Here is a 57,671-nt window from a genome sequence, read left to right on the forward strand (position 1 = left end):
CGGATACTGTAGAGAAGTTTGCTGCATTACCGGATTTATTAAAAGCAAAAGTGAAATCGTTTTCATTTTTAGTTACGACTACTACAGCTGATGCAAAACCGGTAGAGGTTTCTGAGGACGATACTGCTGTAATTTTATATACTTCTGGTACAACTGGTCATCCAAAAGGAGCAATGCTTACATATAGAAATATTTATTCAAATGCAAGGGATGTAGCGGAATATTTAAGTATTAATACAGAAGACCGTGTCATTACAACTCTTCCTGTATTTCATGTATTTGCACTTACAGTTGTCGTAAATGCTCCATTATTAGTTGGAGCAACATTATTACTCGTTCCTAAATTTAGTCCACAAGATGTATTTAATATTGCCAAAGAGCATAAAGCAACGATCTTTGCTGGAGTTCCTACGATGTTCAATTTCTTGTATCAATATCCTGAAGGAGAAGCAGAAGATTTTTCAACAATTCGTTTAGCAATTTCGGGAGGATCTTCATTACCAGTTGCATTACTACACAACTTCGAAGATAAATTTAACGTTCGAGTATCAGAAGGCTACGGATTATCAGAGGCATCTCCAGTAACTTGTTTCAATCCGATTGACCGCGAGCGAAAACCGGGATCTATTGGAACAAACATTGTTAATGTAGAGAATAAAGTAGTAAACGAGCTTGGAGAAGAAGTTCCAATAGGCGAGGTAGGAGAACTTATAGTTAAAGGTCCAAACGTGATGAAGGGCTATTATAAAATGCCTGAGGAAACGGAAAACGCTATTCGAAATGGATGGTTATATACAGGGGACCTCGCAAGACAAGATGAAGAAGGTTACTTCTATATTGTCGACCGTAAGAAAGATATGATTATAGTAGGAGGATACAATGTTTACCCACGTGAAGTGGAGGAAGTTCTATTTGGACATCCTGGTATTGTAGAAGCTGCCGTTGTAGGAGTTCCAGATCCAAACTTTGGGGAAGAGGTGTTGGCATTTGTCGTGAAAAAAGATACTTCCTTAACAGAGGAGCAGCTGCATGACTATTGCGCCGAGAAGCTAGCAAAATATAAAGTACCTAAAAAGTTTGAATTTTTAGAGGAACTACCAAAGAATACGACAGGGAAAATCTTACGTCGTTCATTAAGAGGACAAACTGTTTAATAGAAGATTAAACTAGCTAATTTTCCTCGTTCGTTATTTTGATTTTTTGTCATCATTTCCTATATACTCAAGACTATTCTTCTGATTATATAGAAATTAATAAGGCATTATTGGTTTGGAGAAGCGTCCGCTCGGCGCTCGCCCGCGGAAAGCGAGTGGTAAGCTTCGGAAAACCTACTCTATCCTTTTTAAGAAATAAATTCGAGGTTGTCTACAGTCTGAAACTGCTCTTTTTAATAAGGGGCAGTTTTTTTGTATGATTAAGAAGGGAAATGATTTCGAGTGTCGAAATAAGTGAAAGTAAGAAATTGAAAGTGGGGATTAGAAATGACTAAAAGAAAATTAGAGGCTAAGGATTTATTCAAACTGCATTCTATAACAAGCCCTGTACTTGCACCTAATGGGAATGAAGCTGTTTTTATTCGTACACAAATGGATGAAAAGGACAATAAATACTATGCTCATATATTTCACTTAAACATGGATACAGAGGAAATTACTCAGTGGACGCATAAAAAAGAACGAGTATCTTCTCCTAAGTGGTCTAAGGATGGAAAATATATTGCTTTCTTGTCCAACCGTGAAGAAAAGAATCAAATTTATATACTGCCCTCTGCTGGGGGTGAAGCGAAGCAACTTACAGCTTTAGAAAAGGGAGTTTCTAGCTTTCTATGGTCACCGTGCGGAAAGAAAATATGGTTTACAGCTCCATTAAAAGAAGGAAAGTCATGGACAGACGAACCAGAAAAAGATGAAAAGAAGCTACCAGAAGCGTATGTTGTAGATAAAATGAAATACCATGCAGATGGGATGGGGCTATTGCCAGTAGAAGTATACAAACATATTGGCTCGATTGACATAGATACAGCAGAAATTACTCCATTTACGGTAGGAAACTACCAATATAGTTTACAGGCTGTTTCTCATGATGGGAAGAAGCTTGTAATAAGTGTGAATCGTGAGGAAAATCAAGATTTTTCATTTAGCCAACCAATGTATCTTGTTGATATTGATACGAAGTTAGAAACAGAAATTATAAATGAGGATGGTTATTTTGGAGGTGCTGCATTTTCTAAGGATGATCAGTATCTAGCATTTGTAGGTATACCTCGTACATACCAAAATGCAACTCATTCAGAAGTTTATGTATATGAAGTCAATTCTGGAATACGACAAATAATAACTGAAGGCTTTGATGCACCAGTTGGCGATTATGCGGCTGCAGACTTTCAACAAGGGGCAAGTGCACCAGATGTAGTTTGGACAGATGACAATCATTTGTACTTCCAAGTGTCGACAATGGGAGATATACGTCTATATTTCGCTTCATTAGAAGGAGAATTGTATCCAGCAACAGGAGAAGATGAACATGTGTATGGGTATGATGTAGATGCAACTGGAACATTTGCGCTAGTAACAGTTAGTAACCCAATATTTCCCGGGGAATTATTTAAGCATATTTTGTCGACTGGTGAAAGAAAAGTTCTTACTAAATTTAATAAGGATTATCTAAATGATGTGGAACTTGTCGAACCAGAAGCTATTGTATTTAAGGGAGCAAAAGATTGGGATGTGCATGGATGGTTAATGAAGCCAGTAGGATATGAAGAAGGCAATAAGTATCCACTTATAGTAGAAATACATGGTGGACCTCATGCAATGTATGGCAACACGTTTTTTCACGAGCTTCAATTATTAGCTGCAGAAGGTTACGGAGTGTTATATGTGAACCCACGTGGAAGTCATGGTTATGATCAAAACTTCGTAGACGCAGTTCGTGGTGACTATGGTGGAGGAGACTATGAGGATATCATGGCTGGACTCGATTATGTATTAAGAGAAAATAACTGGATTGATGAAACAAAACTTGGCGTAACTGGTGGAAGTTATGGTGGATTTATGACGAATTGGATAGTAGGGCATACGAATCGCTTTAAAGCTGCGGTTACCCAGCGTTCAATTTCGAACTGGATAAGTTTTTATGGTGTATCCGATATAGGTTATTACTTCACTCCTTGGCAAATTGGAGCTGATATGACAGATATTAATAAGCTTTGGGACACATCCCCATTGAAATATGCAGCAAATGTTGAAACTCCATTACTTATACTGCATAGCGAAAACGACTATCGCTGTCCAATTGAACAAGGGCAACAGTTGTACATTACATTAAAAGCAATGGGAAAGGAAACAAGCTTTGTTCGCTTCCCGCAAGCAGATCATAATTTATCTAGAGTCGGCTTGCCTAATTTGAGATTGACACGATTAGAACAAATTACAGAATGGTTCAAGAAATATATAAGATAATAGAGAAAATCCCTTCATTTCATCTATTGAAATGAAGGGATTTTTGATAATCGGATAATAACTACTCAAAATCGGATAATAACTACTCAGAATCGGATAATAACCACCCATAATCGGATAATAACCACTCAGAATCGGATAATAACCACTCAAAATCGGATAATAACCACTCAGAATCGGATAATAACCACTCAGAATCGGATAATAACCACTCAGAATCGGATAATAACCACCCATAATCGGATAATCCATTTCATCCCTTGAAATCCATTATTGATGAGAACAATATCATCCAAGTTATCTCTTATCAAATCCATTTTTAAAATACATGAACACCAATCCTATAATCCATATAGGTCCAACAATTAACGCAATTCGTGTTTCAGGGAAATACGCCATCAGTCCAAGCACTAACACTAAAAACGCAAGTACTATATAAGAACCAAAAGGATAGAATAATGCTTTATACGTTAATCTTGAAACCTCTCCTTTAGATAGAGTTTTACGGAATTTTAATTGGGACAATAAAATAATTCCCCATGTCCAAACGGCTCCGAATGTAGAAATACTCGTGACCCATATAAACACTTTTTCCGGTACAAGATAGTTCAACACAACCCCAACCAATAATAAGGTTGCGGAGAATACGATTGCCTTTGAAGGAACGCCGGTCCGACTAATCTTTTTAAATGATGCAGATGCTTGCTTTTGTTCTGCTAAATTAAATAACATACGTCCTGTACTAAAAATCCCACTATTACAACTTGAAAGTGCGGCAGTTAATACTACGAAATTTATAATGCCTGCTGCTGGTCCAATGCCGATTTGTTCAAACATTAACACAAATGGACTACCATTATTACCTATTTCATCCCATGGATAAATGGACATAATAACAAATAATGCACCAACATAAAACAATAATATTCGCCAGAAAACAGTATCAATTGCTCGAGGAATGACTGTTTTCGGATTTTTTGCTTCACCAGCAGTTACACCAATCATTTCCACACCTAAGTATGCAAACATGACCATTTGCAGAGACATTAAAATACCAGTGACCCCATTTGGTGCAAATCCACCATGTGACCATAAGTTACTAATACCAACAGCAACTCCACCATTACCAATTCCAAAAATAATTACACCTAGTCCTACAAAAATCATCGCGAGTATTGCAATAATTTTAATAAGAGCAAACCAAAACTCAAATTCACCATACGCTTTAACCGTTATCAAATTTACCATTGTCATGATAACAAGTGCTGCCAGTGCCCAAATCCAGCTTGGTGTGTCCGGATACCACATTTGCATATAGACACCAACTGCTGTGATCTCCGCCATACATGTTACTACCCATAAAAACCAGTAATTCCATCCCGTAATATAACCGGCAAGTGGTCCTAAATAATCCTTTGCATATCTGCTAAAAGATCCTGCCACTGGATTATGGACCGCCATCTCCCCAAGGGAACGCATAATAATTAAAATAGCTATTCCGCCTACTATGTATGAAATAAGAATTGCGGGTCCTGCCAGATTGATCGCAGTAGCTGAGCCTAAAAATAATCCTACTCCTATTGCTGCACCTAAAGACATTAAGGTGATATGACGTTGTTCTAATCCACGATGTAATTTCTGGTTGTCACCCAATGGTATGTCACTCCTTCTAATAGATTACTAATGTTATACATAATAAAGCATTGAGATAGAACAGTCTATATTATTTGAAATGTGGTAAAATTATGTATATGTATTTGAATGAGGTGACAAAGTTGAGAGAGGTTACTATTCGACCAATAGTTGAGGAAGAATTAATTAAATACTGGGAACTAAGTGCGAAAGAAGAATCACCAGAATGGAAAAAGTGGGATGCCCCTTATTTTCCTTATGAACCGAAAACATTTGAACAGTTTTTAGAAAAAAAGCATCATTACATAAATCAGGATGACGTTTGGGGAATCTATGTAGAAAACTTACTAGTTGGATCCTTATGCTACTATTGGGAGCATGAAGAATCTCTCTGGCTTGAAATTGGAATTGTCATCTATGACCCTAACTACTGGAATGGTGGTGTCGGCACAGAAGCAATGAGATTGTGGATTACCCATTTGTTTAATGAATTACCCCTCGTCCGAGTAGGCTATACTACTTGGTCGGGCAACGAGCGTATGATTAAAGTTGGAGAAAAGTTAGGTATGACAATGGAGGCACGTCTTCGTAAATGCCGCTTCTATAATGGAGTTTACTATGATTCTATTAGAATGGGTTTATTAAGAGAAGAATGGGAAAGAAGAATATGACCACTTTATTTGAAATTAAGAATATTACTAAAAATTATTGGGGTACAAATGAAGAAAAGTACCGCCCCTATTTATTTGGGAATATTACAGCAGTTCTTCAAAAGGCAGAGCGTATAGCTTTACTAGGTAAATCCGGGCAAGGGAAAAGTACACTATTACGGACACTTGCCTTACTTGAACCGCTAGATAATGGAGTAATTTCGTTTAATGGTGTTTCTGCAAAAGAGATGGATACACAACATTGGCGTATGAACATAGCATATGTTGCTCAGCAATCAATCATGCTTCCAGGTACAATTGAGGACAATTTGCAAACAGTTAGCAAGTTACATAATCGTTCTTTTGATGAGGGGCTAGCAAAAGAACTCATGAAGGATATTGGACTGGAGCATTTAGAATGGAGCAAAAAAGCAAAGGATTTATCTGGTGGAGAGAAACAAAGGATAGCCTTGGTAAGGACCTTATTATTAGACCCATCCATCCTTCTGTTGGATGAAATCACCTCATCCCTTGATCAAGAAAGCAAAGAACTCGTGGAACAGCTTTTGACTAAATTGCATATGGAAAAAGGTACATCTTTTATATGGGTAACACATGACCTTGAACAAGCAAAGAAAATAAGTGAACGAGTTTGGTACATGGAAGAAGGAAAATTGGCGATTGACTCTAGTACAGAAATCTTTTTTGAAAATCGTCATCCTTTTTCTGAACAGGTGATGTTATGAGTTTCTTAGCTTTAAGCTTCACATTATTATTTGTTGTTATTACAATGCTTGTATCCATTTGGCGAAAACTTGATTTAGAAAAAGACATTGCAATTGGTACTATTCGAGCAGCTATCCAGCTACTTGCAGTTGGATATGTATTACAATTTGTATTTCAATCTGAAAATCTTCTCTTTATTGTATTAATTGTTTGCATCATGATCTTAGTTGCAGCTAGTAATGCTGCTAAACGAGCAAAAGGTATGACAGGGGTCTTTTGGAGAATTATTCTATCCATTGTAACGATGGAAGTTTTAATGATGGGACTTTTACTTGGCTTACAAATTATCGATGCAACCCCACAGTACATTATTCCCATTAGTGGGATGACAATTGGAAATGCAATGGTTGCATGTGGATTATTTTTAACACAATTAAAACGAGAAACGGAAAGGTCCAAAGGTGAAATTGAAACACTGCTTTCTCTTGGTGCCACGAGTAGGCAAGCTATACAGGAAGTTCTAAAACGTTCCGTAAAGTTTAGTATGATTCCTACTATTGATTCGATGAAAACCGTAGGACTTGTACAACTGCCTGGAATGATGACGGGAATGATTATAGCAGGTGCAAACCCAGTGGAGGCAGTTCGATATCAGATACTAATTGTCTTTGTATTTACAAGTTCCTCAGCAATTACGAGTATGATGTTAAGCATGCTTTGTTATAAAAATCTATTTACAAAGGATTTGCAATTGAAGGACAGGAGAGAATAAGATGATGCCGATAGTCATTGAAAATACGCCAACTCAAGTTACAGTTAAATTTGATTCAACGTCTTTAATTCTACCAAGTAGTATACAAGTGCAACATCAATTGTTCTGGGAGAAGCTATTAGAGAAAAATCCTCACTTTCATAATGGAGATGTATTTACCATTACACATATTAATAAAACTATTGATGAACTTGAAGTAACTGTCGTAAAAACAGACTATAAACATTATCTATATACTATTCATCACCCAGAATGTGCATTTCCTTGTAAAGTCATTTTTACGTGTGTAGCGGTTCTTACTAATGATCATCACATAGCTTTTGGTCGAATGAATCAATATTCTTCGACACCTGGACGCTTGCAATTTACAGGTGGTGGACTGGATGAGAATGATTTAGATGGGTTAATATTTGATTTGGAGAGAAGTATTGGAAAAGAACTAGAAGAAGAAATGGGTTTAAAAATTGAATCATCTTATTCTAAATCATTCAAACCTAAGTTTGTTAAAAATAAAGGGACATATGATTTTTGGGCTATTATGTTTGAGTTGAAAGTGGATTATTCAATGAAGGAGCTTCAAGCTTTATTTCAACAGCACAATGAGAGTCTTCTAGAAAAAGGAGAGCAACCAGAATTTGATGAGTTTCTATTTGTCTCATTAGATAAAGAGAGTGTGGAAACCTTTATACAAAAAGATTCATCTTTAAAGGAAGATTATTTAGAGCCGATTTTGCTAAAGTACATAGAAGAATAGACTATCAAGAGGATCCCCAGTGAGATTAATTTGAGGGCACTGAAAAAGTCTATAGAATTTGACTTTACTAAATAATGTCGTCCGATAAATAAGAAAATCGTTGAAACGGCTCCCTTTCCGCGGGCGTTGCCTTAGCCTCCTCGCTGTGCTGCGGGGTCTTCGGCTAACGCTATTCCCGCAGGAGTGTCGCCTTTTTCAACGATTTTCTATAAATACTAATTGAAAAAATGTAAGTGATAAAAACTTGCTCTATTAATGGCATGATGAATTCCTAATTGAAAAGCGGATAATAGTTAATTGTAGTGGAAGGCGGCGACTCCAGCCGGAATAGCATGAGCTGAAGACCCTGGACTGAGCGTAGCGAGGGAAGCGGCTGAAGCCATGCCGGCGGAACGCGTCCGCCTGGAACGGAAATTAACGGACCCTGACAAAAAGCGAGTATGTGAACGAAGTGTCGTTAACATACCCGCTAAGAGATACCTTGAAGAGTTTTTCAGTGGGTTTTTAATAGATATTGGACCGCCTCCAACAAATTTTGTGCAATATGATCTGGTTCTGCATCTTTCCAGAAATCTCGATATTGGTGTAAGGAACTTTCGCCCCAACCAGTTAAGACTAATATTTTCATCGCACCTACAGCATGAGCTGCCAGCATATCTGTAGATCCAACATCCCCGATTACGACACAATTTTTTAGCTCTAAATTATGTTTCCTAGCAGCCTCTATTAACAAACCTGATTTAGGTTTATGGCACATACAACCAGCTTCTTCACAATGCAGACAAATAAATGCATCATTAAAACCGTATGAAAGAAACTCCTCTTGAAACTCTGTGATTGACGCTTCTTTTCTGCTGATTCTATGTTGATTCGTGAATGCAAACATACGAATGCCATGCTCTTTCAGTAATTTAAATGCATCGTTACTGAATTCATAAGGCTTAAAATCCTTAGGGTGAATAAAATGACCAGAGCCACCAATTGTGCCATTTCTATCTATAAATACTGCTTCTATGTTTTTTATTTGATCCATTGTTCGATAATGGTTACTTTTTTATTTGTTGCATCTAATTTAATATTTCTACCAATGGGCATCGTTAGCATGGGATGGGTATGGCAACAATCAAATTCAGAAAGAATTGGAATGGATGGTTGTCCAAGCGTTTCTAGCAATATATCAGATGGTTTTCTTCCTGTTCCTTGATCATCAAACAGCTCGTGTTTACCTAATATTATTCCGCCTACACGGTCAAATACACCGTTCAGTTTTAACAGGTTAAAGTTCTTTTCAACAACGGAAGCTGTTTTCATCGTGTCTTCTATTAAGAGAATATCTCCTTCTTTAATCTTAGGCATATAGGGGCTTCCCCAAAAGCCATACATAGCATTTAAATTACCACCAATTAATCTTCCTTGTGAAGAACCTCCGTTTAAGCAAACCCACTCATTGCTTCTTTTTTCTTTTTCATCTGTTTTCTCCTCCCAATTAAGTGGCTCATCTGTCCAATAAGGAGGAGTTGGAAAGGTATAAGGAATTTGCTGCTGTTCGATTAACATTTCATTGAAATAATCGAATGTATAATGCACAAAAGGCTCAAATTCTCCAAAAGAAGGAACCAAGGCTGGACCGTAAAAAGTTGGAACCCCAGTTTGTGCATAAATTCCTAACAAAATAGCAGTTGCGTCGGAATAGCCAATCATTATTTTAGGATCGCTCTTAAATGCTTCATAGTCAATATAAGGTAAAATGGCATTAGAATTTGTTCCTCCAATAGTTGACATAATACACTTGATGTCTGGGTCACGAATGAGTTCATTCAATTCATTTGCCCGTTCCTGAATACTACCCGAACGATAATAATCATGCTGGCCAGTTAGATATCCTTCAACAATCTCAAATCCTTTTGATTCTAAAAAAGACTTTGCTCTTTTATATCTCCTAGGGGATAAATAAGTGATAGGAGAAGATGGTGAATATATCCCAATTTTATCTCCTTGCTTTAGTCGATTTACTAGTGTCATAAAATATATTCTCCTCAGTTAATTAATGTAATAGTTAAGATAGGTAAGTATTTACAATTATAGCTTAAGTAAGTTAAAGTGAAAATACAATATTCTGACGATTATTGCGAGAAATATTTTAATGTGAATACTATTGGGGGCAAGAAAATGTTGATAAAAGAACAAGCCGAGTTGTTAAGCAAAGATGGATTTTACATGAGTACCGATAAAAGTTTGTTGGATGTGGAAGTCATCTATAATTTTCTTAGTAAAGAATCTTATTGGCTTGAAGGTACGTCAAAAGAATTGGTTATAGCATCTATTGAAAATTCAACTATTTGTTATGGTATTTATGATGGAGATCCTACTAAGGGGACATCGAAACAAATAGGTTTTGCCCGAGTTCTATCTGACCTTGTTAGATATTCTTGGCTGGCGGATGTGTTTGTACTGCCTGAATTTAGAGGAAAGGGTCTAAGTAAATGGTTAATGACCGTTATCACGGAGAATTCAAAATTAAAAGGAACTAATTTTCACTTAGGTACTAGAGATGCTCATTCCTTGTATGCACAATTTGGTTTTAAACCTTTAGAAAGAACTGAAAACAGTATGGCAAGACCACTTGATTGGGATGCTATAAATGCAATATATAAAGTAGATAAATAAAAAAAGAAAGAAGTAACTGCACCGCATGTTTTATTTAGAGCGGAGGGGTTACTTCTTTTTATGTGCTAATTCATATTTTATGCGCATTTTCCAATTGCTGAAGTTTGAAACTAAATAATAGATACTTAAGTAAATCAATGTAAAACTAATTATTTCTACTAAAAAACGTAGTATCGAGACCATACTAAAATTGTCCATTAAACTATAGTGGAAAAAGTCTATTTTAAAAATCGTGTTATCTGCAATTATTTTGGTAATGATGTAAGTAAAAAATACTTTCCAAAATGACATCTATCCACCTCCGTTATAGGTACAATTATCTCACATTTCCAGATATTATGCGATTCTTATATATAGGCATAGATGAAGGACTTTTTAATAGTTTCTTTTATAATGAAGGTAGATTTTCTAATGGAAATGATTACGAATGAGATGCAGCTAATTATTACTTTTACTATTTTAGCGATTAGTATCGTTTTATTTATTAGTAATCGAGTACTTGCAGATTTAGTAGCTCTTCTGGCATTATTAGCATTTGTTATAACAGGAGTATTAGAACCTTCAGAGGCACTTGCGGGATTTTTGAATTCTGTAGTAATTATGATTGCTGGTTTGTTTGTAGTGGGAGCAGGGCTTCTAAGTACAGGTCTTGCACAAACAGCAGGAAACCAACTGCTCAGATTGTCGGGAAAAAGTGAGGAAAAGTTATTTGTGTTATTGCTTATAATTACAGGTAGTGTCGGGGCATTCATGAGTAATACTGCAACTGCGGTTTTATTTGCACAGATAGCAATGAGTGCAGCTATTACGATGGATGCAAATCCATATACTTTTCTAATCGCAATCGCTGTTTCTTCCAGTATGGCTTTTGCGACACCGGTTGCATCTCCGACAAATTCATTGGTAATGACATCAGGAGGATATTTGTGAAAGCGGGAGTTCCCCTATCAAACTGTCATGTTTATTATAATGATGATTGTTATTCCACTCTTCTTCTCGCTCTAACAAAAATAGGGTTTCTTCTATATAGAAGAAACCCTATTTTTTATTTGACAATTTCTCCTAATATGTTATAACTATTATTGTTAGACCTAAAGCAAAGTAATCAGCTTGGAATAATATATTATCAAAAGGGGTTTGATGATGGGAAGAGAATTTGTCGATATCTTTGATGGATGGGCACACTCTTATGATGAGTCGGTTTCTGGCAAAGATCCAGAATATCGAGATGTATTTGAAGGCTATGAAGTTATTTTGAGAGAAGTAACAAATCGTGTTTCTGGAACGGTAATTGAATTTGGAACTGGTACTGGTAATTTAACAGCACAGCTAATCAAAGAAGGGATTTCGGTTATTGGTATCGAACCTAATACGAAGATGCGTGAGCTAACTTTAAAACGATTTCCTTCTATTAATGTACTAGATGGGGATTTACTTCAGTTTAATATAGAAAATGAAAATATAGATGCAATAGTTAGCACATATGTTTTTCATCATTTAACGGATGAGGAAAAAGGAGAAGCTTTAAAGAAATATGCACAGCTTCTTTCGAAACAGGGAAAGATTGTTTTTGCAGATACAGTTTTTATTACGGAGGAAGCAAAACAGGCTCAAATTGAAAAGGAAAGAAATCGTGGTTTTAATAATGTGGCAGACGATTTAGAGCGAGAATATTATACTACTATTCCGATACTAACAAATTTGTTTGAGGAAGCAGGGTTTCAAGTGAGTTTCCAAAAAATGAATGATTACGTTTGGCTATTGGACGCAACTAAAAAATAAGGAGCGATAATAATGAAAAAAATGAATGTAGAAAGCTTTAATTTAGATCACACAAAAGTGGCAGCACCATTTGTACGATTAGCAGGAACAAAGACTGGCGTTCAAGGTGATGAAATTTTAAAATACGATATCCGTTTTAAACAGCCAAATAAAGAGCATATGGAGATGCCGGGATTACATTCACTAGAGCATTTGATGGCGGAAAATATCCGAAATCATACAGATCAAGTAGTGGATATAAGTCCGATGGGATGTCAAACTGGGTTTTATTTATCAGTTATTAATCATGATAACTATGATGAAATCTTAGAAATTATTGAAAATACATTAAAAGATGTATTGGAAGCGACAGAGGTTCCAGCTTGTAATGAAGTTCAATGTGGTTGGGCAGCAAGTCATAGCTTAGAAGGAGCAAAAGAAATTGCTTCAGAGATGCTTTCTAAAAAAGATGAATGGCGACAAATTTATAAAGAGGAAGCGTAATGAAAGTATTTAGTAGTGTGCATGAATTGATAGGCAATACACCTGTTGTTGAAATAAAACATATTCCTATTGCGAATAATTGCCGGATTTTTGCAAAGCTTGAATATTTGAATCCAGGAGGCAGTGTGAAGGATCGTCTTGGTGTTTCGTTGATTGAGGATGCTGAACAATCGGGAAAGCTTGTCCCTGGTGGAACTATTATTGAGCCAACTGCGGGAAATACAGGAATTGGAATCGCACTTGCTGCAGTAGGAAAAGGATACAAAGTTATGTTTGTTGTCCCTGAAAAATTTAGTGTTGAGAAACAAACACTGATGCGTGCGCTTGGTGCAGAGATTGTAAATACGGATACTGCACTTGGAATAAAAGGTGCTATAGACAAAGCAAGCGAATTAGTGAAACAAATTCCGAATGCTTTTTCACCTTCTCAATTCTCAAATCCAGCAAATCCTGCTACGTATACAAAAACACTCGGCCCTGAATTATGGCGTGATTTAGAAGGTCAAATTGATATATTTGTTGCTGGTGCCGGTTCAGGTGGGACGTTTATGGGAACATCTGAATTTTTAAAATCGCAAAAAGCGGACATTAAAACCGTTATTGTAGAGCCTGTCGGATCCATCTTAAACGGCGGAGAATCAGGACCTCATTTGACAGAAGGAATCGGTATGGAGTTTTTACCGGATTTCATGGACCGGTCGTATTTTGATGCAATTCACACGGTGAGTGATCAAGATGCATTTATTAAATTGCAAGAGTTGTCTAAAGAGGAAGGACTACTCGTTGGAAGTTCTTCAGGTGCAGCTTTTTATGCTGCACTTCAGGAGGCAGAAATTGCAAAAGAAGGAAGTCATATTGTCACGATATTCCCAGATTCTAGCGAGCGCTATTTAAGTCAAAAAGTATATGAATTGTTCAAGGAGGAGAAATAATAGATGCGTGCAAAAACGAAGCTTATTCATGCAGGAATTGTTGGAGATGAGGCAACTGGAGCAGTGTCTACGCCAATTTATCAAGTGAGTACGTACAAACAAGAGGCAGTCGGAAAATTTAAAGGCTATGAATATTCACGTACGGGTAACCCTACTCGGCATGCTTTAGAGGTTTTAATCAGTGATTTAGAGGGTGGAGTTGCAGGATTTGCTTTTGCTTCCGGTATGGCCGCAACTAGCTCTGTTATGATGCTTTTCAGTAAAGGTGATCACGTTATTTTAACGGATGATGTATACGGTGGTACATACCGTGTCATTTCTAAAGTATTGAACCGTTTCGGAATCGAAGCAACTTTTGTAGATACAACTGATATATCTAAAGTGGAAGAAGCAATTAAAGAAAATACAAAAGCTATTTTCCTAGAAACACCGACTAATCCTCTATTAAAAATTACAGATATAGAAGCAATTGCAAAATTTGCAAAAGATAAAGGCTTACTTACTATTGTGGATAACACTTTTATGACCCCTTATTTCCAGCAACCGATTGCGCTTGGAGCAGACATTGTTGTGCATAGTGCAACGAAATATATTGGTGGACATAGTGATGTAGTAGCAGGGCTAGTTGTAGTGAATTCAGAGCAGCTAGCGACTGATTTGCACTTTGTACAAAACTCAGTAGGAGCAGTGCTCGGACCACAAGACTCTTGGTTACTAATGCGTGGTATTAAAACGCTTGGTCTTCGCATGGAAGAGCATCACTTGAATGCTCAACGAATTGCAGAGTTTTTAAATAATCACGAGGGTGTTAAGAAGGTATTTTATCCAGGTTTAGTGAATCATCCAGGGCACGAGCTGATGAAGAAACAAACGACTGGCTTCGGAGGGATGATCTCTTTTGATGTGGGTAGTGGAGAAAAAGCTGATGAGCTATTAGCGAAGCTTCGTTATTTTACATTAGCAGAAAGCCTAGGAGCAGTAGAAAGCTTGATTTCTGTTCCTGCAAGAATGACTCATGCTTCGATTCCAAGTGAGCGACGCCAAGAATTAGGCATTACGGACGGTCTGGTTCGAATTTCTGTAGGGATTGAAGACGTGGAAGATTTAATAGAAGATTTAACACAAGCATTAGCTTAATGAATTTGGTACACCACTTAATTGTGGTGTACCTTTTTTGTTGCTTGGAAAAGAGATAGTTGGACTATAAAGAGGTTTAGTTGGAAAATAGGCTAGTTTAGTTGGAAAAAACAACGACTTAGTTGGAATATAGTGAGGTCTAGTTGTAAAAACATATATTTTAGCATCGTATTGTAACTAATTTATTTCTGAAAACGACTTATAGATAAACGGTGACAAGGAGGATAAGATGAAAAAAATATGCATTTTGTTTATCTGCGGTCTATTTCTGGTATCTTGTAATTCTATTACACAACCGTTTTCGCATACTATTATTGACTTTGTTGATTTTGTAAAGATTAATGATAAGGAATATGAAGCGCTTTACAGTGTAATTATTGCCGATCCAAAAAATATAGGGGAAAAAATAGGAGAAGTAAAATTTAAAGTTTCCGATAATGTTTCGAATCCTAGTTATCGCACGAAAGATGGAGATGCTGCATTTTGGGATAAGGGAACTGAAATATTTAGTGTGACAAATAGAGAAGACCTTATCGCAATTAAGGATGAAAGTATAGTAAATGGTTATAGGATTTATTATTCTCGTTCAGATGATAACAATTTTAAATATCATTACAAAGATATAAACTTAGAATCAATTATAAAAATTGAATTATACGATGGTAATACAACACTCACTAATACTTTAAAAAACGATACAGAAATAAATGATTTATTATCTATTCTAAATGAGGGTACAGTAAGTTCCTCATTTTCTCCAAACACAACTCAAGGCTATCCAGTAAGCTATCAAATCGTTCTCTATAGCGAAGAAGAAATAGCATATTATTATTCATTATTCTTTGATGGCAACGTGTGGTTTTGGCACCCTTGGGATACATCTATAATTTCAAATGAGATAGAGTTTTACTTAAATTGAGTACCGATTTAGGTGCTCTCTTTTTATTGAAGAAGAAAAGGAGAGAAATAGTGGCTGATAGTTGCTATCAGACTTTCAGGAGTTTTGCTAAGGAAACTATAAATAATGAAAAAAAGGGAATTGAGGTATCTATGATGACCTATTCCCTTTATATTATTAAAGACTTTTATGGATATTCAACAATGTAAATCAACTAGAACAGATTTACCAAAAAAATGCTGAAGCCAGTACGATTCCAGTAATAGCCCCAAGTGCAATACCAAATCCAAATCCAGATCCAAATCCAAATCCATCTCCAAAAAATCCTAAACCATAGCCACCGAGATTATTATCAGGTTGTATCCAGACTATGTTTCTGCGGACTCTAGTAATTTCTCCGACATGAACACTACCATCACGGCAAGTAATTCTCACTCTTTTTCCATAATATCTACAACAAAGATCGAATGCATCAGAATTGTTCATTTTCTTCCTCCTCTCAAGAATAATTTACATACAAGTATGTTCTAATAATTTATGCCATTAATAATGTTACGTAATAGACAAGTGTCTAGAGAATGACGGAATAATATTGTATTTTTATGTTTTATAAAACAATATGGGAAATCAAAACATATGATAGAAGATAAATAAATAAAAAGGATGAGATACGATACATGCCGGTTATTCAAACACAGCAATGGCTTTATAAATTTGTTGAATTATGTGAGGAGCGGTCTGGAAGAGGTTCATCTAACATGCAACGAGAAATAATTTGTAATCCCATCATGAAATTACTTCCCAAAATAAATCCTGAAGTATGGCAATATGAACTCTTGAGGCATGGATTGTTTGAGCCCAATGAATGGATGAACATTGAAAACACAGTAAAAGAAATGGAAGCACAGAACGTATGGGAAATTGTAAAGAAAGAATATCGATTTCTAAAAAAATTATGGAATGGTCCAAAGGTTTCTATCTATATTTTTCCTATAAAAAGAGCAAGTCTTGAATCAGGAGAGCAAATACCTAAAAAAAATGGAGTAGCATATAAAGGATTATTGTTTTTATTTATGTCTACTAAGCTTACAAAAGAGGAAATAAAAGCATTATTTGCGCATGAATACAACCATGCTTGCAGACTAAACTTTTTAAATATGTCTCCTGATAAAATTCCTTTAAAAGATTCACTCATCATAGAGGGGTTAGGGGAGTATGCAGTTAAAGACTTATATGGCGAGCAGTGGTTGGCTCCTTGGACAAATCTGTATTCATCTGAGGATGTTATGGAATTATGGAAAAACCTGTTTGTACCTTCGTTAAATGTTATAGGTCTCAAAAATCACCAGTTATTTTTATACGGTAAAGCAAGAAGCCGATTTCCTAAATGGATTGGATATTATTTAGGTTTTCAAATTGTCGATACCTTTCAAAAGAGGCAAGGTCCCTTTCAAAATAACGAGTTATATACCAAATCCTCCAAAGAAATTATAACTGGTTCCAACTTTCCTATTTAACAAGTAAGCTAGTATGGAACATGAAATTATGTTAGCTGCATTTAAATGCACGAAAGCCGATAAATTGCTGGTTTTGAAGTATAAATTGATTATGTTCTTCCCATAAATCAAAGAAATCTATATTTATGTTTGCTGTTTGATTTATGTCATTTATTTCACTTTGAATAAGTCCAGAGGGTGTATCTATTATATTAATTTGAGTGAATCCAGCTTGCTGTAACTTCATGATCCACTCAGCTTCATTTAATACTGTATGGATACCATATAGGTCGCATACTTTTCTTTGTAATTCTTCTGGAGGATATCCTTCAGCTGTCATTTCAATCAAAATCAACCTTCCTTCCCTTTTTAAAACTCTGAAAAGTTCATTTAACGTCTTCGTTATGTCAGTAAAAATGATAACAGACTCGGCTATTATTAAATCAAATGAGTCATCAGCAAAATCCAAGTTTTGTGCGTCACCTTCCCTCACAATTATAAGATTTTCCTTATAATTAAATCGTTCCATAGCTTTTTCTACCATAAGGGGGTGATTATCTATAGCAGTCACTTTACAATCAAATTTTTCAGCTAAGAAAGCTGCAGTCTGTCCTGTTCCACAACCTATATCTAGCACAGATTCAGTTGGCTGAATATTTTCTTTTTCTAATATAGATTGAGTTAAAGCAAAACCTCCTGGATGCGCACCACCTATTCCAAAAAGAGCTAATAAATCTAAATAAGCATTAGACACATGATTCCCTCCTATTTTTATATAGCTATAGTATGCTCACAATCTATTTAATACCTGATTGATTTTCCCGAATTTGTTTACATTAATGTGTAGCAATTTAGCCAAATTTATTGAATGGTTAAAGGAAAAAATACTAGTTTTGGAGAATATCCTATAGAAAGACTAGTATTTCAATTTTAAATCGTCGATCCAACCGAGCTTTGGGAGGGAAGTTATATGAAACAATTAAATGTTAAAATCAATATTAGAGAATATGTAGAAGATGATTTTGAAAGTATTCATCAATTAAATATACAGGAAAAATGGAATAATCTTGTCATTAAAAAGGAAGATACCAAAAATGCTTGGAGCCAATCAAATGTTGCGTTAGTTGCTTGTGCAAATGACCATGTAATTGGCTATATAAGAGGAATTACAGATGGCTTTATTTCACTTTTTGTTTGTGAGCTATTGATTGAAAAAAATTACCGTGGGTTAAGAATTGGAACAGATTTATTAAAATATGTACATAATCTTTTTCCAAAAACACGAATCGAGTTGCTTACTTCTAGCTCTTCCCGTACCTATTATGAGGACCAAGATTTTAGGAGTTTCTACGGTTATCGAAAAACGTTCGAGGAATGGTGATATTTTTATATGAAAGTGAAGAGAAAAAAGGGTGAAGTTGGTTTATTAAAAAGTATAATGATTGAGATTAGAGATTCAATATTATTTGAAGTAATTTGGAACATAGTTGCTTTTTTTCCTAGAATGATGGTTAGATTATTGAAGAATTTTTATTATTAGTGAGGAGTGTCTATATGAGAAAACTGTTAGAAAAAAATGATTATGCACCGTATTATGCACCTTATGTGGATTTAGTTCCAGAAGGGGATTTCATTGAAATTTTATCTCAACAAATGGAAGAGATACGTAACTTTTTTTATGAAATTTCTGATCAACAAGCACTTTTCAAATATGCCCCTGAAAAATGGAGTATAAAAGAAGTGATTGGACATATGGCAGATACAGAGCGAGTAATGGCATATCGGCTTCTAGCCTTTGCGCGAGGTGATTCTAACTCTCTACCCGGTTTTGATGAAACTGAATATATGCAACATGCATTTTTTGATAAACAATCAATCGATGACCTCATCGAAAGTTTGTTAGTAGTCCGCCGATCAACAATCCAACTTGTTAAGAGTCTTTCAAATGAAGATTTGCAACGACGTGGGATAGCAAATAATCATGAAATAACTGTTCGGGCTCTTATTGTTATTATCGCAGGTCATGAACTTCATCATCGAAATATAATAAAAGAACGATATATTAGTTCCGAATCCTATCCAAGTAAATAATGACAATAAGGAAGGTTATATTTGTACAAATGGCTTTAATAGTTATTTACTAACCTATTTTCAACTAGATAAGACCCCAGAGGAAATGTCTTTATATTTGCTTTCTGTAACTCATCATCAAAAGCTCGGGGATAAATGGAGAGTTCCATTATATGAATAAAACAGAATACTTATGGGCATTCAGAAAATAAAAAGTGTCTCTTTCTACAAATTTTGTAGAAAGAAGACACTTTTTTCTGGTGTTTTAATCGTTTCTCTCACTATTGATAATATGCAAGCAAAAGTCTAAATCTGCTTGTAAGTGTGTTTCCATCAGTTTTTTAGCTTTTTCTCCATTTCTCAATTTAATAGCTTCGTAAATTTCCTCGTGCTCATCGATAAGGTGGGGTCTTTTATATAGAACTACTGTTTTTCTAAACAGATAAATAATAGATTTCATTCGATCAATCGTATCAATCATGAGCGTATTTCCACTTGCCCTTACTATAATCTCGTGAAATAGTTCATTTGCCTTCATAATCTCTTCTGTTGTACCTTCTCTTCCAATTTTAATACAGTTTGAAAGAGTTTTTAGGTCATCTTCTGGTAAATACATTGCTGCTGATTTTGCAGAGAATCCTTCAAGCAGTATTCTTACTTGAAATAAGTTGCGTAGGTCTTTCTCCGTTGGTTGTACTACTTTTTTATTGATAATGAGACCTTCATTATTAAGTTGTCGAAGAGATTCTCGAATAGGGGTGCGACTAATACCCAATTCTGCAGCTAGTTTTTCTTCTACAATTTTTGTACCACCTGGTAAATCACCATTTAAGATTCGATCCCGAATGACCTCGTATGCTTGTTGATAGGCAGAGCGAGAATTTGTACTCTGTTGGTTCATTTTTTTCACTCCTAATTGTTTCAACCTAATATTATAAACTTATCAAAAAGTGATTAATAAAGAAAGGTCGGTTATCAGTATCTCTTAATTTGTATACAAGTGTGACAAAATTGTATACAAAACTATCATTATGGTATACAATATTTTTGTGCAGTTTTATTGCAAACGGTTTCATTTAACATAAATAGATAGAATTTATAGAGAAGTTCAGGGAATATTATTCGAATTAGGAGGAATTAACATGGCACAAAAAGTTGGTTTTATTGGTTTAGGAATTATGGGTAAACCTATGGCATTGAATTTATTAGCAAAAGGTTACGAGTTGAACGTAAACGATTTAAATAAAGAAGCAGTACAAACATTAGTAAATGCTGGTGCAACATTTGGAGATTCAGCGAAAGTAATCGGAGAGAATAGTGATGTAATTATTACTATGTTGCCTGCTTCACATCATGTAAAACAAGTAGTATTAGGTGAAAATGGAGTGCTTAAGGGAGCGAAAAAAGGTTCTATCATAATGGATATGAGTTCTATTTCACCGGTAGTATCTAAAGAAATTGCTTCTGAAACAGAACAACAAGGAGTAGAAATGATAGACGCTCCTGTTAGTGGCGGGGAACCAAAAGCAAAAGAGGGTACTCTTGCAATTATGGTAGGCGGTAAAGAAGAAGTGTTTGAGCAAGTGAAGGATATTTTACACGCAATGGGTGCAGAAGTAACTTTAGTCGGAAGTAACGGTAGTGGTACAACCGCTAAATTAGCAAACCAAGTAATCGTTAACTTAAATATAGCTGCTATGTCAGAGGCTTTAGTTCTAGCTTCAAAAGCTGGTATCGATGTGGAAAAAATGTACCAAGCGATTCGTGGTGGACTTGCAGGAAGTGCAGTATTAGATGCGAAAGTTCCATTAATCTTAGATCGCAATTTTGTTGCCGGTGGAAGAATAGACATTAACATGAAAGATATAACGAATGTTATGGAAACTGCGCATAACTTAGATGTTCCAATGCCTTTATCTAGTCAGTTGCTTGAAATTTTCCATGCGTTAAAAGCAGATGGAAAAGCTGCGGATGATCATGGTGGAATCGTTCAATATTTTGAAAAACTTGCAAATATCGAAGTGGGGAGAGTTTAAGTAATGACCACAATAGATAGTGCACAAAAGCGATCGGCTCAAGAGGTCCTAGGTAATATTAAGGAAGTAGACGCAACAGTAGTCAAAGATATGCTTGTAAGTGAACTACGTGATTTAAATAAAAAAATTATTGTATTAGATGATGATCCAACCGGTGTACAAACCGTACATGGCATTTCAGTTTACACAGATTGGTCAGTTGATAGTATTGAAAAAGGGTTTCAAGAAGAAAATTCGATGTTTTTCTTATTAACGAATTCTAGAGGTTTTACTGCTGCTAAAACTGATAAAGCCCATACTGAAATTGCGAATAATATTGCGCATGTAGCTAAAAAATTAGACAAAGATTTTATTATCATCAGCCGTGGCGATTCTACTCTAAGAGGTCATTATCCACTAGAAACGGAAGTCTTAAAATCAACAATTGAAGCTTCATCAGGCATTCAGTATGATGGCGAAGTAATTCTTCCGTTTTTTAAAGAGGGTGGACGTTTGACAGTAGACAATATACATTACGTGCAATATGAAGAGGATTTAGTTCCAGCTGGTGAAACAGAGTTTGCAAAAGACAGAACCTTTGGTTACACAAAATCTCATTTAGGTGAATGGGTAGAAGAAAAAACTGAAGGTAGGTTTAATGCAGTAAACGCAACCTATATATCATTAAATAGCCTTCGTGCCCTTGATATCGAAGGAATTAAAGAACAATTACTTCAAGTAAGAGATTTCAATAAGGTTGTCGTGAATGCAGTAGATTACGTGGACGTAGAAATTTTTGTAATTGCACTTGTTAAAGCGATGAAAGCTGGTAAGCAATTCATGTACAGAAGTGCAGCTGCACTTACAAAAGTAATTGGTGGAGTAAGCGATAAAGCACTTCTAACAAGAGATGAATTGATTCGTGAAGAAACAAATCATGGTGGATTAATTTTAGTAGGTTCTCACGTTAAGAAAACAACAGAACAACTAGAAGAATTAAAAACAAGTGATTTCATTGAATTCATTGAATTTGATTGCCATCTTGTTTTACAACCGGACAAGTTTCAAACAGAAATTGACCGCGTAATTGAATCAGCAGAAACTCTTATCCGTGAAGGAAAAACAGTTACTATTTATACAAGACGTGAAAGATTAGATCTTGGTGAAGGTAAAAAAGAAGAAGAGTTAAAACTATCTGTCAAAATCTCAGATGCTGTAACAAGCTTTGTTCAACGATTAAGTGTTCGTCCAAATTACATTGTTGCAAAAGGTGGAATTACTTCTAGTGATATAGGTACAAAAGGTCTTGAAGTAAAAAGAGCAACAGTAGCAGGTCAAATTCAACCTGGAATTCCTGTATGGATCACTGGAGAGGAAAGTAAATTTCCTGGTATCGCGTACATTATCTTCCCAGGTAATGTAGGAGCAGTTACAACTTTAAAAGATACAGTTGCTATTTTAAATAAATAGTAGTGCTCATCTAGGAAAAGGGGACATCCAACCATGTTAGTTAACACGAAAAAGATTCTAAAGGACGCGCAGCGTGGAAAATACGCTGTTGCTGCCTTTAATGTATACAACTTAGAAACTGTTCAAGCTGCAATACATGTAGCAGAACAAGAAAACCAACCAGTTATTATCGCATTAGGAGAACGCTACTTCCCGACTGTAGACGTTGAAGGATTTTCTGCACTTGTGAGAGCAATAGCTGAAAAATCCACTATTCCTGTTGCGCTACATCTGGATCATGCCTATGAAAAAGAATCTATTATTCGTGCAATTCGTTGTGGATTTACTTCTGTCATGTTTGACGGTTCAACCTTTGAATTAGAAGAAAATGTACGTCGCACAAAGGAAATTGTTGAAACTGCCCATATGGCCGGTGTATCAGTTGAAGCAGAAATAGGTTCTTTAGCAAAAGGTGATTTCTCTGATGAAGAAGAAGGAGACGGAACGTTAACAGATCCTAAAGCTGCAAAGGAATTTGTGGATGCAACCGGAGTAGATTTTTTGGCTGCTGCTATTGGTACCGTGCATGGTATGTATAAAGGGGAACCGAAAATCGATCTTCCACTTTTAGAGAGAATTCAACAGGCTGTTGATGTTCCGCTTGTTTTACACGGTGGATCAGGAACTCCCGATGAAGTTATTAAGCAAGCAATCCAACTTGGCATTTGCAAAGTCAATGTAAATACAGAAGTTTCGATGGCTGCAGTATCATTTATTAAGAACTACTTCGAAACGCAAGACATTGTTCACCTTTCTACTATTATGGCAGATATGCAACAAGCAATGGAACCTGTCATGACCAAGTTCGTTCGAGTATTTGCAAATAAAGAAATGAAATAAACTTAGTTATTAAAAATTTGCTAAACGAAAAGAGGATTACAAATGCCGATAGTATCTGTATGTATAGGGGTTGCCATATTACTTCTATTGATGATTGTTTTTAAGTTAAATGCTTTTATCTCGTTAATTCTAGTAGCTCTAGTAGTAGGTATTTTAGAAGGAATGTCCCCACTTGATGCAGTAACATCTGTTCAAGGTGGTTTAGGTGGTACACTTGGTAGTCTAACAATGATTATCATTTTTGGAGCAATACTTGGTAAATTGATGACGGATTCAGGTGGAGCTCAACGAATTGCAACAACCCTTATAAAATCTTTCGGGAAAAAGAGAGTTCAATTAGCCGCTGTTCTAACAGCTTCTGTAGTAGGGATTGCCTTGTTTTTCGAAACAGGGGTAGTAGTATTAATTCCATTAGTATTTACAATTGCAACTGCAGCTGGAGTGCCGGTGTTATACATTGGTATGCCTGTAATTGCTGCGCTAATCACGATGCATGGATTTGTTCCTCCACATCCTGGACCAACAGCTGTTGCTAGTGTGTTTGATGCGAATATCGGTAAAACATTGCTGTATGGTATCGTAATTGCTATTCCGGCAATTATTATTGCTGGACCGTTGTATACAAAATTCTTTAAGAAAGAATTCTTAGAAGTAGAAATACCAAAAGGTTTATTTAATCCAAAAGAATTCACAGAAGATGAAATGCCTGGATTTGCAACAAGTCTTTTAACATCACTTATGCCGGTAATTTTAATTGCTTCTCAAGTAGTTGTTGAAATCGCAGCACCGGATTCAGCAATTATGCCGTTCTTTGATTTCATTGGTAATGCAAATATAGCTTTATTGCTTTCTGTCATTCTTGCATTCTTCACTTTCGGTTTAAATCGAGGTAAATCAATGAAAGATGTCATGAATTCTGTTGGAGAAGCAGTAAACGGAATTGCAATGATTCTATTAATTATTGCTGCTGGTGGTGCTTTCAAACAAGTACTAATTGATAGTCATATCGACCAATATATTGCTGATATAATGGCGGATTCTACTCTTTCTCCATTACTTTTAACTTGGTTAATAGCTGCTATATTACGTGTAGCAGTTGGATCTGCTACAGTGGCTGGTATGACAGCAGCAGGTATCGCTGCACCGTTAGTAGGAATGACTGGAGTAAGCCCAGAATTAATGGTGTTAGCTGCTGGAGCAGGTAGTGTTACATTCTCCCATGTGAATGATGCAGGATTCTGGATATACAAAGAATACTTTAATTTATCAATCGGTAAAACGATTAAAACATGGTCAGTGATGGTAACAATTATTTCACTTGTTGGACTAGCAGGTGTGTTAATTATTAATTCGATTATTTCATAAGGTTGGAAAGCGTCTCTTTTTACAAATGAAAATTTTGTAGAAAGAGACGCTTTTTTTGTTTAAATATACGCTATACTATCAATATTGAGAAAAAAGGTAGGCGAATTTTTATGCAAAGGTATATTGGTGAAATATTGCTAGTGATTACCGCAATTATTTGGGGAAGTGGATTTGTTGCAAGTGCTGTTTCATTAGAATATTATACACCTTATCAAATTCTAGCAGGACGGTTTATGATTGGAGCTTTATTATTAAGTATTCTATTTTATAAAAAGTGGAAGAAAATAAATAAAAGTTCACTTATTAAAGGAGCAGTATTGGGGATTTTTCTATACATTGCATTTGCCCTTCAAACTGTAGGACTTCAATATACAACTCCATCTAAAAACGCATTTTTAACCGCAGTAAATGTTGTGTTTGTTCCCTTTATTGGATTCCTCTTTTATAAGCGAAAAATAGATATGTTTGAAATGATTGGCGCTATAATGGCGTTAATTGGGGTAGCAGTATTGTCTCTTAAAATTTCAACCGAGATTAATATAGGAGACTTGCTTACTTTATGCTGTGCAGTTGGATTTGCATTCCATATATTTTATACAGCTAGATTTGTTAAAACAGAAGATCCAGTTGTGATTACAATTGTGCAAATGATTGTAGCAGCACTTATTGGTTGGATTGTTGTGATCTTTAGAGGAGAAACTTCTTTTTCGTTGGAAACAGAAGGAGTTATGAATCTTCTATATCTAGGTGTTTTTTCTACTACTATGGCATACTTAATGCAATCAGTTGCCCAGAAATACATAACAGAGACAAAGGCAGCCATCATACTTTCAACAGAGTCTTTTTGGGGAATGGCATTTTCAGTAATCATTTTAAGTGAAGTGATGACTTTAAAAATGATTCTTGGAGCTGTTCTAATACTCCTTGCAATTATTCTATCCGAAACAAAATTTAACTTTCTAAAAAAGAATAAGATGGAAGAATTGACTTAAAATAAACAAAAGCGTTTCTAATTAATATAGAGACGTTCATTGAAGACAAAAGGCAGTTAGCTAATTGATTTTGTTCATTGTTTAGATTAATTCTTCCGGAGTTCATAGAAAATAATAAGGTAACATTTTATGGCTTTAAGATCGTCCGCTCGACTCATGCGGGAAAAGCGAGACAGACGAGACTCAGCAGGAGCGTAGCGACGGCACTGTAAAATTCTATAGAATTTGACTTTCCTATATAATGTCGTCCGATAAATAAGAAAATCGTTGAAACGGCTCCCTTTCCGCGGGCGTTGCCTTAGCCTCCTCGCTGTGCTGCGGGGTCTTCGGCTAACGCTATTCCCGCAGGAGTGTCGCCTTTTTCAACGATTTTCTATAGATACAATTGAAAAAATTTACTCTTTTAAATGGCATGATGGTTTTCTAATTGAAAAGCGGATAATAGTTGATTGTAGTGAAAGGCGGCGACTCCAGCCGGAATAGCATGAGCTGAAGACCCTGGACTGAGTGAAGCGAGGGAAGCGGCTGAAGCCATGCCGGCGGAACACGTCCGCCTGGAACGGAAATTAACGGATCCAAAACAAGAATCGAATATGTGAACAACTTGCAATATAAAAAATGAGTTTATCTACAGTCTGAAGCGTTTCTAATTAATATAGAGACGCTTTTGTTCCTTCTCATTTAACTGGAACCCAAATTTCATTATATGTTTCCTTTTTGTAGATATTTGTATCCAAATAGACCTCAAATGGTTTAATGGAAGATAATTCATATGGATTGGATGGAAACCATTCCGAAAAAATACGCTCCCATGTATTGGCGATAGCAGATGGAAAAGGTCCTTGGACTTCAAAAACTACCCATTTTGAGGCAGGGAAGTCTATTCGTTGAAAGTCAGTTGGCTGATTACCACTATATTCAGCAGCAACATAGTAGTTCATTTTATTTTTTTCTTTGTTTACCTCTGCCCAGATGCCTAGTAAACCATTTATTTCTCCACTTTTTAAATCTAATAATTGATTTAATGTACCATCCTGTTGAATCTCATTCCAAAATGTTTGAAACGCTTCTATTCCACCGTTTTCTACATCAAAGGGAAATTCTCTATTCACCCCTATTACTTGAAAGGCCTCTCTCTCCACAACACGATATTGCATAAGTTTAGCTCCTCCTTCATATTTAATTTTTCCCGTTCTATCTCCTTCATACAAATTATATTTGAACATGCTACTCGTTTCAATTAATAATAGGGTAAAGTATAACAGATAAAGAATAAATTGAAATGGGCATAATGATAAGTATTCCATAATAACGCTAAGAAAGGAGGATGTAAATGATTCATATTGTAAATGGCGATGTAGTGGGAAATAAAATTCGAGATATAGATGGAGAAATTATTGTTTGGAGAGAGATGTATGATTTTGGTCCGTTAAGTTTAGAGTGGTCAAAAGAAGAACTGTTGCAAAGACGTGCTGCTTTTTTTGAAGATAGACTAGAGATTCCATCAACAATTTTTATTTCCAATTGTGTTAAACAAAATAACTTACTAAGTAATATATCGACAAAGGAAGAGGTCGTTCTTTGGTTTGAGCATGATCGTTTTGATCAAACAATGCTAATGTATTTAATATCAGAACTATCCGTTTTAGGTATTGTAAATATATCTATGATTAGTATTAATCAATACCCTGGCATTCATCCTTTCCAAGGATTGGGCCAGTTGTCTTCCGAGCAATTAATTGCTTTATTAGATAGTAAAAAAGAACTTTCAACTGATGAAATTTTAGAAGCTATTTCTGGGTGGATTGCATATAACTCAAAGGATGCAGAGGAATATAAAAGATGGATACATAACACACCTCATTTTCTTCCTTTTTTACTTCCATTTTTTCAAGAGCATAATAGCTATTTTCCTTCATTAAAAACAGGTCTTAATGAAGTGGAATATTTATCACTTAGTTTAATTCATGAAGGAAATCGCCAATTTTATGAATTATTTAAAAAGGTAACTGAAAAAAGAGTAAATGATGGGTTAAGTGATTTTCATTTAACAGCCATCTTAAATGAATTAATGAAGGGGCCGAATCCCTTAATTATGACAAATCAACCTTTACCCAACTATGCAGATTCGGTTTCAAATGCAAAGTTAGAAATAACATCCGCAGGCTGTGAAGTGCTAAATGAAAAACTAAATCGAATGGATCTTGTAGGAATCGATTGGTGGATTGGCGGAGTACATATGTATAAAAAAGTTTAATACAAAGTAAAATAAAATCAATTTCTATGGGGTGGAAATTGATTTTTTGTGATTTTTTTAAACAAATTTATATTGTTTTGTATTAAAGCAAGTTTAAAGCGAAAGATAAGAAAGAATCTTAGCTATAACGATTATTTGCCGTTGCTAAAATTCATTTTAAATATTGAGGAGGTGTGAATCTGTGAAAACAATTCATCGAATTGCTTTAGTGCTCGTAATTATTGGTGCAATTAACTGGGGATTGATCGGGTTTTTTAGATACGATTTAGTTGCTTCCATTTTTGGTGGACAAACGGCAGGCATATCTCGAGTAATTTATGCTCTTGTTGGTATAAGTGGACTAATTTGTATCCCGCTTTTATTTGAAGCACACAAAGAGGTAGAAGCAGAACGAAGTAGAACTCAGGGCTATAATAATTTAAAGTATGAGACCGAATTTAGTGATGAGGCAGACTTTACAGATATTCGAGAATACAATAAGAATAATTCGAATAACAGTAATAATAACAATAACAACAAACAAGTTTAGTTGTTACATGGAAGCTTTCACCACTAAATTGTCTGCAAAAAAAACTGACGGGCTGTATTTGGCTCGTCAGTTTTTTTCTCTGTCTACAATCTGAACTAATCTTTTATTTTTGTTTATTTATCACATAGTCAATTGTTAAAAAAGGTATTGAAAAAATTCGCATTTGATGTTTAGCGCGTAACTGAGTCTTTTTTATTTCTTCTATTAGAAATTGCTCTTGTAAAGGAAGCTTAAAAACATATTGACGAAACGCTAAGTAGATTCCTGCATCTGAATCGTTTCCTCCTTTACTCGTTAATACTAGTTTTTCTCCATTTTGGTTCAATTCTAGTATTCCGATCATCGATGACCAAGGGAGAGGAAGGGCAATATTCATATAATATTTATCACTACGTTGATGAGAAGAGTAGAGTGCGACAAAGATTACTTCTTCATCAATTTTTCGGACCCATGCTCTCGTATTTGTCCTACCATCTTCTACTGCGATAATTTCACCAGTCATTTCCATTTGTTTATTTGTAAATGGAAGATTGAGCTGTTGAATGTTTCTACTAATGAACTTATATACAGCGGCAATTGGCTTAAACCAAGTGTGCCAGTTTACTTCTGAAAATAGCCGATATTGACTTGTATTTTCGTAGAAATCGGTTATTGTTTCGGATAGGAGTCTCTTTTCTAAGTAAATTTCCATATCATCAACTAGACCTTTATAATGTGCCGTGCCCAAATTGTTAGATAATATTTGTTCCCCAATTACATATTTTCCTCGAATACTGCTGATAGGAAAATTTAACTCAATCTCTTTTGATTTAGGGATGAATATGGACCAACCAACCACCCCGAATAAAGCGAATAAAATACAATTAAAAAATCCATGAAACTTCAACATGAAGTCTATACTTACAGCTAAAAATCCAAATACACTTCCGATGGCATACAGTAACGAAAAGATAATTGTAATACCTAATGATCCGAATGATATTAACGCCAATATTTTTTGAACTTTACTATTAAAAGGTGATTTAACAGCTAAAATTATTAGTCCATATATCCCTAAAATATAGAGGAGAACTGAAATTAGTTCTATCCAAGGGGAAAAGGTAATCCCTAGTGCAACGATAATAGGAGAAATTAATATAATGCTACAAATAATTTTGTATGAATTTGTTTTTAATAAACGACCAAGAAATCCTGCAAAAATAGGTAGTAAGAAAGCAGAATAATGAAAGTGAATTGCTGTTAGCCAAGTTAAAATGGGAGAGAATCCAGTATTAATTTCTGTCACAGAAGCAAAAAACCACATTCCGCCAATGAATAAATACATCATTCCTGCATCTATTGAAAATTCTTCTAAATGTATAAAACCACGTTGAATAAATCGGTGGAACCCATATATAGCAACTACAAAAGTAAATAATAAATAGGTAGCTGCAAGGAGTATGTCCCATTCAGTAGTAGTCGTGGTTTGTAGTATGAAAATAGAAGCAAATGCTGGTATTGCAAAGTAATAATACAGTCGATGTTCTTTTGTTAAGATTAATTGCAAAGTGATTGGTACAAATATTAGTTGTGCAACGGTTAACATTAAAAAATACCAGGGAGTTGCACTAAAAATGATGACTACTAAAAATCCAATGATATGTAAAAGAGCAATTCGCTTAAAAGTCATTTGTTTGAAATTCTCCTTCATATTCAAATAAAGTGCCGATTAATGGGTTCTTTATAAGGACATGTATAGAAAAAACATCTTTTTCTTCTATATAATACTCTGTTACATGGACGATACCTTGAAAAATTCTTGGCAGTGGTACTTCTATATTCCCTATAACAATTCGTTGTTCTCGTGATTCAATTAGCATCCGTCCCTCTTCAGTAACAAAGAAAACCAGATCGGAGTAAAATATGCTTGGTTCCCCTAAATAATCTTTTACGCTATTATTGGCAGGGTCTAGGCTCATAAGCGCATTAAAATATCTTTTATTATTTTTGAAATAAAAAGTTCTTTCCCAGTGTACCTGGTTCTCTTTGTTCGGTCCGATTAAACTTGTATTTACAATAGTAAAAGGAATATTCAATCCATGTTCGGGGAATAAAAACTTCCATCTTGTCCCTAATAAGAAAAATGGGTACATCCATTTTGGTCCACCGCTGATTTTTTTCATAACACCAGTTGCTTTAAACTTTTTACCAACGGATAGCTTATATCGTTTTTGAAGCATTGGATGAAGTTTATAAAATTGATCGCCAAGTATGTGTTTATAGATAGTCATTCAAATGCTCCTCATCTAGCTCGTTTGCAATTTTTAGCTGACGGTATATCTTTGCTTATGAAAAATCCAACTAAGGAAAGTATAAATAATGACATGTTAAAAGTTAAAGGGTTGAATGGATGACTTAAAGTAGTTGGATCTGCGAGAATTGCTGAGCAGGTTAACAGAGGAAAAAAGATTAACTGTAACCCTAGTAATTTTCTTTTATTTTTGTGCAACCAAGTAAGACCGAAAACAACTTCCAATAACCCGATTGATGTGACGATAATAGAGGCAGGGATTGTTGTAAAAGAGAGCAGGCTGCTTGTCATCATAATTTCATCCGGATGCATGGTTATTAACTTGGGTACTAAACCTTGATATAGCCATATAAAGGAGAACAGGAATGTAACTATCCAATGGCTAAAAAATTGTTTGTACTGTGAGGATGGAGACTCTCCTTTTTCAAGCCATCTTTTTAATACATCGAAGCTTAGTGCAGTTGCCCATCCGATTAGTGGCCTAAAGATAAGAAAATCAAAATAGCGGCCGACGATTCCAAAATTAGTTTCATAATCGTATTGTGTTAGAAAGCGAATGGAGTTTTGTTCCGGAGCATACTTCCAGTAACCTTTCCCCTCTCGAATGATAGAAGTGGCTTGATCCGTCCCAAAGTCTAAGGAGGATGTACGTGATTCATCCCTTGCATGAAAAGTGCCAATACTTTTTCCCCATCCAGCAATGTGCAAACCAAATCCAATATTTGTTTTATATACGAAATGTTGAGGCTCATTTTCTTCTTTTGGTAAATAGGTGATAGAGGTAAAGCGCAGATCCCATTGCTCGTGTAGCTCAGGTTTCTGTGTAGCATTCCATAACTTTTCCATATCTGAATTAATAGGTATTTCAACATAAATTGGTTTACTCTTCATTTCATTCACCTCCCATCAAGCTTATCATAAGATAAAGGACTTTTCGCTAGTGTTGAAGAATACAAGAAAAAGAAAGTTGAGGGGATAATTTTGATACGTGTAAATGTAGCTTCAGCCTTAATTCATGATGATAACGGCTATATATTATTAGTAAAGAATAGGAAAAAAGGGGACTCGTTTTATTGGGGGCTTCCAGGAGGAGCGGTAGAAGAAAATGAAACGTTGGAGCAAGCTGTTATCCGTGAAGTTACAGAGGAAACTGGTTATAAAATAAAAATCACGGGTTTGAATTCCATTCGAGAAGCTTTGTTTTCGGAAAGAGATCATCATGCTTTAATCATTACTTTTAATGCGAAAATTATCGATGGTCAAATAAATATCAATGACCCGGATAATGACATTGTTGAAGCAAGATGGGTAGATTATGGTACTGCAAAAGAACTAATGCCTTTTTTATTTGAAAGCTTAAGAATTGATTCAAATGGTAATAAATCACTGGCATTTTACGAATTTGAAGGAGTTCGATAATTGGGGGTAAAAAATGAGTCAAAGTGTTAACTATAAGTTTTGGACTGTTTGTATGATACAAATTATTTCTCGGGGGTGACGGGTTGGAGCAAAAAATAATTAGTAGCAAAAATCAGGTGGGATGGAATCAATCCGCTTATCAAGCTTGGACGAATCGCCACGGTTCACCAAAAGAATTTGCAAAGAAGTTAAGGGAAAATCCCGCTAATGCTGTTTCACATTATTTAAATTTCATGGGGAATGTAAAAGGTAAAAGGATTGCCAATTTTTTAGGATCAAAAGGAAATAAAGCAGTTTCTTTAGCGTTGTTAGGAGCAGAGGTTTTAGTAGTGGATATTTCCGAAGATAATAAGAAATATGCCATGGAATTAGCTGAAGAAGCACAAGTAGAAATTAAGTACATAGTATCGGATATTCTAGAAGTTTCAGAGGATGAGGAATTAAATAATTTTGATTTTGTTCTTTTGGAATTAGGGGTGCTTCATTATTTTGTGGATTTATCCCCATTATTTAAAGTAGTTTTCGATTCACTTAAGCCAGGTGGACAATTTATTTTAAGAGATTATCATCCTTTCGTTTCAAAGCTAGTACATATAAAAGAAGGAGAAATGATTGCGAATGGTAATTATTTTAGTAAGGAAGTAGTAGAAGAAGATGTAGCTTACAGCATTTTACTTACTGAAGAAGAACGTACTTCTTTAAAGAAAGTTAATATTCGAAGATGGACGTTAGGGGAAATTGTCACTTCTATGTCGAAAGCAGGTCTTAACATCAGCTATCTAGAGGAAGAACCTGGAGTTAGGTGGGCATTTCCATCTGGTTCGCCAGAAGGAATAGAAAACAAAATGCCAGGATTATATACTTTAATAGCTACGAAAGGATGAAAGTATTTTTTCATCCTTCTTTTATTTTCAGATTCTCTGTTTTCATTATATAAAACCCGCTCCACGCAAATACTAAAGATGCGAGGTAAAAAATACTTCCAATAGTAAGAAAGTCAACTAAATATCCTGTAACAATAACCGCAACAGCTGCACCAACCGACGTCCAAATGTGGTAGAGACCAATTTCCTTACCAGCAGTCTCCTTATTAACTGTACGGGCTAATACTGTTTTTTCACTATTTTTCTGTATAGCACCTAGTAAACCCATTACAATTTGAAGTATATATACATGCCAAATTTCAAAAGCAAGCGGAAAAATGAGTAACAGAAGTGCCATTCCCCATGAATAAATGACTAATAGAGATTGGTCTCCTGCCCTGTCTGCAAATTTACCAATAAATGAATAGCTCAATGCTGCCGTAAGAGCAAATAACCCGTATGACCAACCAAACTGTGAATAACTATTTCCAACATTTTTTAATAGCAGCACGTAAAATGGAAAGATCATACTGGCAGACATACCTATTACACCCTGATAGATAATAAATCTTCTGTATTTCATTTATAATACTCCTCATAGAAAAGATTCAGAAACCGTTTTTCAGGATCATATTTTTCTTTCAGTTCAAAGAATTCTTCCGCTCTCGGGTAGGCGATTTCTAATTGTGCTTGTGTAGGAAAGCTATAGTATGGAAGATAATAGCTTCCATCGTGTTCTAGTGTAATATCAATCATGTTCTGTATGACCTGATCCATTTCTTCGATACTTTCTTTGTTCGTCTCTTGATTGATAAGTAGCACAAGTGCAAACATATCTTCTTTTGCATAAGACATGATTGCCTCATCATTTTGCTTCACATATCGGATAGTGATATTGAGTAAGTTGAAATTCTTTTCCTTTTGAAGCATTTCTCTTAAGTCATCAATATAGGAAGTGAACTCATCTACCGGGACAAAATATTCCTGTAGTAATTCCGTTTTGCTAGCACTGTCATATTCCATAAAAGTCGATTCCGAACGCATGACATTATTTCTTGAAATATAAGAACCATGAATTTGATTATTATACTCTTTTTGAGTCTTCCAAAACATATTTTTTCCAAGCGTATTTATCCGAGAGAGACCAAGAAATAATTTTGGAATCGCAATGATTCTCTCCCGTTTTAACGTAGTATGGTCGCTTAAAAGTGATTGGTCTTCGGCTAAGTAATAATTAGTTACATACATTTCTGATAAAAAGCTATCAGGTGCAACCGAAATTCTCGCCAAATGCATTTTTACTGAACCATCTTTAACATTGGTTGTGAAATAAGTACTGTATTCATCATAGGTTAGTGATTTTGATTCAACTTTATAGAGTTTATCATCCGTCAATTGCAAAGTTACATCTAGAATTACACCGAATAATCCATATCCTCCATTCACTAATTGGAACAGTTCCGTATTTTCTTCTCGACTTACTTGAATGATTTTTCCTTGTGAAGTGAGTAATCTAAATGATTCTACTGTTTCAATTAAAGAAGTATATTGAATGTCACGACCGTGGACATTTACACTTAATGAACCGCCGACAGTGAAAATATTTTGAGATTGGCTTACCTTTAATGCAAGCCCATAAGGGTTGATATAGGATTGAATATCCGCCCATGTAACCCCGCTTTGTACAGTGATGAGTTTATTCTTTGTATCTAATTCAAGAATTTTATTATAGCTTTTCATGTCGAGTAGGATGCCATCAGGATAAAGTGTTTGCCCACCTTGACTATGTTGCATTCCTGCTATGGAGATTGGAATATCTTTTTCATTTGCTTCTTCTATAATATTAACTATATTCTCTTCACTATCACTTGATTTTATTGCCTTCATTTTAACAGGTAAAAGACGTCCGTGATCCTTCACGACAGGTTCGGCAAGCTTTGATTGAAAGAGTATGAGGGAACAAACAAGTAACAAAATATAAATAATTACGAAATAATGTCTCTTATAAATTTTTCTCTCCTCCTATATCAAGCGAAACTGGGCCATATTTTTATAATGGTTTGGAAATTATGAAGTTATCACATAAAAAGGAGAGAAAAACCAAGATGATTGGCATTTCTCTCAACTGTATTACTTCCCTTTAAAAACAGGTTTTCTTTTTTCACTAAATGCGTTTAATGCTTCTATTCTATCTTCTGTTGGAATGGTAATTTCATAAGCTTTACGTTCGATATTTAATCCAGTATGCAAATCGACATTCATGCCATGTTTGATAGCAAATTTTGCTTGTTGCAGTGCAATTGGTCCGTTAGCGAGCATAAGTGCAGCGAAGCTTTCTGTTTCTGCAATTATTGTTTCGCGAGAAGTAATTTTTGTTACTAAGCCGTAAGCTAATGCTTCATCTGCTTTTAATCTTTTTGCGGTTAAGATAAGCTCTAATGCTTTCGCTTCTCCGATAAGGCGAGGCAGACGTTGCGTTCCGCCAGCTCCCGGAATAATGGCTAAGCTAGTTTCCGTTAATCCAAGTTGAATGTCATCTGCCGCTATCCGGAAATCACATGCAAGGGCAAGCTCTGTTCCGCCACCAAAAGCATAGCCGTTTAGCATTGCAATAGTTGGCTGTGGAAGATTTTCAATTGCTGAAAAAACTTCACCAATCTTTAATATATTCCGCTTTACTTGTTGGTCAGTCAATGATTTTCGTTCTTTTAGGTCAGCTCCAACACTAAAGGATTTTTCTCCAGCACCTGTGAAAATTACGACGCGTATATCCGGATTTATACGAATAGTTTCCGTGATATCTCCAAGCTCTTGAAGCATGTCATAATTAAATGCATTCAGAGCATCCGGTCTATTGAGTGTCACATATGCAATATTTCCATGTTCTTCATATTGAATAGATTTCATTTTCTCTCCCCTTTTAAAAAAATATCTCCCATACAAAACATATCATTTTACAATTAGTCTGTCATCATTAGGAGATAATTTCAAATATAGGTCGATTTTCCTTTTTTGATTTGATACAATTATGTTATTGACATTCTAAGGATTAGAGGAATTTACGTGGACATTTTTGTTGCGAGACAACCTATTTTTAATAAAAGTGAACATATTTTTGCATATGAATTGCTATATAGGAATGGTTATGATAATTCTTTTCCAATAATAGATGGTGAAACAGCTACTTTAGAAGTGCTAATTCATTCTTTCCTAACGATTGGTATTAATGAACTAGCTGGGGAAAAACTATGTTTTATTAATTTTACTGAAAACTTACTTGAAAAAGAAATGTTCACAAAAATTCCAGAGAATAGAATTGTAGTAGAAATCTTAGAGGATATTCCTATAACCTCTGTTTTGCTTCAAAAAATAAAGGAAATTAAATCTTTGGGCTTTTTAATTGCTTTGGATGATTTTGTCCTCCAAAAAAATATAGCATTATATGGAGAGTTATTTTCGCTCGTTAATTTCATTAAAGTCGATTTTCTTTCAAGCACAGCCACGGAAAGACAAGCAATCGAACGAATAGTAAAAAAAAATTATCCACATATTGTGCTACTAGCGGAAAAAGTTGAGACTCGGGAAAAGTTTTATGAAGCGAAAGCTGCTGGATATGGACTTTTTCAAGGTTATTTCTTTGCTAAGCCTGAAATTATTAAAGGTACAGAGATACCAGCCAACTTGGTACAGTACTTTCGGATTATTAGTCTTCTACGAGACGAATCTTCTTCTATTGAACAGGTAGCAGATGAAATCGAACGTGATGTCTCCCTATCATTTAAAGTATTGAAATTAATTAATTCCCCTGCAGCACGATTGAAATCAAAGGTTCGCTCGATAAAGCAAGCTGTACTAATGCTTGGGTTAGAGGAATTAAATCATTGGTTGTATGTTCTTTTACTTCATGAATCTAAAGCGAATCATTCGGGTGACGGAATGGCGCTAATTGAGGCTTCCTTATTTCGAGCGAAGTTTTGTGAGTTACTTGCGAAAGCTAAAATTGAACCAAATGCGTCAGAATATTTTTTAGTGGGCATGTTTTCCTTAATTGATACGCTCCTTCATCGATCGATGAACCAATTACTCCAGGATTTACCGCTTTCTGATGAGGTAGCAGCAACCCTTTCTGGTAATTCCACGGAAATGACTCCATATTTAGAGTTGGCAATTGCCTGTGATGAGGTTCAATGGGAAGATATGATAGAGGGTGCAACGATACTGAATATCGATAACGATACCTTGAATATCATCTATTTAGAAGCTCGTCGTTGGGCTGCTGAAATATTGAATTAACTACCATTCTTAGAGGTATTTCCCGAGTATTGAGAAAATAATAAGGAAGCATCTTAGTGGTTTGGAGAAGTGTCCGCTCGACTCCTGCGGGAAAAGCGAGACAGACGAGACCCTGCAGGAGCTTGTTAGAGGATGGCAATCTAAGTTCGCCGCGTCCTGCGGCAACGATTGCATGACCAACATCCTGTTGGCCCAAGCGGCTCGGCGCTCGCCCGCGGAAAGCGAGCGGTAAGCTTCGGAAAACCTGATGATATCATATAAAAAAATTGAGTTTGTATACAGTCTGTAACTACCATTCATATAGAATGGTAGTTTTTTTATGAGCAAATGTATTTAATTCATTAAATTGGAAAAAATATTTTTTGTAGATTATTGCATTTTACATTAAAAGTTGTACAATAATATAAGAACAAACGTTCTTGTTGGAAGGAGGATATGATATGCCACTAATACCGGATGAATCTTTACCATACTTAGAAAACATGATCTATCTTCCGATGGTTTTAACCATTTTGGAAAAGGATAGAACCATTTTTGAAAAAGGCCCTTTTAAGCTAAAACGACCTTATATATCTATGGTGGAGAAAGCCGTGAAGCAAGTTCAAAAGGAATTAAAAGAGACACATATTTATATGAAGCGACATAGTATGAAAGTTCTTCGTGGAGAAGGTGATGATATGTTCACTGAGTATGTATTTTTCCATGGTGGTTATGAAGAACATCGTAGGTACTTAAACGTCCGCCTTCGAAATAGAGTAGAAGAACTCATTTCTATGTATTTTGCGCTTGTAGAAAAAACTAGTTGAATTCTAAAAATTATTAGAAGAATATTGATTTCTGGTAGATAAAAATCCCTCATATGACAGGTGACTCATTCTTTTTAAAAAATGGGTATTTAGCAGGTTTGCAAACCCAATTTGTTTGCTTAACGTATTCGCCGAGGTTTCAACAGTAATTGTTTGACCATTCGTTAATAAAACCTTACACATTCCTTCACTTGCATGAAACCCATCAATTGCTTTAAGTGAAAACCAAACATTTAAATCCGATTTTGGTGAAAGTAAAGGTATTAATATACATGGATTTCCATAGTCATGTGCAATAATTATAGGAAGTTTAAGGAAATTTCCGAGTGTTTCTCTGGAAAGGTTTTTTGCTTGTTGAAAAGAGGAGCCATAATAGGAACATGATTGCCTTACTATATCGTAAGGCTTTTTACCTACTAATATAGTTTCCCCTGAAATATTAGTAACCTTTGTATAAACTTTGTTGTTTATTCGGACTGGCTGTAGAACTGCAGTTTCAAATGAAACGAGGAAGGATTTATCTTTTATTATTTTCATCGTATTTTCCCACTCCTTAGTAGTTTATACATCAATTATAGTTAAATATGGAAATAAAGCAATCTAATATAACGAATTTTCTAAAAATTTTAAACTAATGTTAAAATCATAATTTTCTCAAAATGATTGCATCTCTTGTTTTACTTTTATATAATGAAAAAAAGACATCGGGGTGATCAGAGATGGACAAACAATATTCATACGCAGATTTCTTAAAAGCAATGGGACAAACAGGAAAAGAAAGCTCTGCAGAAAAATTGTTAAACGAAATTTATCTTGATATGTTTTTAAACATAATTCACCGGGAACAAAGTAGTTTTAGATTATTGCAGTTAATTGATGACGCATTAGACCAAAAAGATAAGAATGCATTCATAGAGTATACGAATGCATTACAACAATTGCAAAGTATAAAGTAAAACCAAAGCCGCTTTTGCAGAGCGGCTTTTTTTTATGATTGAAATTGATTTAAAATTCGATTTATTTCTACAGAAATTCTTGTAAACTTATTTATTAAGTAAGGAGATAGAAGCTTACCGGGATCAGGATCTTCTGCCGCTTGGTTTATTCAACAAAACAAAATGCCTGGAATCACATTAGAAATATCATCGTATATAGGTGAGAATCCAGTACCACTTGAAAAATGGGATGCTATCTGGAGACAAAATAATAAAGTAGGCTTGTATTTAGCCTTAGAGGCATCAAAAAGATAATGTTAAAATAACTAGTAATACCGCTTGTTTGAAGCGGTTTTTCTTTTTTATGAAAAAACATACGTTCGTTTTATTCGTGTTGAAAAAGATAGTGTGTTAAACTGAAAATATTCAAGTTATGGGAGGCTATCATATGGATCAAATTTTTGATTTGCAAGCTCCGTATAAGCCAGCGGGGGATCAAATAGAAGCAATTAAAGAATTAGTAGAAGGGGTTCAGAAAGGGGAAAAACATCAAACATTACTTGGTGCTACAGGAACAGGAAAAACATTTACTATTTCAAATGTAATTCAACAGATTAATAAACCAACACTGGTAATGGCACATAATAAAACCCTTGCAGGACAACTTTATAGTGAGTTTAAAGAGTTCTTTCCTAACAACGCAGTGGAATACTTCGTTAGTTATTATGATTATTTTCAACCTGAGGCGTATGTGCCACAAACAGATACGTATATTGAAAAAGATTCGAGCATAAACGAAGAAATTGATAAGCTTCGTCACTCGGCAACATCTTCCTTATTCGAAAGGAAAGATGTCATCATTATCGCATCTGTTTCATGTATTTATGGTCTCGGTAATCCTGAAGAATATAGAGAAATGGTCGTATCTCTGAGATCGGGGATGGAAATTGAGCGGAATCAGTTGCTTCGAAAGTTAGTTGACATTCAATATGAAAGAAACGATATAAATTTCACACGCGGTACATTCCGTGTTCGTGGAGATGTAGTAGAGATCTTCCCGGCATCAAGAGATGAAAGATGTCTAAGAGTAGAGTTTTTTGGGGATGAAATAGACCGTATTCGAGAAGTGGATGCGTTAACAGGAGAAATATTAGCAGAACGAGAGCACGTCGCTATATTTCCCGCATCTCACTTCGTTACACGCGAGGAAAAAATGCGTCTTGCCATTGAAAATATTGAAAAAGAATTAGAAGAGCAACTTAAATTATTACGTAATGAAGACAAATTATTAGAGGCGCAAAGATTAGAGCAACGTACAAACTACGATTTAGAAATGATGAGAGAGATGGGTTTTTGTTCCGGAATTGAAAACTATTCACGTCATCTTACATTGCGTGAAGCAGGGGCTACCCCTTACACTCTATTAGATTATTTTCCGAAAGACTTTTTACTCGTTGTAGATGAAAGTCATGTTTCATTACCTCAAGTAAGAGGAATGTTTAATGGTGACCAGGCAAGAAAATCGGTACTTGTAAATTATGGTTTTCGATTACCTTCAGCGTTAGACAATCGTCCACTTACTTTTAATGAATTCGAAGATCATGTGAATCAAGCGATTTATGTATCTGCGACTCCAGGACCATATGAAATTGAGCATACCCCTGAAATGGTTGAGCAAATTATTCGACCAACAGGACTACTCGATCCAGTCATCACAGTAAAACCAATTGAAGGTCAAATAGATGACTTGATCAATGAAATCCATGAGCGTTCCGCGAAAAATGAACGGGTGTTAATTACTACATTAACGAAGAAAATGTCCGAGGATTTGACAGATTATCTGAAAGAAATAGGGATAAAAGTTCAATATCTTCACTCAGAAGTGAAAACATTAGAACGAATCGAGATTATACGAGAACTTCGTTTAGGGACATATGATGTATTGATAGGAATAAACTTGCTTCGAGAAGGAATTGATATCCCAGAAGTATCCCTTGTTGCTATTTTAGATGCGGATAAGGAAGGATTTTTACGATCCGAACGTTCTTTAATTCAAACGATTGGACGAGCTGCCCGAAATTCAAATGGTGAAGTCATTATGTACGCGGATAAAATGACTGACTCTATGAAAAAAGCAATCGATGAAACAAAACGCCGTAGAACCATTCAAATGGAATACAATGAGAAACATGGTATTACACCGAAAACGATTGAGAAAAAGATTCGGGAAGTTATTCGTGCTTCTCAAGTTGCAGAAGAAGAAGGAACGTATGCACAAAAGTTAACAAGTGGAAAAACGTTAACAAAAGAAGAAAAAGCAGCATTATTAACGAATCTCGAAAAAGAAATGAAGGATGCTGCAAAAGCGCTTAACTTTGAACGTGCTGCAGAATTACGTGATGCAATCCTCGAACTAAAGCTGGAAGGATGAAGAGTGTGAAAAACCAAGAAATAATTATACAAGGTGCTCGAGCAAATAACTTAAAAAATATAAGTCTAAAAATACCGAGAGATAAGCTTGTTGTAATGACAGGCTTGTCCGGCTCCGGAAAATCCTCTTTAGCATTCGATACGATTTATGCGGAAGGGCAAAGACGCTATGTAGAGTCTCTTTCTTCTTACGCACGTCAGTTTTTAGGACAAATGGATAAACCAGATGTAGATGTGATAGAAGGATTGTCGCCAGCTATTTCTATAGACCAGAAGACGACAAGTAAAAACCCTCGTTCAACTGTCGCTACTGTCACAGAAATATATGATTATATGCGACTTTTGTATGCGCGTGTGGGAAAACCGATTTGTCCTAACCATGGAATAGAAATTAGTTCTCAAACGATTGAGCAGATGGTCGATCGTTTGAGCGAATATCCTGAAAAAACTCGAATGCAAGTATTAGCTCCAATTGTGTCTGGTAGAAAAGGTACGCATGTAAAACTGTTGGAAGATATGAAAAAGCAAGGGTATGTACGTGTAAGAATAGATGGGGAATTAATCGATTTAGATGATGATATTAATTTAGATAAAAATAAAAAGCATAATATTGAAGTAGTTATCGACCGTATCGTAATGAAAGAAGGCGTTGCTGCTCGTTTAAGTGATTCACTTGAATCAGCACTTCGATTGGCCGATGGAAGAGTAATGATTGATGTGATGGAGCACGAGGAAGTATTATTTAGTGAGCACCATGCTTGTCCAATTTGTGGATTTTCAATTGGTGAGTTAGAGCCACGTATGTTTTCATTCAACAATCCTTTCGGGGCATGTCCTGACTGTGACGGTTTAGGGACAAAATTGGAAGTGGATCCTGATCTAGTTGTACCCGATAAAAGTCTCACATTAAGCGAAGGGGCTATACTTGCGTGGCAGCCAACGAGTTCACAGTACTACCCGAAATTATTAGAAGCTGTATGTAAACATTACAAAATTAAAATGAATGTACCGGTAGAAAAATTACCGATAGACCAGTGGAATAAAATAAAGTATGGCTCTGGTACAGATAAAATTCGTTTTCGATATGAAAATGAATTTGGACAAGTAAGAGACAATTCTATTCAATTTGAAGGTGTCTTGGCAAATGTTGAGAGACGTTATAAGGATACATCTTCAGATTACATTAGAGAACAAATGGAAAAATATATGGGACAACATGATTGTCCGACTTGTAAGGGATATCGATTAAAAGCAGAAACACTTGCAGTTAAAGTTAATTCCATGCATATAGGCCAATTAACAGAGTTTTCTATTGAAGAGGCAAATAAATTTTTCAATGAGTTAACACTATCAGAAAAGGATATGCAAATTGCAAAATTAGTTTTAAGAGAGATTAATGAACGATTAGGCTTCCTAGATAATGTTGGTCTTGATTATTTAACATTGAACCGAGCATCGGGAACACTATCAGGTGGGGAAGCACAACGAATTCGTCTTGCAACTCAAATTGGATCGAGACTTTCCGGAGTTTTATATATATTGGATGAGCCTTCCATTGGTTTACATCAGCGTGATAATGATCGATTAATTGATACATTAAAAAATATGCGTGACATTGGTAATACGCTTATTGTTGTTGAACATGACGAAGATACAATGCTGGCTGCAGATTATTTAATCGATGTTGGACCTGGCGCTGGGATCCATGGTGGGGAAATAGTAGCCGCAGGGACTCCAGAACAAGTAATGAAAAACAATAAATCACTAACAGGTCAATATTTAAGTGGGAAGAAATTTATCCCCTTACCAACAGAGAGAAGAAAGCCAGATGGACGATACATTAAAATTAAAGGCGCTTCCGAAAATAACTTGAAAAATGTAAATGTGGATATTCCATTAGGCGTCTTTGTAGCTGTAACAGGCGTATCTGGATCAGGCAAAAGTACGCTAGTGAATGAAATTCTTTATAAATCGTTAGCACAAAAGATTAATCGATCCAAAGTTAAGCCAGGGGCTAATAAGAGTATAGAAGGAATTGAGCAATTGGAGAAAGTGATTGATATAGATCAGTCTCCAATCGGACGTACACCAAGGTCAAATCCTGCTACTTATACTGGGGTATTTGATGATATTCGAGATTTATATGCAACAACAAATGAAGCTAAAGTAAGAGGATATAAAAAAGGAAGATTTAGTTTTAACGTGAAAGGTGGACGCTGTGAAGCGTGTCGCGGAGACGGAATAATTAAAATTGAAATGCACTTTTTACCTGACGTTTACGTACCTTGTGAGGTATGTCATGGTAAACGTTATAATCGTGAAACCCTTGAAGTACAATACAAAGGAATAAATATTGCAGAAGTATTGGATATGACAGCTGAAACTGCCTATGCATTTTTTGAAAACCATCCGAAAATTAGCCGTAAAATAAAGACTATTGTAGATGTCGGGCTCGGTTATATGAAATTAGGTCAATCGGCTACAACATTATCCGGAGGAGAAGCGCAAAGAGTGAAGCTTGCTTCCGAATTGCATAAACGTTCCAACGGAAAGTCGTTTTATATATTGGATGAACCTACGACTGGGTTACATATCGATGATATTGCCCATCTTCTAGAGGTCCTTCAGCGTTTAGTTGAAAATGGAGACACCGTACTTCTTATTGAACATAATTTAGATGTTATTAAGACTGCAGACTATATGATTGATATAGGACCAGAGGGAGGAGATAAAGGAGGAACCATAATAGGTGTTGGTACGCCAGAAAAAATTGCTGAAATAAAAGATTCTTACACAGGTAAGTATTTAAAAACAATTTTGGAACGTGATCGAAAAAGAATGGATGAAGTAGTGTCCAAAGCATCTAAAAAGAAAAAAGAGACAGTTAAATCCAATTGAAACCTTTTATTCCCTGAATCGTATAGGTAGAGTACAGACTTTTAACTTAAAAGGAGGCCATTCACAATGCAAGAAGAACGCAAACGTATTTTAGATATGGTTGAAAATGGTACTATCACTGCTCAAGAAGCTTTAGGTCTATTAGAGGTACTTGGCAAACAAACAGCTCCAGAAGTAAAAGCAGAACCACAACATCAGGGTTATGAACAAGGTAGAACACAGCAAAAGCAACAAAACTCCGATTTCATAGAAGACTTAAAAAGAGATTTTAACGTAATGGGAGAACGCTTCATGCAGTTCATGCAAGGAACAGTCGATAAAATTAGGGATATTGATTTTGAAATGCCTTTCGGTGAGCCGGTTGTATTTCAAGAAAAATTAGCGCTTGAGCAAGCACAATTTGAGGATATATCCATTGATATTGCGAATGGTAAAATCGATATTTATCCTACAGAAGAAGAATCTACACATGCAGACGTAACAGTTAAGACATATAAGAATTCTTCCGAAGAAGAGGCTAAAAATCGTTTTCAAAACGATTTTCTGTTTAAAACAGAAGGAAATAAATTGCGTATATATAGTGATATGAAAACGACATCTGTTCAAGTTACATTATTTGTGCCTAAAAAAGCTTACAACGATATTTCGGCACGTTTATTTAATGGTGACTTTGGTGCCAAGAGCCTAGAAGTAAAAACACTTAAAGTGAAAACGACAAATGGAAAAGTAAATCTAGATGATATACAGATAGGCAAGGCAGACATTGAAACAGTAAATGGTTCCGTGCAAGTTCAAAACATCGAGGGTGAATCAGTTGAAGTTGAGACGATTAATGGTCGTATTTATGTAGATGGAAAATTGAAGGAACTCGAAGGATCTTCAGTCAGTGGACATGTTATCTTAACTACGAAAGATAAAGAAGCTCGTAAAATCGAAGGCACTGCTGTTGCAGGTACTGTAGAATTATATGTTAGAAAAGATGTATCGTTAAAAGGAGAAGTTACTTCTCAATTAGGAAAAATTGATGTACAACTATTTGATGTAACTCAGCTAAACCAATCGGAGCAATTGTTAAATAAGAAAGTTGGTTTTACAAAAATAGTAGATTCCGAAGCAGATCCACTTAGAGTATCTGGAGATGCCAAAACAGGAACAATCCTTGTACGCTATACAGTAGAAGGTGAATAAAAGAAAAGCTGACAGAAGAATTTATTTCTTCCGTCAGCTTTTTTTCTTATAATCTGACTTGTTTTAGCACCGTGCTATACGTAGTCAAAAGGCAGTTGCCTAATTGGTATCATAAATTATTTTGATTTTTTGTCCATTTTATTGGTTTGGAGAAGTGTCAGCTTACTTTAGCGGGAAAAGCGAGAAGACTGTCGAGATCCTGCAGGAGCGTAGCGAGGGCACTGAAAAAGTCTATAGTATTTGACTTTACTAATAATGTCGTCCGATAAATAAGAAAATCGTTGAAACGGCTCCCTTTCCGCGGGCGTTGCCTTAGCCTCCTCGCTGCGCTGCGGGGTCTTCGGCTAACGTTATTCCCGCAGGAGTGTCACCTTTTTCAACGATTTTCTATAAATACTATTTGAATAAATGTAAGTGAAAAAAATTCACTCTGTTAATGGCATGATGATTTACTAATTAAAAAGCGGATAATAGTTAATTGTAGTGGAAGGCGGCGACTCCAGCCGGAATAGCATGAGCTGAAGACCCTGGACTGAGCGTAGCGAGGGAAGCGGCTGAAGCCATGCCGGCGGAACGCGTCCGCCTGGAACGGAAATTAACGGGTCCAAAACAAAAAAGTGAGTATGTGAACGAAATGTCGTTACATACTCACTAAGAGATACCTTTTCAGTCCCTTCTTCAGATGGGACCTTTGTTATTATTTTATATCCAACGTAGAATTGCAAAGGCAATTGCTTTTGCGCAAAGTATTCTATATAACCTTGATTGAAGTAATGTTGCTTCTATTTTATTTGTCATAAAACCACATTCCACTAACACTGCAGGCATTTTTGTGTCGCGAAGAACTGCAAAATCAGCTTGTTTTACTCCACGGTTTTTGCCTTTTGAAAGAGAACATAATGAATCCTGAATATACTTTGCAAGTAACTTAGATTGTTCCGAAGGTCTTGTATACGTAAATGTTTCAATACCGCTCGTGTTATTCCAGGTAGTGCCAAATGCATTAGCATGTATTGAAATAAATACGTCCACTCCAAGTTTATTGGCAAGTGTAGTCCTTTCATGAAGGGCAACATCTAAATTGCCTAGATGACTTACCAAAACGATCAACCCACAATCCTCTAATTCCTTTTTTAGGAAACCCACAACAGCCGCATTAAATTCAAATTCCTTCATTTTCCCATCTGGTGTCCTTTTTCCAATTGTATCTGGTCCGTGGCCAGCATCTAGCATAATTTTCATAAATGAATCTCTCCCTTCTTTAAATAAATAGAAGAAGAAAAGATAAATGGATACTAATAAATATAGTAATCATGCTAAAATAAGAACTATGTGAGAAATAGTAGCGAGAAAGGGGTCTCAAAATATGGCACATGTGACGACAAAGGACGTAAAAGAAAAGTTCAACCTCACATTAATTAGTGGAGAAGAAGGTATAGGTCGGCATATTGCATTAAGTGATATATCACGACCTGGAATAGAAATGGCAGGTTATTTTACACATTACCCATCTAATCGCATTCAACTATTAGGAAAAACAGAAATTTCCTTTTTTCAGCTATTAGAACGAAATGAAAAAGAAGAGCGTATGAAAAAGCTCTGTGCTCCTGATACGCCAGTAATTATCGTTTCACACGGTATGGAAGTTCCAGAAGAATTAATAGAAGCTTCCAATCAAAATTCTGTTCCAGTACTAACTACTAGTATGGCTACAACTCGATTTTCGAGTATGCTAACTAACTTTTTAGAAAGTATGCTTGCACCTACTACAGCAGTTCATGGTGTATTAGTTGATATATATGGAGTCGGCGTATTAATTACTGGTAAAAGTGGTGTTGGGAAAAGTGAGACAGCCCTTGAGCTCGTGAAGAGAGGTCATCGACTAGTTGCCGATGATTGTGTGGAAATTCGTCAAGAAGGTGAAGATACACTAGTTGGTAGTGCTCCAAAACTAATTGAGCATCTTTTAGAAATACGAGGGCTAGGCATAATTGATATTATGACTATGTTCGGGGCTAGTGCAATCCGTACATATAAGCGTATTACATTAGTAATTGATCTAGAATTATGGGATGCCGAAAAAACGTATGAGCGGCTTGGACTAGAAGAAGAGAAAATGGAAATATTTGATACAGCAATAACAAAGCTAACCGTACCAGTTCGACCAGGTCGAAACTTGGCAGTAATAATTGAAGTAGCGGCGATGAACCATCGATTAAAACGAATGGGCGTCAATGCTGCAGAAGACTTTGCGAAACGATTAGATGATGTAATTAGTCAAAATGGAGAAAATGAATATTAATCAAACGATTGAAAGGAGTTTCATATGAATTTATTACAGGCTATCGATCCAATAGCTTTTTCGCTTGGACCATTAGAAGTTAGATGGTACGGAGTGATAATTGCGTTTGGGATTATACTTGCGTTTATAGTAGCACAACGTGAGATGGTGAAGCGTGGTTTTCATCCAGAGTACTTAACGGATTTATTAATTTGGGCTGTTCCTTTAGCAATAGTTGGGGCAAGAATATACTATGTGATATTTAAGTGGGATTTCTATAGTCAAAATCCAGAAAAAATTATTCAAATTTGGAATGGAGGAATAGCAATTCATGGTGCTTTAATAGCTTCATTTTTAACTGCTTATTTCTTTACGAAAAAAAGGGGTACTTCTTTTTGGAAGGTTACAGATGTTGTAGCTCCTAGTTTATTAATCGGCCAAGCAGTTGGACGTTGGGGTAATTTTATGAATCAGGAAGCACACGGAGGGGAAGTAACGAGAACTTTCTTAGAAAACTTGATGCTACCAAACTGGATAATAGAGCAAATGTACATAGATGGTAAATACTATCATCCGACATTTTTATACGAATCCGTCTGGAATTTTATTGGAGTAATAATATTAATTTCACTTCGTAAAGTAAATTTACGACGTGGAGAAATTTTCTTATTGTATATCATCTGGTATTCTGTAGGGCGTTTCTTTATTGAGGGTATGAGAACGGATAGTCTTTATTTGATTGGGGATTTAAGAACTGCTCAAGTCGTTTCACTACTAGGCATTATCATAGCATTAAGTTTAATTGTTTATAGAAGAATTACTGTTAAGCCTGTGGTGCATTATTTAGATAAGTAAGGAAAGTAGGGAAAGGGTTGGAAATTTTAAAAAGGGGTTTATTAGCTGGGCTTAAAACTACATGGACTTTAAGTAAGATAATATTTCCTATCACATTACTTGTCGTCATATTGCAATATACACCCATTTTTCCTTGGATTATTCAGGTCATTTCTCCATTTATGGAACTTATCGGTTTACGTGGAGAGGCGGCAATTCCGCTAGTCCTTGGAAATGGTCTAAATCTATATGCTGCAATTGGCGGAATTCTTTCATTAGAACTGACTGTAAAAGAGGTATTTATATTAGCCACAATGCTTTCTTTTTCTCATAATATTTTTATTGAAACGGGTGTTGCGCTTCGAGTAGGAGTAAAACTGTGGATCGTATTAGTTGTTCGATTTGGGTTAGCGATACTTTCTGCTGTTATTATTAATTTGGTATGGCAGGGTGGCGGAGAGATAGCTAAATATGGCATAACTACTGCAACTCAGCAGATTCCAGATGGCTGGTTAGAAATAGTGATCTTGGGCTTACAAAAAGCGACGTTCGGCGTCTTGCAATTGGCGATAATTGTAATACCGTTAATGGTAATTATTCAGTTTTTAAAGGAAAAAGGTTATTTACAAAAATTCTCAGAAATGATAGGTCCATTTACAAAAATAATTGGATTAAAACCAAATGCCTCCTTAACTATAGTTATAGGATTAGTTATGGGGTTAGCAATTGGAGCTGGGATAATGATTCAAGCAGTAAAAGAAGATGGTGTAAGTAAAAAGGATGCAACGATTGCTTTTATTTTCTTAGTTGCTTGTCATGCTGTGATTGAAGATACATTAATCTTTATTCCATTAGGAATTCCAATACTACCATTATTTTTAGTTCGAATTACGACAGCATTCGTCTTAACGATTATTGTAGCTTATTTATGGAATAAAGTGGAGCAGACAAAACAAGAGGAAGTGGCGGCACAATCATGAGAGATGCCTATAAAGCTTTACTATTCGATTTTGATGGTACACTACTAAATACAAACGAACTTATTATCGAAACATTTTTACATGTTTTAGGAGAAAAATTTCCTGGGAAATATAATAGAGACAGCGTTTTGCCTTTTTTAGGGCCTACTTTAGTAGAATCTTTCAATACAATTGACCCTAATCTAACGGAAGCACTTATTGAAGCCTACAGATCATGGAATATACAAATGCATGACCAAATGGCGATCCCTTTTGATGGAGTTGTAGATACACTGTATAAATTGAAAGAAGAAGGTTACAAATTAGCTATCGTGTCGACAAAAAGACGAGTTATGATTGATAGAGGCATTAAGCTGATGCAATGTGAAAATGTATTCGACACAATTGTGGGTATAGATGATGTTAAACAACCAAAACCAGACCCCGAACCAATTGAACTGGCCCTTAAGAGACTAAATGTAAAAAAAGAGGATTCTCTAATGATTGGTGACAATTTACATGACATAGTTGGAGGCCAGAGGGCTGGGGTAGATACTGCTGCAGTTGCATGGTCCTTAAAAGGAGAAGCCTTTTTAGCTACTTTTCTTCCTACTTATATGATACATCATATAAGTGATTTGCTAATTATTGCGAAGGGGCAAAGAGTATGAGAAAGACTGAAAGGTATCCGGTGAGTGGAGCGAATTCCTTGTGGCATGTGTACGATACAGTTCCATTTTGGAAAGTTGTTAAAAATTTTATTTTTATCCAAGCAGCACGGTACTCTCCATTTTTAAGTTGGAAAAACTTCTTTTATCGTACCTTTTTAAAGATGAAAGTCGGGAATGAGACTTCTTTTGCTTTAATGGTTATGGTGGATGTGATGTTTCCAGAGCGTATTAAAGTTGGTGATAATTCCATCATTGGGTACAATACAACGATTTTAGCACATGAATATTTAATAGACGAATATCGTATTGGTGATGTTATTATTGGCGATCGAGTGTTGATTGGTGCCAATTCTACGATTTTACCTGGAGTGACAATTGGTAATGATGCAATCGTATCGGCTGCAACGCTTGTAAATAGTGATGTGCCAGAAGGATGCTTTGTTGGAGGAAATCCGATGCGCATTATTTACACGAAAGAAGAAATGTTAGAACGCAATAGATGAAATAGAAAAGCTATTCTAATTAGACAGTAGGCTCTAGTTGAATGGCTTTTTTTATACATAAAAAAGTGAAGTGTGTTGACGAATGGTTTAAAATAAGATAAAATTTAAATAATTTATCGTATTAGTACTCTAGTGTATTAAAGTGAACTTAGGAGTGAACAACATGAGTAAAATTCAAATGTTTGAGAAACCTTTAGGAATGCGAGACTCATTCCCTGAAGTGTATGAACAGAAAGAATATATACGTTCTATAGCGAGAGACTTTATTCGAAACAAAGGATATGACTTTATTAAAACGCCATCAGTGGAGTATTTTGAGACGATAGGAAGAGCCTCTGCTATTGATGAGTCCTCTCTTTTTAAATTGGTAGACAATCAAGGGGAAATGCTTGTATTACGGCCAGATATGACTACACCGATTGCGAGAATTGCGGCTGCAAAACTATTAAAGGAAAAAAATCCATTACGATTAGCCTACTATGCAAATGTATTTCGTGCACAGCAAAGAGAAGGTGGAAGACCAGCTGAATTTGAACAGTTGGGGCTCGAGTTAATCGGTGATTTTAGTGCTTATGGTGATAGCGAAATCATACATACAGCAGTAGAACTTGTGAAAGAACTTGGTGTGGAGAGTTTTCGTATTACAATTGGAAACGCTGGATTGTTAACTGCGATATTGAAAAATAATACTGATACAGAAAAACAAGTAGATTCGTTGCGACAACTGTTAGTCGAAAAGAACTTTGTAGGTTTTGAACAGAAGTTAGAGGACTTAGAGTTACAACAAAATCAAAAAGAGAATCTTACGAATTTGATTGAATATACGGTGGAATCTAAAGCTTTAGAGGAGTTTCGTCAATTTTTAACAAATGACCAACAGTACTTAATGGATCAAGTAGATCAACTTCGAGATTTACTAGAGTTGCAATTAAGTGATATTTCCATTGTATCCTTCGATTTTACACTAACTAGTCATATGAGCTATTACACAGGTATGCTTTTTGAAATCCATGCTGCAGGAAGTGGTTTTCCTATTGGCAATGGCGGAAGATACGATGCGTTATTTAATCATTTTAATGAAAAAGTTGGGGCTACTGGATTTGGAATTAGAGTAGATAGACTTTTAGAGGTTCTACCTAAAAATGAACTTAAAGAAAAGCATACGTTAATTTTATTTCAAGAGGGACTTTATTCAAAAGCTAGTGAACTTGCAGAAGAACGAAGAAATAAAGCGGAACGAGTTACGCTTCAATATATGGGAAGTGTAAATGATATTGATGCATATATAAAGACATTTGATGATGTTATTAGTGTCTCAGAAGGTGGTTCTTTACGTGAATGATTTAACGATTGCAATGCCAAAAGGGCGCATTTTTGAAGAAGCATATGAATTATTTGTTGAAGCAGGATTTGATTTGCCAAAAGAAATTAATGATTCTAGGAAGTTGATTGTAGAAGCTCCTAACGAAAATATAAAATTTATATTAGCAAAACCAATGGATGTGCCTGTTTATGTGGAGCATGGGGTTGCAGACATCGGAATTGCTGGAAAAGATGTATTATTAGAACAGCATCGGGATGTCCATGAATTACTCGATTTATATATAAGCAAATGCTATATAGCAACAGCAGGGCTACCTAACACTCAAATGAATGAGATTGCTCCAAGAGTAGCAACGAAATACCCGACAATTGCCACTAATTTTTATAAAGAAAAAGGAGAGCAAGTGGAGATTATCGAGCTTAATGGTTCTATAGAGTTAGCCCCAATGATTGGTTTAGCAGATAGAATTGTCGATATAGTTTCTACTGGTCAAACGTTAAAAGAAAATGGACTAGTGGAATATGAAAAAATTGTTGAAATCTCTTCTCGATTAATTGTTAACCCAGTGAGCTATCGTGTGAAACGCGAAAGAATAAAAGAGTTCGTTGCACAATTAAAAAATGAATTACATAAAAGGTAGGGAATCTTATGCAAATTGCTAAGCTTTCGGATTCAATTTCATTACAACGTTCAGTGGAACAGGCAAATGTTGATCATGTAACTACAGTTCGTGAAGTAATTGATCAGGTCCGAATAAATGGAGACAAAGCTCTTTTTAATTATACCGAGAAATGGGACGGAGCAAAGCTTACGTGCCTAAGAGTAACTGAGGAAGAGGTTGAGGAAGCATTTGCTAGTTTTGATTCACAGTTAATAAAAGATTTAGAGGAAGCAGCAGCAAATATTCGTGCATTCCATTTGCAACAAGTACGTCAAAATATTGATTTTCCATTGGCAAAGAGCTCTTATATACAATATAAAATTACACCACTAGATGCAGTAGGATTATATGTACCAGGTGGAACTGCTGCCTACCCATCATCTGTTTTGATGAATGCCATACCAGCGATTGTAGCTGGAGTTAAACGTGTGGTAATCGTTTCCCCACCATCGAAAGAAGGTAAGCTTCCTGCTTCTGTACTGGTAGCAGCAAAGATTGCTGGAATAACAGAAATATATAAGGTCGGAGGAGCTCAGGCGATTGCTGCTCTAGCATATGGGACGGAAAGTATCCGAGCAGTAGATAAAATTACTGGACCAGGAAACAGCTATGTTGCACTTGCAAAAAGAGAAGTATTCGGAAAAGTAGCGATTGATATGATTGCTGGACCGAGTGAAATAGCGATTATTGCCGATGAGACAGCTTTTGCAGATGAAGTAGCTTCTGATTTATTAGCACAAGCGGAGCATGATCGATTTGCCAGTGCTGTTTTAGTTACAACGAGTGTAAGACTAGCAAAAGAAGTAGCGGATGAAGTAGAAACACAGTTAAAACAATTGCCTCGAGAAGAGATTGCAAGAGGGTCTATTGAAAATTTTGGTCGTATTTATATTGCAGAATCATTAGGGCAAGCAGTAGAAGCTGTTAATGAGCTTGCACCAGAGCATTTAGAGATAATGACAGAGCAGCCAGAAGTGATTAGTGAACAAATAAAACATGCTGGTGCGATTTTTGTTGGAAGATTTAGTAGTGAGCCGGTTGGTGATTATTTCGCCGGAACGAACCATGTGCTTCCTACAAATAGTACTGCAAGATTCTCAAGTGGACTATGCGTTGATGATTTTATTAAGAAGACAAGCGTTGTGTATTACTCAGAGGAAATGTGGCAGGAGCAATACCCAAAAATTGCTCGTTTAGCAAGACTGGAGCAATTGGAGGGACATGCACGATCGGTAGAATCAAGAAGTTGGAAAAAGGGGGATTCAAATTGACGAATAATAGAATTGCTAAAATTGAACGAATGACAAATGAAACAAAAGTTTTTGTTGAAATAGCTCTAGATGGAGAGGGAAAAGCAGTTATTGATACTGGTGTTCCTTTTATGGACCATATGCTTGATTTGTTTACAAAGCACGGTCTATTCAATACAACGATAAAAGCAAATGGCGATACACATATTGATGATCATCATACAACAGAAGATATTGGAATTGTACTTGGACAGGCTGTTAAAGAAGCTTTAGGTGATAAAAAAAGTATTAAACGATATGGAAATGCATTTGTTCCAATGGATGATGCTTTAGCACAAGTAGTGATAGATATCTCCAATCGTCCACATTTAGAATTCCGTGCACAATTTCCAACACAAAAAGTCGGAAATTTTGATACAGAGCTTGTGCATGAGTTCTTATGGAAGTTTGCTTTAGAAGCACGTATGAATGTCCATGTCATTGTCCACTATGGTACAAATACACATCATATGATTGAAGCAATCTTCAAAGCACTAGCTCGTGCCATTGATGACGCAATCACAAAGGATGAGCGTGTCAAAGGCGTTCCTTCCACAAAAGGATTACTTACATAAAAAAGCGCAAGGCGTCTAAAAAGGGAGAGTACAGCATGACATCCATTCAAGTATATCCAGCCATTGATATGAAAGGCGGAAAATGTGTCCGCTTATATCAAGGGGATTATGAGCAAGAAACTATTTATGGAGATTCTCCATACGATATGGCTAAAAAGTTTGCAGATGAAGGGGCAACCTGGATTCATCTAGTAGATTTAGATGGTGCGAAGGATGGCGAAAAAATACATGCAAATGAAGTCATTCGGATTGCAAAGGAACTTCCCGTAAGTGTTCAAATTGGGGGAGGTATTCGTTCGAAAGTGGATGTTCAATTTTATTTAGAAAATGGGGTTAACCGTGTCATTATTGGTAGTCTAGCCATTGCTCAACCTGAACTCGTAGCGGATTTAATCGAAGAATTTGGTGGAGACAGAATTGTAATAGGCTTAGATGCGAAAGATGGAATGGTAGCAACACATGGTTGGCTAGAAACGTCTTCTCAATCTGCTGTAGAAGTGGGTCAGTATTTTGCTTCAAAAGGGGCTAAACATGTTATTTTCACAGATATAGCGACGGATGGAACGCTTCAAGGGCCAAACTTAGCAGCAAACAAAGAGCTTGCAGAAGCTACAGGTCTTTCAGTGATCGTTTCCGGGGGCATAAGTTCACTTGAAGATCTTGGAGAAGTCGCAAGGTTGGCAAAAGATACAACAGTGAGTGGTGTTATTACAGGTAAAGCATTATACAATAATCGCTTTACACTAACGGAAGCTTTGCAGGAGGTAACAAAGTGGTAAAGAAAATTATTCCTTGTTTAGATGTGAAAGATGGACGAGTTGTCAAAGGCATCCAATTTGTTCAATTAAGAGATGCTGGCGATCCTGCAGAGCTTGCGGTTTTTTATGATAAAGAAGGAGCAGATGAGTTAGTATTTTTAGATATTTCTGCTTCTGTCGAAGGACGAGAAACAATGATTGATGTCGTAAAAAAAACGGCAGCCCAAATTTCTATTCCTCTAATTGTTGGAGGGGGAATACGTACAGTAGACAATATGCAGCAACTATTAGAGGCTGGAGCAAGTAAAATTTCCATTAATACTACTGCAATTAGTAATCCATCTGTGATTACAGAGGGAGCAAAAACATTTGGCTCCAATAAAATCATTGTCGCTATCGATGTAAAATGGTCTAAAGACGAGCAAGAGTGGTTTGTCTACACCCATGGCGGTCAAAAGAAAACAGATTGGAAAGCAGTCGATTGGGCAAAAGAAGTAGAAAAACTTGGAGCTGGAGAAATTTTACTTACGAGTATGGACCGTGATGGAGAAAAGGATGGCTATGATATTGCCATAACAAAGCTTGTAAAGGATGCGGTATCAATTCCTGTTACCGCTAGCGGAGGAGCTGGTAATGTGGAACATATATTAGCAGCATTTACAGAAGCAAACGCTGATGCTGCACTCGCAGCTTCCATCTTTCATTTTAAAGAAACTAGTGTACGTGAAGTGAAAAATTACGTTCGTGAAAGAGGAGTAGATGTAAAATGACAAATTTAAAATTTGATGAAAAGGGTCTTATTCCTGTGATAGTTCAACATGCTATTACAAGAGAAGTTTTAACCCTTGCTTATATGAATGAAGAAGCATATACAAAAACAGTAGAAACAAAGGAAACTTGGTTTTTTAGCAGAAGTAGACAAGAATTATGGCATAAAGGAGAAACTTCAGGAAATACGCAACAAGTTATTTCTATTCGTTCAGATTGCGATTCAGATGCGTTAGTAGTAGAAGTTTTGCCTACTGGTCCTGCTTGTCATACAGGAGAAGAAACTTGCTTTCATAATACTCTAGAAAAATTGGACAATACAGTTGGATACAATGTTATTACATCCTTAATTAATATTATTGAGGAAAGAGAACAAACGATGCCAGAGGGTGCATATACTACTTATTTATTTGAAAAAGGCGTAGATAAAATATGTAAAAAGGTTGGAGAAGAATCTGCTGAAGTCATCATTGCTTCTAAAAACAATGATTCGGAGGAATTAAAGTGGGAAGCGGCAGATCTACTTTATCACTTGCTTGTTTTATTACAAAACCAAAAAGTTAGCTTTTACGATTTACTACAAGTGCTTCAAAAGAGACATGAAAGTAAAAAACAAAAATAACAAATTAAGTAGTAGTTTTTGTAATTAATATAAAACACATAAAAAACTACTGTTTATGATATACTGAGGGATATACTAATAAGGGACGTTACATACGTTCCTTATTATTTTTCGGAGGTTATCTTGAATAAAAAACGTAAAAATGATCTAAAAGAAAATATTATTTCGTTTTTGCCAAATGGCGATTACTACTATAAAAAAGCATTAGGCGAACTACAAAAAGAGCAATATAATAAAGCACATAAATATTTGAAAAGAGCGGTTGAATTAAGTCCAAATGACGCATCTATCTTATTACAATACGCAATACTACAGATGGAATTAGATAATTTTGATA

At 35.7% G+C, this 57,671-nt stretch carries 61 protein-coding genes (2 of these 61 cut by a window edge); 45 read left to right on the forward strand and 16 right to left on the reverse strand.

Going from position 1 to position 57,671, the window contains the following annotated elements; translation table 11 throughout:
* Positions 1-1,154, forward strand: the 3' portion of a protein-coding gene (locus WAX74_RS12225) for a fatty acid--CoA ligase family protein (protein ID WP_336498026.1). It extends 409 nt beyond the left edge of the window; 1,154 of the gene's 1,563 nt are visible here — the last part of the coding sequence; the start codon falls outside the window, past its left edge; the stop codon is at positions 1,152-1,154.
* Positions 1,155-1,481: 327 nt separating this feature from the next.
* Complete coding sequence (locus WAX74_RS12230) at positions 1,482-3,461, forward strand: S9 family peptidase (protein ID WP_336497950.1); 1,980 nt, start codon at positions 1,482-1,484, stop codon at positions 3,459-3,461.
* 297 nt (positions 3,462-3,758) lie between these two features.
* Here WAX74_RS12230 and WAX74_RS12235 read toward each other — a convergent pair whose 3' ends face one another.
* Complete coding sequence (locus WAX74_RS12235; protein ID WP_413788966.1) at positions 3,759-5,060, reverse strand: amino acid permease; 1,302 nt, start codon at positions 5,058-5,060, stop codon at positions 3,759-3,761.
* A 176-nt stretch (positions 5,061-5,236) separates the two neighbouring features.
* Between WAX74_RS12235 and WAX74_RS12240 the strand changes: the two genes are divergently transcribed.
* The 4 genes from WAX74_RS12240 to WAX74_RS12255 are packed head-to-tail and all read left to right on the forward strand — an operon-like array spanning position 5,237 to position 7,995.
* Positions 5,237-5,764 carry a GNAT family N-acetyltransferase gene (locus WAX74_RS12240; protein WP_413788964.1) on the forward strand — a complete coding sequence of 176 codons (528 nt, stop codon included), beginning with the start codon at positions 5,237-5,239 and terminating at the stop codon, positions 5,762-5,764.
* A complete protein-coding gene (locus WAX74_RS12245) occupies positions 5,761-6,489 on the forward strand; it encodes an ABC transporter ATP-binding protein (protein ID WP_336497952.1) in 729 nt (242 codons plus the stop codon). The genes WAX74_RS12240 and WAX74_RS12245 overlap by 4 nt, the downstream gene beginning before the upstream one ends.
* Complete coding sequence (locus WAX74_RS12250; RefSeq protein WP_336497953.1) at positions 6,486-7,241, forward strand: ABC transporter permease; 756 nt, start codon at positions 6,486-6,488, stop codon at positions 7,239-7,241. The genes WAX74_RS12245 and WAX74_RS12250 overlap by 4 nt, the downstream gene beginning before the upstream one ends.
* 1 nt (position 7,242) lies before the next feature.
* Positions 7,243-7,995, forward strand: a complete 753-nt coding sequence (locus WAX74_RS12255; protein WP_336497954.1) for a hypothetical protein — start codon at positions 7,243-7,245, stop codon at positions 7,993-7,995.
* Positions 7,996-8,488: 493 nt separating this feature from the next.
* On the opposite strand, the gene WAX74_RS12260 is transcribed toward WAX74_RS12255, so the two are convergent.
* On the reverse strand, positions 8,489-9,028 hold the full coding sequence (locus WAX74_RS12260) for an HAD-IIIA family hydrolase (RefSeq protein ID WP_336497955.1): 540 nt from the start codon (positions 9,026-9,028) through the stop codon (positions 8,489-8,491).
* Positions 9,016-10,017 carry a S66 family peptidase gene (locus WAX74_RS12265; protein ID WP_336497956.1) on the reverse strand — a complete coding sequence of 334 codons (1,002 nt, stop codon included), beginning with the start codon at positions 10,015-10,017 and terminating at the stop codon, positions 9,016-9,018. Before WAX74_RS12265 ends, WAX74_RS12260 begins: the two co-directional genes overlap by 13 nt.
* Before the next feature lie 147 nt (positions 10,018-10,164).
* Here WAX74_RS12265 and WAX74_RS12270 point away from each other — a divergent pair, with 147 nt between their 5' ends.
* Entirely contained in the window at positions 10,165-10,662 is a 498-nt protein-coding gene (locus tag WAX74_RS12270; RefSeq protein ID WP_336497958.1) for a GNAT family N-acetyltransferase, read from the forward strand.
* Positions 10,663-10,710: 48 nt separating this feature from the next.
* Here WAX74_RS12270 and WAX74_RS12275 read toward each other — a convergent pair whose 3' ends face one another.
* The gene (locus tag WAX74_RS12275; RefSeq protein ID WP_336497959.1) at positions 10,711-10,953 is read right to left on the reverse strand and encodes a hypothetical protein; all 243 of its coding nucleotides are present in this window, start codon (positions 10,951-10,953) and stop codon (positions 10,711-10,713) included.
* Positions 10,954-11,055: 102 nt separating this feature from the next.
* Here WAX74_RS12275 and WAX74_RS12280 point away from each other — a divergent pair, with 102 nt between their 5' ends.
* The 6 genes from WAX74_RS12280 (at position 11,056) to WAX74_RS12305 (ending at position 15,915) form a co-directional block, all read left to right on the forward strand.
* Complete coding sequence (locus WAX74_RS12280) at positions 11,056-11,592, forward strand: SLC13 family permease (protein ID WP_336497960.1); 537 nt, start codon at positions 11,056-11,058, stop codon at positions 11,590-11,592.
* Positions 11,593-11,805: 213 nt separating this feature from the next.
* A complete protein-coding gene (locus WAX74_RS12285) occupies positions 11,806-12,444 on the forward strand; it encodes a class I SAM-dependent DNA methyltransferase (protein ID WP_336498028.1) in 639 nt (212 codons plus the stop codon).
* Positions 12,445-12,456: 12 nt separating this feature from the next.
* Positions 12,457-12,927, forward strand: coding sequence for an S-ribosylhomocysteine lyase (locus tag WAX74_RS12290; protein ID WP_336497961.1), 471 nt, complete (start codon positions 12,457-12,459; stop codon positions 12,925-12,927).
* Complete coding sequence (locus tag WAX74_RS12295; RefSeq protein ID WP_336497962.1) at positions 12,927-13,859, forward strand: PLP-dependent cysteine synthase family protein; 933 nt, start codon at positions 12,927-12,929, stop codon at positions 13,857-13,859. Before WAX74_RS12290 ends, WAX74_RS12295 begins: the two co-directional genes overlap by 1 nt.
* 3 nt (positions 13,860-13,862) lie before the next feature.
* A complete protein-coding gene (locus WAX74_RS12300) occupies positions 13,863-14,996 on the forward strand; it encodes a bifunctional cystathionine gamma-lyase/homocysteine desulfhydrase (RefSeq protein ID WP_336497963.1) in 1,134 nt (377 codons plus the stop codon).
* A 229-nt stretch (positions 14,997-15,225) separates the two neighbouring features.
* A complete protein-coding gene (locus tag WAX74_RS12305) occupies positions 15,226-15,915 on the forward strand; it encodes a hypothetical protein (RefSeq protein WP_336497964.1) in 690 nt (229 codons plus the stop codon).
* Positions 15,916-16,119: 204 nt separating this feature from the next.
* Here WAX74_RS12305 and WAX74_RS12310 read toward each other — a convergent pair whose 3' ends face one another.
* A complete protein-coding gene (locus tag WAX74_RS12310; RefSeq protein ID WP_336497965.1) occupies positions 16,120-16,380 on the reverse strand; it encodes a hypothetical protein in 261 nt (86 codons plus the stop codon).
* 272 nt (positions 16,381-16,652) lie between these two features.
* Here WAX74_RS12310 and WAX74_RS12315 point away from each other — a divergent pair, with 272 nt between their 5' ends.
* Positions 16,653-17,411, forward strand: a complete 759-nt coding sequence (locus WAX74_RS12315; RefSeq protein ID WP_336497966.1) for a DUF2268 domain-containing putative Zn-dependent protease — start codon at positions 16,653-16,655, stop codon at positions 17,409-17,411.
* Positions 17,412-17,442: 31 nt separating this feature from the next.
* Here WAX74_RS12315 and WAX74_RS12320 read toward each other — a convergent pair whose 3' ends face one another.
* The gene (locus tag WAX74_RS12320; protein ID WP_336497967.1) at positions 17,443-18,144 is read right to left on the reverse strand and encodes a class I SAM-dependent methyltransferase; all 702 of its coding nucleotides are present in this window, start codon (positions 18,142-18,144) and stop codon (positions 17,443-17,445) included.
* 216 nt (positions 18,145-18,360) lie between these two features.
* Between WAX74_RS12320 and WAX74_RS12325 the strand changes: the two genes are divergently transcribed.
* Together WAX74_RS12325 and WAX74_RS12330 are read left to right on the forward strand one after the other, a co-directional pair.
* Positions 18,361-18,771 carry a GNAT family N-acetyltransferase gene (locus WAX74_RS12325; RefSeq protein WP_336497968.1) on the forward strand — a complete coding sequence of 137 codons (411 nt, stop codon included), beginning with the start codon at positions 18,361-18,363 and terminating at the stop codon, positions 18,769-18,771.
* Between the two features lie 173 nt (positions 18,772-18,944).
* Positions 18,945-19,481, forward strand: coding sequence for a DinB family protein (locus tag WAX74_RS12330; protein WP_336497969.1), 537 nt, complete (start codon positions 18,945-18,947; stop codon positions 19,479-19,481).
* A gap of 244 nt (positions 19,482-19,725) precedes the next feature.
* On the opposite strand, the gene WAX74_RS12335 is transcribed toward WAX74_RS12330, so the two are convergent.
* Positions 19,726-20,361, reverse strand: a complete 636-nt coding sequence (locus WAX74_RS12335; protein WP_336497970.1) for a GntR family transcriptional regulator — start codon at positions 20,359-20,361, stop codon at positions 19,726-19,728.
* Between the two features lie 241 nt (positions 20,362-20,602).
* On the opposite strand from WAX74_RS12335, the gene garR reads away from it, so the two are divergent.
* The 5 genes from garR to WAX74_RS12360 all read left to right on the forward strand — a co-directional run bounded on the left by garR (position 20,603) and on the right by WAX74_RS12360 (position 26,181).
* Complete coding sequence (gene garR, locus WAX74_RS12340; RefSeq protein ID WP_336497971.1) at positions 20,603-21,496, forward strand: 2-hydroxy-3-oxopropionate reductase; 894 nt, start codon at positions 20,603-20,605, stop codon at positions 21,494-21,496.
* A gap of 3 nt (positions 21,497-21,499) precedes the next feature.
* Positions 21,500-22,945 (forward strand): four-carbon acid sugar kinase family protein, encoded by a 1,446-nt coding sequence (locus WAX74_RS12345; RefSeq protein WP_336497972.1) that lies wholly within the window; start codon positions 21,500-21,502, stop codon positions 22,943-22,945.
* A 33-nt stretch (positions 22,946-22,978) separates the two neighbouring features.
* Positions 22,979-23,824, forward strand: coding sequence for a class II fructose-bisphosphate aldolase (locus WAX74_RS12350; protein WP_336497973.1), 846 nt, complete (start codon positions 22,979-22,981; stop codon positions 23,822-23,824).
* Positions 23,825-23,866: 42 nt separating this feature from the next.
* On the forward strand, positions 23,867-25,189 hold the full coding sequence (locus tag WAX74_RS12355) for a gluconate:H+ symporter (protein ID WP_336497974.1): 1,323 nt from the start codon (positions 23,867-23,869) through the stop codon (positions 25,187-25,189).
* Positions 25,190-25,299: 110 nt separating this feature from the next.
* Positions 25,300-26,181: a DMT family transporter gene (locus WAX74_RS12360; protein ID WP_336497975.1), complete on the forward strand. Its 882-nt coding sequence runs from the start codon at positions 25,300-25,302 to the stop codon at positions 26,179-26,181.
* 677 nt (positions 26,182-26,858) lie between these two features.
* Here the strand turns inward: WAX74_RS12360 and WAX74_RS12365 are convergent.
* Positions 26,859-27,338, reverse strand: coding sequence for a GyrI-like domain-containing protein (locus WAX74_RS12365; protein WP_336497976.1), 480 nt, complete (start codon positions 27,336-27,338; stop codon positions 26,859-26,861).
* Between the two features lie 176 nt (positions 27,339-27,514).
* Here WAX74_RS12365 and WAX74_RS12370 point away from each other — a divergent pair, with 176 nt between their 5' ends.
* Together WAX74_RS12370 and WAX74_RS12375 are read left to right on the forward strand one after the other, a co-directional pair.
* Entirely contained in the window at positions 27,515-28,438 is a 924-nt protein-coding gene (locus WAX74_RS12370; protein WP_336497977.1) for a DUF1835 domain-containing protein, read from the forward strand.
* A 181-nt stretch (positions 28,439-28,619) separates the two neighbouring features.
* The gene (locus WAX74_RS12375; RefSeq protein ID WP_336497978.1) at positions 28,620-28,967 is read left to right on the forward strand and encodes a DUF378 domain-containing protein; all 348 of its coding nucleotides are present in this window, start codon (positions 28,620-28,622) and stop codon (positions 28,965-28,967) included.
* A 103-nt stretch (positions 28,968-29,070) separates the two neighbouring features.
* On the opposite strand, the gene WAX74_RS12380 is transcribed toward WAX74_RS12375, so the two are convergent.
* Genes WAX74_RS12380 through WAX74_RS12390 form a run of 3 tightly spaced genes read right to left on the reverse strand, consistent with a single transcriptional unit; the run spans position 29,071 to position 32,148 of the window.
* Positions 29,071-30,636, reverse strand: a complete 1,566-nt coding sequence (locus tag WAX74_RS12380; protein WP_336497979.1) for a YndJ family protein — start codon at positions 30,634-30,636, stop codon at positions 29,071-29,073.
* Positions 30,626-31,237 carry a DUF4166 domain-containing protein gene (locus tag WAX74_RS12385; RefSeq protein ID WP_336497980.1) on the reverse strand — a complete coding sequence of 204 codons (612 nt, stop codon included), beginning with the start codon at positions 31,235-31,237 and terminating at the stop codon, positions 30,626-30,628. Before WAX74_RS12385 ends, WAX74_RS12380 begins: the two co-directional genes overlap by 11 nt.
* An 11-nt stretch (positions 31,238-31,248) precedes the next feature.
* Positions 31,249-32,148 (reverse strand): DoxX-like family protein, encoded by a 900-nt coding sequence (locus WAX74_RS12390; protein WP_336497981.1) that lies wholly within the window; start codon positions 32,146-32,148, stop codon positions 31,249-31,251.
* Positions 32,149-32,238: 90 nt separating this feature from the next.
* Here WAX74_RS12390 and WAX74_RS12395 point away from each other — a divergent pair, with 90 nt between their 5' ends.
* The gene (locus tag WAX74_RS12395; RefSeq protein ID WP_336497982.1) at positions 32,239-32,676 is read left to right on the forward strand and encodes an NUDIX hydrolase; all 438 of its coding nucleotides are present in this window, start codon (positions 32,239-32,241) and stop codon (positions 32,674-32,676) included.
* A gap of 83 nt (positions 32,677-32,759) precedes the next feature.
* Positions 32,760-33,560, forward strand: a complete 801-nt coding sequence (locus tag WAX74_RS12400; protein WP_336497983.1) for a class I SAM-dependent methyltransferase — start codon at positions 32,760-32,762, stop codon at positions 33,558-33,560.
* 10 nt (positions 33,561-33,570) lie between these two features.
* Here the strand turns inward: WAX74_RS12400 and WAX74_RS12405 are convergent, their stop codons facing one another.
* From WAX74_RS12405 to WAX74_RS12415, 3 genes are all read right to left on the reverse strand, one after another.
* A complete protein-coding gene (locus WAX74_RS12405) occupies positions 33,571-34,122 on the reverse strand; it encodes an MFS transporter (RefSeq protein WP_336497984.1) in 552 nt (183 codons plus the stop codon).
* Positions 34,119-35,549, reverse strand: coding sequence for an FAD-binding oxidoreductase (locus WAX74_RS12410; RefSeq protein ID WP_336498029.1), 1,431 nt, complete (start codon positions 35,547-35,549; stop codon positions 34,119-34,121). The genes WAX74_RS12405 and WAX74_RS12410 overlap by 4 nt, the downstream gene beginning before the upstream one ends.
* Before the next feature lie 120 nt (positions 35,550-35,669).
* Positions 35,670-36,446: an enoyl-CoA hydratase-related protein gene (locus WAX74_RS12415; protein WP_336497985.1), complete on the reverse strand. Its 777-nt coding sequence runs from the start codon at positions 36,444-36,446 to the stop codon at positions 35,670-35,672.
* Between the two features lie 156 nt (positions 36,447-36,602).
* Between WAX74_RS12415 and WAX74_RS12420 the strand changes: the two genes are divergently transcribed.
* Together WAX74_RS12420 and WAX74_RS12425 are read left to right on the forward strand one after the other, a co-directional pair.
* Entirely contained in the window at positions 36,603-37,832 is a 1,230-nt protein-coding gene (locus tag WAX74_RS12420) for an EAL and HDOD domain-containing protein (RefSeq protein ID WP_336497986.1), read from the forward strand.
* A 440-nt stretch (positions 37,833-38,272) separates the two neighbouring features.
* Entirely contained in the window at positions 38,273-38,638 is a 366-nt protein-coding gene (locus tag WAX74_RS12425) for a hypothetical protein (RefSeq protein WP_336497987.1), read from the forward strand.
* A gap of 3 nt (positions 38,639-38,641) precedes the next feature.
* Here the strand turns inward: WAX74_RS12425 and WAX74_RS12430 are convergent, their stop codons facing one another.
* Entirely contained in the window at positions 38,642-39,175 is a 534-nt protein-coding gene (locus WAX74_RS12430; RefSeq protein WP_336497988.1) for a competence protein ComK, read from the reverse strand.
* 182 nt (positions 39,176-39,357) lie between these two features.
* Here WAX74_RS12430 and WAX74_RS12435 point away from each other — a divergent pair, with 182 nt between their 5' ends.
* The 5 genes from WAX74_RS12435 (at position 39,358) to WAX74_RS12455 (ending at position 46,089) form a co-directional block, all read left to right on the forward strand.
* Positions 39,358-39,594 carry an IDEAL domain-containing protein gene (locus tag WAX74_RS12435; RefSeq protein ID WP_336497989.1) on the forward strand — a complete coding sequence of 79 codons (237 nt, stop codon included), beginning with the start codon at positions 39,358-39,360 and terminating at the stop codon, positions 39,592-39,594.
* A gap of 162 nt (positions 39,595-39,756) precedes the next feature.
* Positions 39,757-39,888 (forward strand): hypothetical protein, encoded by a 132-nt coding sequence (locus WAX74_RS12440; RefSeq protein WP_336497990.1) that lies wholly within the window; start codon positions 39,757-39,759, stop codon positions 39,886-39,888.
* A gap of 133 nt (positions 39,889-40,021) precedes the next feature.
* Positions 40,022-42,004 (forward strand): excinuclease ABC subunit UvrB, encoded by a 1,983-nt coding sequence (gene uvrB, locus WAX74_RS12445; protein WP_336497991.1) that lies wholly within the window; start codon positions 40,022-40,024, stop codon positions 42,002-42,004.
* A 5-nt stretch (positions 42,005-42,009) separates the two neighbouring features.
* Positions 42,010-44,901 (forward strand): excinuclease ABC subunit UvrA, encoded by a 2,892-nt coding sequence (uvrA, locus tag WAX74_RS12450; protein ID WP_336497992.1) that lies wholly within the window; start codon positions 42,010-42,012, stop codon positions 44,899-44,901.
* Between the two features lie 66 nt (positions 44,902-44,967).
* Positions 44,968-46,089, forward strand: a complete 1,122-nt coding sequence (locus WAX74_RS12455; RefSeq protein ID WP_336497993.1) for a DUF4097 family beta strand repeat-containing protein — start codon at positions 44,968-44,970, stop codon at positions 46,087-46,089.
* A gap of 702 nt (positions 46,090-46,791) precedes the next feature.
* On the opposite strand, the gene WAX74_RS12460 is transcribed toward WAX74_RS12455, so the two are convergent.
* Complete coding sequence (locus WAX74_RS12460) at positions 46,792-47,331, reverse strand: N-acetylmuramoyl-L-alanine amidase (protein ID WP_336497994.1); 540 nt, start codon at positions 47,329-47,331, stop codon at positions 46,792-46,794.
* A 124-nt stretch (positions 47,332-47,455) separates the two neighbouring features.
* Here WAX74_RS12460 and hprK point away from each other — a divergent pair, with 124 nt between their 5' ends.
* The 13 genes from hprK to WAX74_RS12525 all read left to right on the forward strand — a co-directional run.
* Positions 47,456-48,391 carry an HPr(Ser) kinase/phosphatase gene (gene hprK, locus WAX74_RS12465; protein WP_336497995.1) on the forward strand — a complete coding sequence of 312 codons (936 nt, stop codon included), beginning with the start codon at positions 47,456-47,458 and terminating at the stop codon, positions 48,389-48,391.
* Between the two features lie 24 nt (positions 48,392-48,415).
* Positions 48,416-49,225, forward strand: coding sequence for a prolipoprotein diacylglyceryl transferase (gene lgt / locus WAX74_RS12470; protein ID WP_336497996.1), 810 nt, complete (start codon positions 48,416-48,418; stop codon positions 49,223-49,225).
* Between the two features lie 17 nt (positions 49,226-49,242).
* Positions 49,243-50,184, forward strand: a complete 942-nt coding sequence (locus tag WAX74_RS12475; protein ID WP_336497997.1) for a nucleoside recognition domain-containing protein — start codon at positions 49,243-49,245, stop codon at positions 50,182-50,184.
* A complete protein-coding gene (ppaX, locus tag WAX74_RS12480) occupies positions 50,181-50,834 on the forward strand; it encodes a pyrophosphatase PpaX (RefSeq protein WP_336497998.1) in 654 nt (217 codons plus the stop codon). The genes WAX74_RS12475 and ppaX overlap by 4 nt, the downstream gene beginning before the upstream one ends.
* Entirely contained in the window at positions 50,831-51,337 is a 507-nt protein-coding gene (locus WAX74_RS12485; RefSeq protein WP_336497999.1) for an acyltransferase, read from the forward strand. Before ppaX ends, WAX74_RS12485 begins: the two co-directional genes overlap by 4 nt.
* 163 nt (positions 51,338-51,500) lie before the next feature.
* A complete protein-coding gene (locus tag WAX74_RS12490) occupies positions 51,501-52,679 on the forward strand; it encodes an ATP phosphoribosyltransferase regulatory subunit (protein WP_336498000.1) in 1,179 nt (392 codons plus the stop codon).
* Positions 52,672-53,301 carry an ATP phosphoribosyltransferase gene (gene hisG / locus WAX74_RS12495; protein WP_336498001.1) on the forward strand — a complete coding sequence of 210 codons (630 nt, stop codon included), beginning with the start codon at positions 52,672-52,674 and terminating at the stop codon, positions 53,299-53,301. The genes WAX74_RS12490 and hisG overlap by 8 nt, the downstream gene beginning before the upstream one ends.
* Positions 53,302-53,309: 8 nt before the next feature.
* Positions 53,310-54,593 carry a histidinol dehydrogenase gene (gene hisD / locus WAX74_RS12500; protein WP_336498002.1) on the forward strand — a complete coding sequence of 428 codons (1,284 nt, stop codon included), beginning with the start codon at positions 53,310-53,312 and terminating at the stop codon, positions 54,591-54,593.
* Entirely contained in the window at positions 54,590-55,186 is a 597-nt protein-coding gene (hisB, locus tag WAX74_RS12505) for an imidazoleglycerol-phosphate dehydratase HisB (protein WP_336498003.1), read from the forward strand. The genes hisD and hisB overlap by 4 nt, the downstream gene beginning before the upstream one ends.
* A gap of 35 nt (positions 55,187-55,221) precedes the next feature.
* Entirely contained in the window at positions 55,222-55,965 is a 744-nt protein-coding gene (gene hisA / locus WAX74_RS12510) for a 1-(5-phosphoribosyl)-5-[(5-phosphoribosylamino)methylideneamino]imidazole-4-carboxamide isomerase (RefSeq protein ID WP_336498004.1), read from the forward strand.
* Positions 55,959-56,714, forward strand: a complete 756-nt coding sequence (gene hisF / locus WAX74_RS12515; RefSeq protein WP_336498005.1) for an imidazole glycerol phosphate synthase subunit HisF — start codon at positions 55,959-55,961, stop codon at positions 56,712-56,714. Before hisA ends, hisF begins: the two co-directional genes overlap by 7 nt.
* Positions 56,711-57,334 (forward strand): bifunctional phosphoribosyl-AMP cyclohydrolase/phosphoribosyl-ATP diphosphatase HisIE, encoded by a 624-nt coding sequence (hisIE, locus tag WAX74_RS12520; protein ID WP_336498006.1) that lies wholly within the window; start codon positions 56,711-56,713, stop codon positions 57,332-57,334. Before hisF ends, hisIE begins: the two co-directional genes overlap by 4 nt.
* Before the next feature lie 123 nt (positions 57,335-57,457).
* Positions 57,458-57,671, forward strand: partial view of a tetratricopeptide repeat protein gene (locus tag WAX74_RS12525; protein ID WP_336498007.1) — the start only. 1,313 nt of this gene lie beyond the right edge of the window; only the first 214 of its 1,527 coding nucleotides appear in the window; its start codon is at positions 57,458-57,460; its stop codon lies beyond the right edge, outside the window.

Source organism: Psychrobacillus mangrovi (genome assembly GCF_037104765.1).
GTDB classification, from domain to species: domain Bacteria; phylum Bacillota; class Bacilli; order Bacillales_A; family Planococcaceae; genus Psychrobacillus; species Psychrobacillus mangrovi.

Bases quoted from the DNA above. Each gene is read 5' to 3' on its own strand.
- WAX74_RS12235 (WP_413788966.1), bottom strand. From the start codon at position 5,060: ATGTCTTTAGGTGCAGCAATAGGAGTAGGATTATTTTTAGGCTCAGCT.
- WAX74_RS12275 (WP_336497959.1), bottom strand. From the start codon at position 10,953: ATGTCATTTTGGAAAGTATTTTTTACTTACATCATTACCAAAATAATT.
- WAX74_RS12430 (WP_336497988.1), bottom strand. From the start codon at position 39,175: ATGAAAATAATAAAAGATAAATCCTTCCTCGTTTCATTTGAAACTGCA.
- WAX74_RS12360 (WP_336497975.1), top strand. From the start codon at position 25,300: ATGCAAAGGTATATTGGTGAAATATTGCTAGTGATTACCGCAATTATT.
- WAX74_RS12270 (WP_336497958.1), top strand. From the start codon at position 10,165: ATGTTGATAAAAGAACAAGCCGAGTTGTTAAGCAAAGATGGATTTTAC.
- WAX74_RS12310 (WP_336497965.1), bottom strand. From the start codon at position 16,380: ATGAACAATTCTGATGCATTCGATCTTTGTTGTAGATATTATGGAAAA.
- WAX74_RS12245 (WP_336497952.1), top strand. From the start codon at position 5,761: ATGACCACTTTATTTGAAATTAAGAATATTACTAAAAATTATTGGGGT.
- WAX74_RS12350 (WP_336497973.1), top strand. From the start codon at position 22,979: ATGTTAGTTAACACGAAAAAGATTCTAAAGGACGCGCAGCGTGGAAAA.
- WAX74_RS12345 (WP_336497972.1), top strand. From the start codon at position 21,500: ATGACCACAATAGATAGTGCACAAAAGCGATCGGCTCAAGAGGTCCTA.
- WAX74_RS12330 (WP_336497969.1), top strand. From the start codon at position 18,945: ATGAGAAAACTGTTAGAAAAAAATGATTATGCACCGTATTATGCACCT.
- WAX74_RS12455 (WP_336497993.1), top strand. From the start codon at position 44,968: ATGCAAGAAGAACGCAAACGTATTTTAGATATGGTTGAAAATGGTACT.
- lgt (WP_336497996.1), top strand. From the start codon at position 48,416: ATGAATTTATTACAGGCTATCGATCCAATAGCTTTTTCGCTTGGACCA.
- WAX74_RS12265 (WP_336497956.1), bottom strand. From the start codon at position 10,017: ATGACACTAGTAAATCGACTAAAGCAAGGAGATAAAATTGGGATATAT.
- hisIE (WP_336498006.1), top strand. From the start codon at position 56,711: ATGACAAATTTAAAATTTGATGAAAAGGGTCTTATTCCTGTGATAGTT.
- WAX74_RS12325 (WP_336497968.1), top strand. From the start codon at position 18,361: ATGAAACAATTAAATGTTAAAATCAATATTAGAGAATATGTAGAAGAT.
- WAX74_RS12295 (WP_336497962.1), top strand. From the start codon at position 12,927: ATGAAAGTATTTAGTAGTGTGCATGAATTGATAGGCAATACACCTGTT.
- ppaX (WP_336497998.1), top strand. From the start codon at position 50,181: ATGAGAGATGCCTATAAAGCTTTACTATTCGATTTTGATGGTACACTA.
- WAX74_RS12315 (WP_336497966.1), top strand. From the start codon at position 16,653: ATGCAACGAGAAATAATTTGTAATCCCATCATGAAATTACTTCCCAAA.
- WAX74_RS12440 (WP_336497990.1), top strand. From the start codon at position 39,757: ATGCCTGGAATCACATTAGAAATATCATCGTATATAGGTGAGAATCCA.
- hisA (WP_336498004.1), top strand. From the start codon at position 55,222: ATGACATCCATTCAAGTATATCCAGCCATTGATATGAAAGGCGGAAAA.
- WAX74_RS12255 (WP_336497954.1), top strand. From the start codon at position 7,243: ATGATGCCGATAGTCATTGAAAATACGCCAACTCAAGTTACAGTTAAA.
- WAX74_RS12300 (WP_336497963.1), top strand. From the start codon at position 13,863: ATGCGTGCAAAAACGAAGCTTATTCATGCAGGAATTGTTGGAGATGAG.
- WAX74_RS12230 (WP_336497950.1), top strand. From the start codon at position 1,482: ATGACTAAAAGAAAATTAGAGGCTAAGGATTTATTCAAACTGCATTCT.
- uvrB (WP_336497991.1), top strand. From the start codon at position 40,022: ATGGATCAAATTTTTGATTTGCAAGCTCCGTATAAGCCAGCGGGGGAT.
- WAX74_RS12415 (WP_336497985.1), bottom strand. From the start codon at position 36,446: ATGAAATCTATTCAATATGAAGAACATGGAAATATTGCATATGTGACA.
- WAX74_RS12365 (WP_336497976.1), bottom strand. From the start codon at position 27,338: ATGCAATATCGTGTTGTGGAGAGAGAGGCCTTTCAAGTAATAGGGGTG.
- WAX74_RS12490 (WP_336498000.1), top strand. From the start codon at position 51,501: ATGAGTAAAATTCAAATGTTTGAGAAACCTTTAGGAATGCGAGACTCA.
- WAX74_RS12435 (WP_336497989.1), top strand. From the start codon at position 39,358: ATGGACAAACAATATTCATACGCAGATTTCTTAAAAGCAATGGGACAA.
- hprK (WP_336497995.1), top strand. From the start codon at position 47,456: ATGGCACATGTGACGACAAAGGACGTAAAAGAAAAGTTCAACCTCACA.
- WAX74_RS12285 (WP_336498028.1), top strand. From the start codon at position 11,806: ATGGGAAGAGAATTTGTCGATATCTTTGATGGATGGGCACACTCTTAT.
- garR (WP_336497971.1), top strand. From the start codon at position 20,603: ATGGCACAAAAAGTTGGTTTTATTGGTTTAGGAATTATGGGTAAACCT.
- WAX74_RS12405 (WP_336497984.1), bottom strand. From the start codon at position 34,122: ATGAAATACAGAAGATTTATTATCTATCAGGGTGTAATAGGTATGTCT.
- WAX74_RS12390 (WP_336497981.1), bottom strand. From the start codon at position 32,148: ATGAAGAGTAAACCAATTTATGTTGAAATACCTATTAATTCAGATATG.
- WAX74_RS12380 (WP_336497979.1), bottom strand. From the start codon at position 30,636: ATGACTTTTAAGCGAATTGCTCTTTTACATATCATTGGATTTTTAGTA.
- hisD (WP_336498002.1), top strand. From the start codon at position 53,310: ATGCAAATTGCTAAGCTTTCGGATTCAATTTCATTACAACGTTCAGTG.
- WAX74_RS12385 (WP_336497980.1), bottom strand. From the start codon at position 31,237: ATGACTATCTATAAACACATACTTGGCGATCAATTTTATAAACTTCAT.
- WAX74_RS12335 (WP_336497970.1), bottom strand. From the start codon at position 20,361: ATGAACCAACAGAGTACAAATTCTCGCTCTGCCTATCAACAAGCATAC.
- WAX74_RS12425 (WP_336497987.1), top strand. From the start codon at position 38,273: ATGCCACTAATACCGGATGAATCTTTACCATACTTAGAAAACATGATC.
- WAX74_RS12290 (WP_336497961.1), top strand. From the start codon at position 12,457: ATGAAAAAAATGAATGTAGAAAGCTTTAATTTAGATCACACAAAAGTG.
- WAX74_RS12485 (WP_336497999.1), top strand. From the start codon at position 50,831: ATGAGAAAGACTGAAAGGTATCCGGTGAGTGGAGCGAATTCCTTGTGG.
- WAX74_RS12250 (WP_336497953.1), top strand. From the start codon at position 6,486: ATGAGTTTCTTAGCTTTAAGCTTCACATTATTATTTGTTGTTATTACA.
- WAX74_RS12280 (WP_336497960.1), top strand. From the start codon at position 11,056: ATGAAGGTAGATTTTCTAATGGAAATGATTACGAATGAGATGCAGCTA.
- WAX74_RS12370 (WP_336497977.1), top strand. From the start codon at position 27,515: ATGATTCATATTGTAAATGGCGATGTAGTGGGAAATAAAATTCGAGAT.
- WAX74_RS12260 (WP_336497955.1), bottom strand. From the start codon at position 9,028: ATGGATCAAATAAAAAACATAGAAGCAGTATTTATAGATAGAAATGGC.
- WAX74_RS12355 (WP_336497974.1), top strand. From the start codon at position 23,867: ATGCCGATAGTATCTGTATGTATAGGGGTTGCCATATTACTTCTATTG.
- WAX74_RS12305 (WP_336497964.1), top strand. From the start codon at position 15,226: ATGAAAAAAATATGCATTTTGTTTATCTGCGGTCTATTTCTGGTATCT.
- WAX74_RS12460 (WP_336497994.1), bottom strand. From the start codon at position 47,331: ATGAAAATTATGCTAGATGCTGGCCACGGACCAGATACAATTGGAAAA.